Raw genomic sequence first — 57,671 nt, forward strand, 5'->3', positions numbered from 1 at the left:
AACAAGGTATAGAACAACTAAATAAGCAACTAAAAAACCGATACTATAAAAGAACCCATCAAACCCAGTTAATGCGATCGCTCCGGCTATACCAAGAAAAGACGCAGCAGACATGTAATCTCCCGCAATGGCCAGACCATTTTGCCAACCAGTTAATCCCCCTCCAGCTGTATAAAACTCACTCGCATTTTTCGTTTTCTTCGATGCAAAATAAGTTATGACGAGTGTACCAAGAACGATGATTAAAAATAATGAAAAAGCGGTTATATTCAAAGTTAGCCCCTCCCTTTTTGCATATCTTGTAGAATGTTTTGTGAGATTTTATCAAAGGATTCAGCTTTTTTGCTATAAATCATACATAAAGCCCATGTCATAATAAATTGTGCAAACGCAAATACCCACGCCCACGTAACATCACCAAATGCCGGTGTATTGAGCACCTTTGAATACGATGTTAAAATAGGTAATGCAATAAAAAAGCTTAAAAAGAAAATACTCATCGGAACGATAAACTTCTTTTTCGTATTTAATAGCAATTGAAACTCTTCTGACTGAACAACCTCTGTATAATTCACCTCATTTTGTAACTTACGTGCTGACGTATCATCTCTTTTCATTCCCATTCCCCTCTCTTACTGAAAATACAATTCCCCCTTGCATACCTAAAGGCTAAATTTTATAAATATTCAGAAACTTATTTTCATTTTAGACAATCCATACATTCCTGCAAAGATTTTTCGATAGACATTTTTCGGCAATTTCCCCCAAGTTTTTAATATATTTTTTCAACATAAAATTTTTGCTTTTCAACCCGTACCAATCGAGCTTTTATTCTCGTTAAAACAAAACAAAAAGTAGTGCTTATCGCACCACTTCTGTTTTTTTCTCTTTTTCTAAATTACGTGCTGTTTCGCTTAATTCAACGTCTTTTCCGTCTTTAAGCGTTCCAAATAGGAAATCGAATACTGGATTGGAAACACCAAACCAAAACTTTTCATTTTTATAATGGTGTAATATGTGCTGTTTTTTGAGCCATCGTCCAAACTTAGTGAACGGACGAATCGGCTTATGTGCAATATAATGTTTCCATTCATAAACGAGAAGCATGATAATCATTCCAATTCCGAATGAAAGTGTAATAGTAACACTTTTCGTTATACCATATGCTATAAGTAAATATATAGTAAAGCTAGGTATACTAAACCATACAGGCAAAAACAATAGTTTTAAATCATCTGGATATACATGATGATCATAATGTAATCTTCTTAACATTTTTAATAAAAATACGTTTTTAGGTGGCTTTAAATGGAATAAAAATCGATGTGTCATATATTCGTTAAGCGTATAAAGAGCAATCCCAAATAAACACGCTAACATACCAATCCATGTGAATAATTGCATTTTTAAAATAATGATGAAAATAAATAAAATACTATACATAATAACGATATCATGTTGTAAAAAGAACTCTTTCCCCACCCTCTTCATCTTCCTTCCCCCTTTTCTAAAAAAACAGCCGCAACATATCGTTACGACTATTTCTTTTATTTTTTATTCTTATTCTATTCACTTTACAAATTTGCCTGCTGCTCTATTGTCGAGAAAAAATTGTTCGATCCAAATATATTTTGTTTTGGAATAATATGTTCCACCGCAAACACTGTTACTTCTCCTCTTTGTACCTCTCCAATAATGAGCCCAAATATTTCATGATTCAGCGCAAACGTTGGTTGCTTTGTTTGTAGTAATCTTGCTGCATTATGAAATACCGCTTCATATAGTGGATTCCTATCAGTAATTTCTTTTCGGATTTTTGGTGCCAACGTAATAATAATTTCTTTTCCGTCAATAGTGGTTCGATACATAAAAATCTCCCCTTCAATCTTATGTGAACAACTGTAAAGCTTTGTATGCAAAATGGATAGAATATCCTACTAAAATAATCCCTGCTCCGGCTGTTATATAGCCAAGTGCTTTTGGCTTTAATAAAGTTCTGCCAAAATGGACAGAAAAAGCAATATTTAAATTCCATAAAATAATGCCAACGATAATACACAGACTGTACAAAAAGGCTTCTTGTTTCGTTACCTTCGTAAGCAATGAGCTAAGTGTACTTCCGTATATACCAAACCAAAAAACAAGATTTAATGGATTGGATATCGCAATTAAAAAACCTGCCATAAACGATTGTTTAAGACCACCTACCTCTTCCTTTTTATATTCCATATTCGAGTGGGAAATTCCTTGTTTTACACTTTGAAATCCTAAATAAAATAATAAGAAAAAACCTGTGCAATACATAAAAGCTTGTACATATGTATACATAAACACAGAAGATAAACCGAAGTAGATGAGAAGCATAAACAAAATATCTGCAGTCATTCCACCAATTCCAACAACCCACGCATGCCAAAAACCTCGTTCAATTCCTCGTTTTAACATTTCAATATTAATCGGACCTACTGGTGCAGCTAATGAAATACCTAATACAATTTGTTGTATAATCGCTCCAAACATCGCTCTATCCTTTCTACTTCCTTTACTATTAAGTAATGATGTAATAATTAAAAATAGACTAGCTTTCATCAAAATATTTACTACTAAAATACCCTTTTTTATCCAAAATATGCAAAAGAGCCATCTAGATGATGGCTCTTACTTTTCTAACTTATGAAGAAAAGGACATTTTCCTTTTATCGGCTCTACATCGTCTCCTATGAAGTATTGTTTCCATTCACGATGATCTGGATCACCATAATGACTAATGTTAGGATGTTTCGGAAGCTGATCCCACTTTTCAACTCGATCTCGGACCGTTTGTCTTGAATATGCTCCTTTAGGACGATCCCCTTCTAATCCATCAAAGATGGTGCGTGGTTGAAACCCAATAACGAGAGAACTTCCTAAATGCCTAGTTTTTCGTTGTTTATAAGCTGGCGCATTTCCAAATGCGAATATTGGTTCACCACCAAATGAAAATTCCCATAAGTAATGGTCTGGGTCTTCAGGAATTTGCTTCGGCCATGTTTGGTCATCTTTTTCATGTAAATATTGTAGTACTTTCCAAAAGTAATCACGATAATATTCCAGTGATTGCTCTTCACATTCCGGTTCCACAAAAAGAAAGAATCCTCTTCTTACAATTGGGCGCTCTTTCATTAACTCTAAAAAAGATAACATTGTATGTGGCAAATGACTCCAATCATTATGAGAGAGAAATGAATAACGAAGTTCATTCTTTTTCAAAGCTGTTAAGCCGAAATAACACGGGAAAGTTGGTTCTAGCACAACACTCGAAAAATTTTGAAATTCTTTTGTAACCCAATTTGGTATGTCAGTTCTCGTTCTCATTCCTTCATTATCTAATAAATAAGACTCATTCATTCTTTCTTTCACCTCATTATGTATAGCATTCAATTAAGAATATTACATACTCGGCCTGTCCTATACCAATTTAAAAATTCGGCTGGAAAATTATTTAAAAATAAAAAAAATAAAACCGCTTACTTGACTAATTTCTACCAATTCGTGTATATTTAAATTAATCATTTAGCAGAATATTCAAGATTATAGCATTTTTAGTTTATATTATCTTTCAAATGAATTTCACTAAATGAAAAAAGCAAATGTTTTTAGGAGGAATTGTAACATGCAAGGAAAAGTAAAATGGTTTAACAACGAAAAAGGTTTTGGATTTATCGAAATGGAAGGCGCTGACGATGTATTCGTACATTTCTCTGCTATTCAAGGTGACGGCTATAAAGCTTTAGAAGAAGGTCAAGAAGTATCTTTCGATATTACTGAAGGAAACCGCGGACCTCAAGCTGCTAACGTAGTAAAACTTTAATCCAACATATAATAGGAGGTTACCTTACTTGGTAACCTCCTTTGTTATTCCTTTGTATATTTCCGTTTTACAGAGCAAAAACTATGTGAAATGCGCAATATACAAAGGAGGAAGTAATAATGGGATCAGAAGTAAATGATTTTGAAGAAGTGAAATTCCGTGTAGAAACAGCACAAAAAATGGTAGGGTCAGCGACAATTTCAATGGATCCAGATACATTAGAGCATGCGACTACTGCCGTAGAAGCCGCTCGCTCTCAGCTTGAAATTATGAAATCTGTTGCGACAGATTTAGATGAGCCATTTTTAATGAATGAGGAAAAGAAATTAAGTAAATGCGAGCATCAACTAAACGAAGCAAGACACTAAAAAACATCCAGAGAATTTTCTCTGGATGTTTTTTTCATGACAACTGTTCTCCATACTTTTTCAATGTTTCTCCAACTGTACATTGCCTAATACAAAAAGAATGAGCATAATATTTACTATTTGTCTTTCGATTATGTTCTCGTAAAAAACACCCTTCACAATATGTTTCTAATAAGTCATTTACCTCTGTAATGAGTTGCTTTTTATCCACCGTTGCACCTCTCTATTCGGTTATTTCTTTATGACTATCAATGACTTTTCCTTCTAATGCTTGCGTTGCTAATTGATGTGCTTCTTTATTTTGTTTTCTAGATATCGGCTCACATACAAGTTTTAATTTCATTTGCTTCGCTTTTTGTTCAATTTGGTCTAAATAATGATTTAAATGTTCATCATAACAAGGCCATTCCCCGGCCAATTGCTGCAGTACAACTTGAGAATCACCGCGAAGTGTAACTGCTTCATACTTAATCCCTAATTCCTCGAGTATATTCATGCCGTATAATAATGATGCATATTCTGCTTCATTATTATCATATATACCTTCAATATATGCATTACGGCGAATTCGGTATTTTGTATTTCCCTTTTTATAGTATACACATATACCTACTCCAGCTTCTTTCGTCTGTACATCATAACCACCATCAAAATAAACGAGTATTTCTTGAGGCTCTTCTTCTATTTGTTTACTCAGCTTTTTCATTTCCTTTAATGACCATTCTGCATCCATTTCATCATAAAATGATAGTTCTTTCACTCTTCCTGTTTTCTCGAAATCCTCTGCAAATTGCAATACATCTTCTATGTTCATATAACCTGTCGTTAATTCCGTCTGCAAACCGCGCTTCGTTTTATACAACCAATGGATTTTATATTTCATACTAGATTCCCCTTATATAAGACTTCTTATATGTAGCCAGCTAATGAAAGCCTCACTTTATTTTATTATATTGTATCAAGAGTCACAGTATTATATTCAATTTGACTCCATACAAAAAGAGCTATCCCTATAGGAATAGCTCTTTTATCTATTACATAAATCTTTCAAATTGTACTCGTTTATTAATCCAGTACATTACAGGCATACCAATCGCCATTACAACGAATTCACCCGCTGCACATGTTAACCAAGTCCACATAAATGGTAGATCAAATGCAAGATGAAGTTCAATTGCAATCATAAACATTGTAATTGTAAAAATAACTGTATTAAAAACCATACGAGCCCAAACACCTTTAATAAATCGCATAGAAATAATCGTCGCAACTAATGCAAGAATAGATTGCCCTACTCCAAATACTAAATCGTAAGCGATCATAGGTGAGAAAAAGAGATTCGTTAAAAATACACCTAATACAATTCCGTAAATTGCTTTCTTATTAAATACAACGAGATGATTAAACATCTCTGAAATACGAAACTGTACACTCGTAAAGCCAAATGGCTGAATAAGCATAGAAACAGCAATATATAATGCCGCTAAAATACCATTACCGACTAAAGTTCTAATATTCATGACAAAATCTCCTTAGTTTTTTTACGTGGGATGGTTTCGAACCACGTTATTCGTTTTTTAAGCAACAAGATTATATTTTACGCGGTAGCCCCCCTTTCGTCAATAGATTCCTATCATGAACTACCTTTTTTCTTTTAGACAACGTATAATGAAATATATGAAAGATTTAGGAGGTTTTACTTCATGACTGCAACAATTCAAAATGAAAAAGTGATCGTTTCCATTTCTGACAAAGGTGCAGAATTACAAAGCGTTCGCTTAAAAGAAGACAACACTGAATACTTATGGCAAGGCGATTCTACTTATTGGGGGCGCCGCGCACCAATTTTGTTCCCAATTGTCGGCCGATTAGTAAATGATACATACTACGTAGATGGTAAACCTTATTCTTTAACACAACACGGCTTTGCTCGTGATCTTACATTCTCTGTAAAAGAACAAAGTGAAACGAAAATCACTTATATTGTAACTAGTAATGAAGAAACATTAAAAAAATACCCATACGAATTTGAGTTACTTGTTTCTTATGAGCTAGACGGACAAATCGTTCATGTAACATATGAAGTGAATAACCCTACTTCAAAAGAGATGTTCTTCTCAATCGGGGCGCATCCTGGATTCAACTTCCCGTTATTAGAGGGTGAATCATTTACAGATTACCATTTATCATTTAATGGTTCTGAACGCTTAGAAACAAGTGTATTAGAAGGACCTTACCTTTCTAGTAAAAAGCAATTAATCGCTGAAAATACGAATGAATTGCCACTTACATACGATTTATTCAAAAATGATGCACTTATTTTTGAAAATATGAATACGGATGAAATCTCTATTCGTTCTCATAAACATAATAAATTTGTAAAGGTAGAATTTGATGGGTTCCCATTTGTCGGCGTATGGACACCAGGTGAGAACGCACCTTTCTTATGTATTGAACCTTGGTACGGAATTGCTGATGAAGTAAATCCAGCAAAAGATTTCAAGGAAAAAAAAGGAATTCAATCTTTACAAGCGAATGAAACATTTACATGTCGTTATAGTATTACAATCGGCTAAGTACCCTATCCCCTACTTCAAAGAAATATATAAGTAGGGGATCATCTTATCATTTGGAGGTTTCTCATTTTGATTGAAGTATATATTGATGGTGCATCAAAAGGAAATCCTGGTCCTTCTGGTGCAGGCGTATTTATTAAAGGGGTGCAACCAGCTGTACAATTATCATTGCCCCTTGGGACAATGTCCAATCATGAAGCAGAATACCACGCTTTACTTGCGGCATTAAAATATTGCACGGAGCATAATTATAACATTGTCTCTTTTCGTACAGATTCGCAACTTGTCGAGCGAGCTGTTGAAAAAGAATACGCAAAAAATAAAATGTTTGCACCACTATTAGAGGAAGCACTGCAGTACATAAAAAGTTTTGATCTCTTTTTTATTAAGTGGATTCCAAGTAGTCAAAATAAAGTCGCTGATGAATTAGCTAGAAAAGCTATCTTACAAAATTAACGGGGGTATGAGTGTGAAAAAAGATTGGATTGCTCCTCTTGCTTTATTATTTGTCTCTTTTATTTGGGGAGCTACATTTGTCGTCGTTCAAAATGCTATGTCTTTCGTTGGTCCATTTACTTTTAATGGTATTCGCTTTTTATTCGCTGGAATTATTTTATTATTCGTTCAAATGATTTTCTCAAAAAAAACTTCAAAACAAGATATAAAACAGAGTAGTCTCGCTGGATTAATCGTTGGATTCTTTTTATGCGTTGGCTATGTATTACAAACATTCGGCTTACTTTATACAACTTCTTCAAAAGCTGGTTTCTTAACGGGGCTTAGTATCGTTATGGTACCAATTTTGTCTTTTATCTTTTTAAAGCAAAAAGCTACCATTTTTATCGTAATTGGCATTGCTGTAGCAACAGCGGGTCTATACTTATTAACAGCTGGTGATTCTTTTCAATTAAATATTGGAGATATACTCGTTCTCGGTTGTGCAGTTGCTTTCGCTGCTCATATTCTTGTTAACGGCTTCTTCTCTAAGAAAATATCACCTTTATTGTTAAGCACGTCGCAAGTATTAGCTGTCGGGATGTTTTCTTCTATTTGTGCCTTTTTGTTTGAAGATTGGGAAAAATTATTTTCAGTATCACTATGGACAAATTCTTCCTTTTTATTTGCTCTATTTCTAACTTCCCTATTCGCGACATCCATTGCTTTTTTCATTCAAACATCCGCACAAAAACATACGTCTCCAACGAGAGTAGCAATTATTTTCGCAATGGAACCCGTTTTTGCTGCCTTAACAGGCGTTCTCGTTGCAAACGAACAACTTTCTGTTTCTGCTATTATCGGATGCCTATGTATTTTCCTAGGCATGGTTTTTGTTGAATTACCTTCCAAAACCAAAAAAGAAGCGCAGGCTGCGTGAAGTTACGCTTGTAACTTCCGCATAAAAGCCTTAGCGCTTTTTTTATCTGTAATATCTTCTTCTTTCAATCGTTCTAATAACGCAACAAAATAACTCCCATCGAACTGTAATTGATGTTTAATTGTCGCTTCTATTGCCGCGTTCACAATTCCATCAGATGCACCAGTATATCCTTGTCCGAACATGATAAACCCTTGTGCTTCCTCTGATAATTTAAATCCTTTCGTATGTAAGAATGAAAGATAATCCTCTACTGTTTGCATGTTATTCCCACCTACTCAAAAATTCTCCATCTCCTATCATACATGTTTTTACACGCTAAGAGAATGAAATTTATTTGACAACTTTGTAAATCTATCGTCTACTTCGCTTGCAATGAAGGATTTCCTATCAATATAGCGGAATATGTACAGTGGAACTTATTTCATATTAAAGGGGAGACACGATGAAACAGGCACTATTAATTATCGATGCGCAGCAAGAATTAATGGATGGAAATGAACAAGAAAATGAAGTGTTTCGTAAAATCGAATTATTATCTACACTAAATACAGCCGTACAGAAAGCAATAGATTCAAATGCCCTTATTGTTTTCATAAGGGATATCGATGTTGCTTCTGGCAGCGGAGAAGGATTTGAAGTACATAATCAAATTAAAGTACCTAAGTCTGCAATCCTTATTAATAAAGCAGCAACAAACGCATTCTATGGCACCTCTTTACTCGAACTTTTAAAAGAAGAAAAAATTAGCCATATCGTTATCGGTGGATGTAAAACAGAACATTGTATCGATACCGCTGTTAGAACGGCGACTGTACAAGGATTTGACGTTACATTAATTAAAAACGGTCATTCCACAACTGATTCTAACGTATTATCTGCAGAGCAAATCATTGGTCATCATAATAAAACTCTACATGGTCATTATAATGTTGATCATTTTTCAGTTGTTAGAGATGTCGAGGAAGACCTTTTTCAACCTATTCATGATCAATACCGTGATTAATAAAAAGAATCCTTCATTCAGAAGGATTCTTTTTCATCCAAAAATTTGTGCTGCAATGCTATACAGTTCATTACTCCTTTTTAATAATTTATCGCTATTTTTCATCATAATTGGTGGTGTATTCACCTTTTGAAAACCAGTAATCTCTAATTCTTTCACAAAATCTTTCTTTCCTTCTGGTACATCCATTCTTAATTTACCATGATGCCCTCTTGCTAAATAATGTACAATCCTCATTGCCATCGCATCATCTCTTGCAACGACTGGTCCTATTATTTTATTTTCTGGTGTTTGTATACTTAAACCATAACCTAATACATTTTGTTCCTTGTCCTTTACAACGATGCACTGTTCACTTTGCATCATTCTTTTCGTTAAAAACTCTTCTCTATTTGTTCCAAACGCACACTCATCCAATTTTATTATTTCTTCTAAATCACACTCTTCATAATTCATCATATAATCTTCATTTCCTACACAATAATCATTCACATTGTACGAGTTACATATGTATTTAGAAACATAGCTTACTACTCTAAATCCTAATTTTTCATATAGAGGCTTTCCCTCATCCGTAGCAATAAGCATAATGGGAGTTTGAACCGATACGCTCTTAATACATGAATTCGTTATCGCCTTTCCAATCCCTCTCCCCTTATAATCTGGATGTACAATGACCATTCCGATAGACGCTAATTTCTCCCCATATAATATTATTGCCGCGCTAGCAATTAGGCTCTCCCTCTCATTCCACGCACCATATACGATACCTGAATCAAAAATAGTCTCAATTTCTTCTCTGTTATAATCCCACCCAATATAAGAAGATAATGCTACAATATCGCCTATTTGTTCTTCCTTAAGACGTTCCACCCTAATTTCCAATTCAAGCATATTCCATCCCCTTATCTAGACATTTAAATCATTATTACCAAATCAACTTGTACATGTTTCCTTTTATTTGTCACACACATATCCTATTTTGACCAAGACTATATTGTAAATGAGGTGACAACATGCCCATTACGAATCGATTTTCTACCACCACTAACGGCGCACTCGCTATTACAGGAAATACTTTAGGCTTAAGTAAAATTAGTAATCTAAACCGTGCTGGTACAATCGGGGCAATTGGTGCATTCGCAACTACGAATACTGCTTTACAAGTAACTACTTTTCCTGCGGGTACAACATTAAACTATACACAAAATAGTTCTACCGCTATTTTAAATATCCCTGCTGGTAGTACTATTCTTTATGCAGAACTTGTTTGGGGTGGAAACTACTTATCTCGTGATCAAAATATTACGAGTGTATTAGGAAACCCTGTTTCTTTTACAACACCTGTGTCAACATACTCAATTACCCCTTCAACCGTTACAGCTTCTAATCAAACATTCGTTTCTGGATCGGTCACATTTGGGTTCTATACACGTTCTGCAGATGTAACATCCCTCGTTCAGACTGGGGGTCCTGGCTCTTATACAACCGGATCTGTCCCTGGACTTGTTGATCCTTTAGATGCTTCTAACGGAGCTATCAATTCTTCTGGATGGACGCTCATTGTCGCTTATCAAAACGGTTCCTTACCCGCAAGAAACTTAACCGTTTATGTAGCAGGTAATCGCGTTTCCGCCGATACCGGTAGTGCAGATGTATCTGTCTCAGGATTTTTAACACCTTCAGGAGGACCTGTAAGCGGGAGATTATTTTTAAGTTCTACCGAAGGAGATGCTGATTTAACCGGTGATCAAGCTTTATTTGGACCCAATTTCAGTTCATTAAATGCATTATCTGGACCAAATAATGCTATAAATAATTTCTTTGGTTCTCAAATTAATAATGCTGCCGGAAATTTAGATACAACGGGGACATTCGGAACACGAAATCAAAGCGCTTCTACAAGTACAAATATCTCCGCAGGCCGGCAAGGTTGGGACATTACTTCTATTGATATTTCTCCTTATTTAACAAACTCTCAAGTCTCCGCCGCAATCCGTTTAACAACTAACGGAGATGCATATATGTTAAATACAGTCGGCTTACAAATCAACATAAATTCACCTAATATACAAGCAACGAAAAGCGTGAATAAAAGTGTTGCTGCAATTGGAGATATTCTCACTTATACCGTTACTATCCCTAACACCGGGCTTCTTCCTGCCAATAATGCTATTTTTATAGATAGTCTCCCTAACGGTACTTCTTTTATACCTGGCACTGTAACAGTAGATAACGTACCACAGACAAATGCAAATCCTGCTGCTGGTATATCTCTTGGAACAATTAATAACAATGCTTCTCGTACAGTAACTTTCCAAGCGACTGTCGTCTCTCTTCCAAACCCAAATCCGATTTCTAACACTGCTAATATTACATTTCAATATACACCAATTGCTGGAGGAACAACCTTTAATGGTCTTGCAACAAGCAACTCTGCTGGAACACAAATTAACCTCGCCGATATTAATGGAACAAAATCAGTTAACAAAATCTTTACTGACATTGGTGAAACATTAACTTACAGTATTTCCTTAGCTAATATAGGAAATATCGCTGCAACGAACGTTATATATACGGATCCGATTCCTAGCGGGACTACTTTCATTCCAGGGAGTGTAACTGTTAACGGGGTTACTCAAGCAGGAGCAAACCCTGCTAATGGTGTATCCATTGGAACTATTGCTGCTAATTCTACGACTACTGTTTCATTTCAAGTACTCGTTCCTTCTATTCCCCAAACAAATCCAATATTAAATAGTGGTACAACAACATATCAATACATTCCTGTGCCAAATCAACCGGCAGTAAGCGGGACTGATACAACTAATACCGTATCCACTCAAGTGAATAATGCTACTGTCACCATGACGAAAGCAGTAGATAAAAATTTTGCAGATATTGGTGATACACTAACGTACACCGTTTCCTTTACAGGTACAGGTAATACGAATGCGAACAACGTTATTTTTACAGATATCATTCCTACTGGAACAACTTTTGTTCTCAACAGTTTAACGATAGATGGTACGACACAAGTGGGCGCAAATCCCGCTAACGGTGTAAACATTGGATCGATTCCAACTGGCACAACTAAAAATGTTTCATTTCAAGTAGTAGTAAACACAATACCCGCTTCAAATACCGTATCTAATGGTTCAAGTGCTTCTTATCAGTACACTGTCAATCCAAGTCAATCACCCATTATAAAAAACATTTCTTCTAATCTCGTTTCCACTCAAATTAACAATGCCAATGTAACATTAACAAAATCAACAAATAAACAATTTGCTACAATTGGCGAAACAATCAGTTATACAATTCTTATTACAAACAGTGGAAATACAGCTGCAACTAACGTACAACTAACAGATCCACTTCCAAATGGAACGATATTGACGGCTGGTACTGTAACACTAAACGGAGTTTTGCAAAATGTAGATTCTCTAATTGCTTTACCTATCGGTACAATTCCTGGCGGAGCTACTGTTACCCTTTCTTTCCAGGTAACAGTCATCAATATTACCGCCCAAAACCCTATCATTAATAATGCTTTCGCCTCTTATCTATATACTGTAAATCCAAGTCTGCCACCCACTTCAAAAACTGCAAATTCTAATGCTGTTACATCCGCAATTAGACTAGCAAACCTTCAAGCTATTAAATCTGTAGATAAAACATTTGCGGAAGTTGGAGATATATTAACTTACACTTTTTCTCTTACAAACAATGGAAATGTTACAGCGAACAACGTATTACTATCCGACACAATTGCGAACGGTACTACCTTTGTACCGAACAGTGTTATAGTTAACGGTATCACTCAGCCGGGAGCAACACCAGCTAGCATCAGCATTGGTAGCATCAATGCTACTACTACAATTACAGCTTCATTCCAAGTAGTAATAACTAGCATTCCAAACCCAAATCCCATTTCAAATAGCGCTTCCATTTCCTATAACTTTATCGTTGATCCAAACGCTTCACCTGTAAGTAAGAACACTACTTCAACTACTACATTTACTCAAGTAAACGATGCAAATGTCATTTCAACCAAAACAGTGGATCGAGCGTTCGCTACTGTAGGGGATATATTAACTTATACCGTTGTTTTGACGAATGCAGGAAGCGTTTCTGCTGATAGTCCTACTTTCGTAGATACGAATCCAGACGGTACTACCTTTATCCAAAACACTTTCCTTATTAATGGTGTACTCCAAAATAACGCCGATCCAAATGTCGGTGTTCCGTTACCTTCCATTCCTGCTAACGGCTCACTTACCGTCTCTTATCAAGTAACTGTCACTTCTTTACCAACACAAAACCCAACAATAAATTCATCTAGTACACAATATAGCTTTATTCTAAATCCAGGCGATCCACCAACTATAGAAACATCTTTAAGTAATACTGTCAGTACACAAATCAACTTAGCAAATGTAGTTATTGTCAAACAGGTAGATTTAACTATTGCAGATGTTGGGCAACCGATCACATATACTATTGCCCTAGCTAACCCTGGGAATACTCCAGCAAATAATGTAATCGTTACAGATATTCTACCTCCTGGTACGACTCTCGTACCAAATAGTATTTTTATAGGTGGTACTTTACAGCTAGGTACGGATCCAAGTGTTGGTCTTCAAGTTGGTACGATTCCAGCAGGTGGTATTACAACAATTGTCTTCCAAATTAGTGCAAATAGTTTACCTTTACCAAATCCAGTTCAAAACAGCGCTGCACTTCAATATAGCTTTATCGCCGATCCAAATTTACCTGCTGTTGTGAGAAACGCTACTAGTAATATAGTATCGACACAAATTAATACTGCTAATATTGTTGCAACGAAGCTAACAAGCACAAACTTCGCTGATGTTGGTGATGTCATTACGTATACAACTATTTTAACGAATAACGGGAATATCGCTGCTTCTAATGTAACGTTTACAGATATCATTCCAGCGGGTACCATCTTCATTCCTAATACTGTAACGATTAACGGTGTCCCTATAGCAAATGCAAATCCTGCTAACAGCATTTTTATCGGTACGATAGGAGCAAATTCATCACGTACTGTTGCATTCCAAATTTCTGTACCAAGTATCCCTACTTTAAATCCGATTACGAATCAATCGGGCACAACATTCCAATACACGTACGATCCATCCAAACCTGCTGTAATGCAGATGGTTGCTTCTAACACTATACAGACAACTATTAATAACGCTACGATTGCTGCTACAAAATCTGCGGATAAACAGTTTGCTAATGTAAATGACATTATTACGTACACAACTACTTTAACGAATAGCGGGAACACACTTGCATCAAATGTAAAATTTACAGATGTAATTCCAAATGGGACGTCTTTTATTCCTAATAGTGTTACAGTAAACGGGAATACACTCCCTAATGTAAATCCAGCAAATGGCATAGCAATTGATCCAATAAACCCCAATACAAATACGACCATCTCGTTCCAAGTACAAGTAAATTCTATCCCGAATCCAAATCCTATCCCGAACCAAAGCAATACAACGTACCAGTATGTCGTAAATCCTAACTTACCTCCAGCATCCGCCAATACGTTAAGTAACGTAATAACAACTCAAATTAATAATGCTACTATTGTCGCTACTAAGTCTGTGAATACACCGACAGCTGCAATTGGTGATATCGTGACCTATACGATTGTAGTAACAAATACAGGTAATATCCCTGCTAGTGCAACTGTTTTAACGGATGGGCTTGGCGCAGGAGCTTCATTTATCCAAAACTCCGTAACGATCAATAATGTTCCACAACCAGGATTAGATCCATCACTTGGTGTTCACTTAGCAGATATTTCGCCAGGAGATACTGTATTCATTACTTTTCAAGCACAAATTTTAGCGATACCACCTAGTGGCACATTAACAAATAATGCTCTTGTAAATTATGAATATACCGTGAACCCAAACCAATCACCTGCTGTTAGTAGTACAATTACGAATACGACGGTTACTCCAATTATTGATGCTACTCTTTCTATAAATAAAACTGTCAATTCAACATTCGCTACTATTGGAGATACACTTACTTTCACTTCTACCATTACTAATTCCGGTAATACTACCGCAAACAATGTTATTTTTACAGATGTAATTCCAAATGGTACAACGTTTATTCCAAATAGTTTTACGGTAAATGGAACAACTATTCCTAATGCAAATCCACAAAATGGTATCAATATTGGTAACTTGAATTCAAATGCATCCGTTACACTTAGTTTTCAAGTAAACATTACAACTATCCCTAATCCTAATCCAATTCCTAACAAATCATCGCTTCAATATAGCTTTATTGTTGATATAAATGAACCGCCTGTTTCACGAACAGTTAAATCCAATAAAACTTTTACACAAGTAAATACTGCCTCCGTTATCGCAACAAAAACTGCAAGCAGTGCGTTTGCTGCTGTTGGAGACACAATTACGTATACAACTACTCTCACTAATGGCGGAAATACTCCCGCAAACACACCTGTTTTTACCGATATATTACCACCTGAACTTTCATTCGTTCCTGATAGCGTACAAATTAATACCATCCCACAACTTGGATTTAGACCAGATAGCGGGATTTCTTTAGACTCAATTCCAGTTGGAGGAACAACAACCATTAGTTTTCAAGCAATCGTTGGCTCAATACCAGCTACAAATCCAACTTTAAATCAATCTAGCACAACATATTCTATCATTGTGGATCCTACCCAGCCGCCAGTGACAGAAACAGCTACAAGTAATCCAACTTTAGTGCAAATTAACGAAGCAACTATTCAAGCAACCAAAAGTGTGGATCGTCTATTTTCTGATATCGCACCTGGAAATTCATTTTTAACGTATACAGTTTTATTAGATAATATAGGAAACTCAACTGCTACTAATATCATTTTTACAGATTCGATTCCAAATAATACAGTATTTATAGAAGATAGCGTTCGAGTAGGTGGGGTTTTATTACCTGGGATAAATCCAGCAAACGGGATACCAATTGGGGATATTATTGCAGGAGATTTTATAAACGTCACCTTCCGCGTGCAAGTAGTTAGTATTCCAAATCCAATTTTCACAATTGGACCAGGCGGACCCAACTCACCGGTTGTAAACGACGCTTCTATTAATTATCAATTTATGACAGGGCCTAATTTACCACTTGTTTCACGAAGCACGACATCTAATCCTGTTTCGACACAAATAAATTCTGGGGAAATTGCACTCGTTAAATCTGTAGATAAAACTTTTGCAACGATTGGCGATACCATTTCTTATACAATTACATTAAGTAACCCTGGAAATGTCACTTCACAAAATATCATTTTCACGGATATTTTGCCTGATGGAACGACATTTATATCTGGCACTCTTGTAAATGATTCTGGTGCGCAGCAAATCGGAAATCCTGCGAACGGAATACAAATTGGAAATATAAACCCAAGCGGAATGGCCGTTATTACTATTAACGTACTTGTCCTAAACATTCCAAGTATAAATCCAATCTCTAATTCTAGTTCTGTACAATTTCAGCATATTGTTGATCCAAGTCAACCGGTTATCACTCAAACCGCTTCATCTAATACCGTTACTACGACAATAAATAGTGCAATATTAGCTACCACAAAAAGTGCTGATAAATCCATTATTTCTGTCGGAGATACAGTTACGTATACAACTACTATTACGAATACCGGTAATACACCAGCAACGAATATTACTTTCACAAGCGCTATTCCAGCTAACACTACATTTATACCAAATTCGGTCACAATCAATAGCATACAGCAACCTGGTGCACAGCCAGCACTTGGAGTAACTATACCAAATATCGCGCCTGGCGCAACAGTAACTGTTACTTTCCAAGTAACTGTTCTTTCTGTACCCCCTTCAAATTCGATTATGGGTAATGACACAATTTTATACTCTTATACTGTTGATCCAAACGGAACTCCTGTTACAACTTCTACTTCAACGAATATCGTTACAAATCCGGTACTAGATGCTATGATAGCGATGATAAAATCGGTCGATCAAACACTTGTAACACTAGGTGATACGATTACCTATACGACAATTTTAACGAATACTGGTAATACAAATGCAACGAATATTACTTTCACTGATCTTATACCAAATGGTACAACGTTTATTACTGATAGCGTTACAATAAATGGCATCACACAAATTGGATTGAATCCTAATACCGGCATAACGATTGGATCAATTGCTGCTAACAGCTCGATATCTATAGTATTTCAAGTGACCGCTACTTCTACCCCTGTTCAAAATCCTATTGCCAATTCCGCTACTGCTTCTTACACATTTATCGCTGATCCAAATGCACCAATTGTTTCAAGAAATGTTACTTCAAATACAACGTTTACTACAATTAATACAGCTACTATTCTTTCATCTAAACAAGTTGATAAATCATTTAGCCACATCGGAGACACACTCACTTATACTGTTACTTTAACAAACAACGGAAATTCATCCGCACAAAATGTTATATTCACAGATACTGTGCCGAGCGGTACTACATTTATTGCAAACACATTTTCCATTAATGGAATTCCTCAAAGTGGTGCGAATCCAACAAACGGTGTAGATATTGGGCCTATAACAGCTGGGGCTATAGTAAATGTTTCCTTCCAAGTAAACGTGACCTCATTACCAACCGAAAACCCAATTGTAAATTTCTCATCGACATCGTATCAATTAGTCTCACCGCCTGATGCAGAAACTTCAATTAGCAATCCCGTTTCAACGCAAATTAAAGAAGCCATATTATCAATGACGAAGAATGAAAGTGCATCCTTTTCAGATATCGGGCAAACTGCTTTTTACACTATTTCTATTTCCAATGTAGGAAATACGGATGCAGCTAATATAGTATTCACAGATGTATTACCAAGCGGACTCACATTTGTTCCTAACACATTAACTGTCGATGGCGTTTTACAACCTAATGCGAATCCAAATACAGGTGTATTACTTGCAACACTTCCACCAAATGAAATATACAGTATCGTCTTTCAAGTTACGGTTAACAGCATTCCATCTATTAATCCAACACCGAATACAGCATCAACGACATATGAGTTTATTGTTGATCCTGTTAATCCTTCAGTATCGAGTTCAGCTACTTCCAACACTACGCTTCTTCAAATAAACAACGCAAATATTATAAGTACAAAAACAGCAGATCTTACTTTTGCGGATGTTGGTAATACAATAACATTTACGCTTAACCTCCCTAATACCGGGAATGTGGCTGCAACTGATGTTACCGTTATCGATATACTTGATAGCAATTTAACATTTGTTCCAAACAGTTTCACAGTTAATGGGCAAACCATTCCAAACGCTGATTTATCTACTGGTGTAAATATAGGTTCCATTAATGGTGGTAATACGGCAATCGTCACATTCCAAGCAACTGTTACTACACTTCCAACACTGAATCCAATATCTAATTCTACTTTAACCGCATATCATTACGTCGTTGATCCTAGCCAGCCACCTATTACAACTTCCAATCAATCTAATACAACGACCACACAAATTAATAGTGCTATCCTTACTGCACAAAAAAATTCAAATGTATCAACGGTAGATATCGGGCAGGATATCGTCTACACCGTTACAATTACAAATAGCGGAAATGTTAGTGCAACGAATGTTATTTTTACCGACCTTATTCCAGACGGAACTTCCTTTGAACCGAATAGTTTTACACTTAACGGAATTAGCATCCCAAATGCAAATATAATTACAGGTGTTCCAATTGGTGATATCGCGCCAAACCAATCTGTCATCGTAGCATTTCATATTAATGCCAATGAAATTCCACCTATAAATCCAATTTCCAACCAAGCTAGCGTTAGCTTCCAACATATCGTTAATCCAGCAAATCCTCCAGTTTCAAAAAATATTACTTCTAACAACGTCACAACAAAAATTGAAAGTGCTATTTTAAACACGATTAAAATCGGAGATAAAGCTTTTGCAACGATCGGTGATACAATTACGTATACAACTACGATTACGAACACAGGAAATATTCCAGCTAACAATGTTGTTTTCTCAGACCCTTTACCGACATGGACACAATTTGTTGCAGGATCAGTTGTTGTTGATGGCACTCCATTATCATCCGCTTCTATTATTGACGGTGTTGGTATAAATACAATCAATCCAAATCAAACTGTAACAATCATATTCCAAGTTCAAATTGTAAGCAATCCAACAACATTCACTCCTGAACTCCAAAACTTAGGATTTGTTAACTTCCAATATAACGTAGGCAATGCATTACAAGCTCAGCCTGGCAATGTGGAAACGAACGTCTTCGTTACTTCTATTAATTCAGCAATACTTTCAGCTGTAAAAACTGCTAATACAGCTTTTGCAAATATCGGTGACACGATCACTTATACCGTTTCAATTCAAAATAGTGGAAATACAAACGCTACGAATTTAAATTTCTCAGACCTCATTCCAGTAGGAACGACCTTTGTTGAAAATAGTTTTACTGTAAATGGAAGTACCATTCCAGGTGCAAATCCAAATAACGGAGTTAATATCGGAACCGTTAACGCGGGTAATTCCTTAACTGTTACTTTCCAAGTCATAGTTACATCTACTCCACCTTCGAACCCAATTACAAACGTTGCATCTATTCAATACGCATTTATTGTTGATCCGACTGCTCCTCCTGTTACAGGCACAATAAATTCTAATAGCGCTTCAACACAAATTAATAACGCGACTGTTACAACTGTTTTAGAAGCAAATCGAACAATCGTATCTATTGGAGATATAATTAAGTACACTGCAACATTAACAAACACTGGAAACTTCCCAGCAAATTCTGTATTACTCATTAACGGAGTTCCTGAAGGAGCATTATTTGTTCCAAATAGTGTCACGCTTAACGGGATTTCACTTCCAGATGCAAGTCCAACTCTCGGTATTCCAGTTGGTATTATCGCACCAGGTGATTCTGCTACTATTACGTTCCAATTTCTTGCAAGCTCTATTCCACCGCAAGGAGCGATTATAAATCAAGCACTTGCAAGTTACACGTATATTGTCGACCCAAGTCAACCTCCAGTTACAGCAACATCTTCATCTAATACGGTTACTACAGCTGTCGTTGATGCATCGCTATCTGTAATTAAAAACACAGATTCCCTCGTACAGTCTACTAACGGTACAATCACTTACACTGTAGTCGTTCAAAATAACGGAAATACTACTGCAAATACAGTTACTTTAACAGACTTGGTCCCAGAAGGAACTGCATTTATTCCGAATAGCGTGAATATTAATGACGTTTCAGCTCCAGGTGCCGATCCAAACATAGGGATCTCATTAAACTCCATTACACCTTCAGAAATCGTCACCGTCACATTCCAAGTTATCGTTCAATCCATTCCAAGCGTGAATCCAATTTCTAATATAGCCCGTATTGACTATACTTTTATCGCCGATCCAAACGCTCCTATCATCTCTCGAACAATTACGTCTAATCCAGCTTTCACACAAATTTCGGATGCAAATATCCTTTCTTTAAAAGCAGTCAATGCACAACAAGCAACAACAGGTGATATTTTGACCTATACGATAACGCTTGAAAATACCGGAAATATTCCAGCTACTAATCTCATATTTTCAGATACTATTCCAGAAGGGACTACATTCGTTGAAAATAGTTTTACGCTTAACGGAGCAACTATACCTGGTGCAAATCCAAATGTAGGTGTTACTTTGCCTAACCTAGTAGCAAACGCTACTCACCTTATTTCGTTCCAAATTCTTATTAACGACCCATTCTTGCAACAATCGATTACAAATCAATCCAATACAACATATACAATCCAACCAGATCCAGGACAACCGCCTATTACTGAAACATCTACAAGTAATATTGTCATTACAAATTTCGTGCAAGCACAATTGACAATTACAAAAACGTCCAATCCAATAACTGTAGATATCGGCGGAACTATACTTTATATTTCTGAAGTGAAAAATACTGGAAATGTTGATGCAATAAATATTATTTTCACAGATTCTATTCCACCTGGCACTACATTCGTTCCCGATAGTGTCACAATTAACGGTGTCCTACAGCCAGGTGTAAATCCTGAAAACGGAATACCGATTGGAACAATTCCAGCAAACAGTTCCAAAACGATACTATTTCAAGTGCAAACAAATACCCCACCTACTGAAACCGAAATTATAAATCAATCTTCAGCAACTTACCAATATGTAAGTATCCCTACAGCTCCACCAGTGAATCGCTCTGCAAATTCTAATATCGTTACAACATCACTTCAAAATGCAAATATTATTTCTGTTAAAAGCGCGAATGTAACTTTCGTATCAATCGGGCAAATTATTACCTACACAAATACACTACAAAATATAGGAACCGTTACAGCTAACAATACGGTGTTCATTGATAACATTCCAGAAGGTACTATATTCATTGAAGATAGCTTATCAATCAATAATGTGATGCAGCCTGGTGCGAACCCTGAAAATGGAGTAACTCTCGGCACGATACAACCAAATGAAACAGTCACTATTTCATTCCAAGTACAACTTACAAGTATACCAGAGGGCAACACAGTCATTAACATTTCAGACACTTCGTACGAATACCAAATTGACCCTAGTTCCCCTATCATTCAGCGTAGATCGTTATCAAATGCAGTAAATACTGACGTGCGGACGGCGAATGTTAGTGCAATTAAATCCGCTAACAGATCTGTTACACGTATCGGCCAAATTATCACATATACAGTCGCCGTTACAAACGCTGGTACAATACCTATTACAAATACTCTCCTAATTGACGCAATTGCTGCTGGTACAACATTCGTTCCAAATAGCATCCTTGTAGATGGCGTACCAAGACCTAATGAAAATCCAGTTACCGGTATCAATCTTGGTATTATCCTTCCAAATAATACGATTATTGTTACGTTCCAAGTAAATGTAGTCTCTATACCTTCACAAAATAATATTAATAATATCGCTGTCATTCACTATGAATATAAACCGGAACAAAGCGCACCACCAATTTCAGAAACGACCTCTTCCAATACTACAAATATACAATTTATTGATGTTATTCTTATCGCTACAAAATCCGCTAATAAAGTATTAGCTAATATTGGTGAAACCATTGCATATACAGTATTCATTCAAAATAATGGATCCACTACAACTAACTCCATCTTTTTTACAGATACTATAGAAGATGGAACAGTATTTATTCCAGGAAGTGTAACAGTTAACAACACTGTACTTCCTGCAGCAGATCCGAATATCGGCTTTTCCATTCCTAATATTACGCCAGGTCAAGCGACTACAATAACGTTCCAAGTTTCCGTTACGAATTTACCTGCTGTAAATCCAACACCTAATACGACAAACATCGTCTACGACTTTATTTTCAATCCTGATTTTGCACCAATTCAAAAATCTACTACTTCCAATACTACTTTCGTTCAAATTAATGATGCTGATATCGTTTCACTGAAAACTGTTGATTTGACTTCTGTAACGATTGGTAACATTTTAACTTATACAACAACTTTAACGAATATAGGAAATACGGATGCTACTGCTGTTGTATTTACAGACAATATACCTGATGGAACAATCTTTATAGAAGGTAGCGTTTTAGTAAATAACATTCCTCAACTTAACGCCAATCCAAGTGCTGGTATACTTGTAGGAACGATTGCTCCTAACGTTTCTATCCCAGTCACCTTTTCTGTTACCATCGTAGCTCTTCCAGCTAGCGGTCGTATTCAAAATCAATCGACTTCTCGTTATACAATTAATGGTGAGGAACAAATATCGACTAGTAATATTACCTTCACTGAAGTTATTTCTGCTACTGTAATTGCAACAAAAACAACACCTATCCAATATGCTGACCTACAAACTATTATCCCTTATACAATTTCAATCATAAATAATGGAAATATACAAGTGGAAAATATTATTGTTACAGATATCATCCCAGCAAATACGAGCTTTATAGAGAATAGTGTTATTGTGAATGGAAACGCTCGTCCAAATGACAATCCACTTAGCGGGATACAACTTGATAACATTCCGCCTAATACGACAGCAACTATTCTATTCCAAGTACGGGTTACTTCGATTCCGCAAACAAATCCAATCTCTAACACGAGTACAATTGAATACCAATACACGGTACCAAACCAGCCACCTATTACAGAAACTATTATTTCATCAGCTGCCGTAACAACAATTAATCATGCGAATTTGAATAGTAATAAAGCAGTTGACCGTGCATTTGCAACAGTCGGTGACACGTTAACGTATACGATTACACTCAATCAAACTGGTAATATTGCAGCAAATGATGTAGTCATTCAAGATATTATTCCTCAAGGTACTACATTTGTTGAAAATAGCGTCATTGTAAACGGAGAAACTCTTCCGGGAGTGAATCCAGTAAGTGGCATACCAATTGGCACTATAATAGTAGGTGGAAATGCTATCACTTCCTTCCAAGTAACTGTAACTTCTATTCCAACACCAAATGAACTCAACAATGAAGCAATTACTACTTTTAACTATATAGTCAACCCAAATAACTTACCTGTTACAAATACGACTACAACAAATACCGTCACAACAACTGTCCAAAATGATAATGTCGTTGCCATAAAGTCTGTTAATGCTACGAATGCATTACCTAGTCAAACTTTAACGTATACAATTACGATTACGAATAGCGGTAATGTAACGATTGAAAATCTTCTTGTCATAGACACCGTACCAGTAGATACAACCTTCGTGACGGGTAGCGTTACGATTAACGGAATCAATCAACCTAATGCAAACCCTGAAAATGGTATTACATTAGGAAACCTTGATCCTAATGCATCTGCTATCATTACTTTCCAAGTAACAATATCTTCTTCAACTCTTCAATCTGCAATCAATAACGATGCTTCTGTTTCCTATACTGTTACCATTGATCCGAATGAACCGCCTATTACAATTACAAAGCAAACAAATACCGTTACAACAACAGTAGTTGATCCGATGGTTCGCATTGAAAAGACAGCTGATAAATCTATCGTAACAACAGGAGAGACGATAACTTTCACATTAGAAGTAATAAATCATTCACCAATTCCTACAATCAGTACTTCTGTCCTAGATATCATTCCATCTGGTACAACATTTATTGAAAACAGCGTAACAATTAACGGTACTCCGGTTCCAAATGTTCGTCCAGACACTGGTATGAATATCGGCGCCTTACCTGCAGATGGAGTAGCAACAATAACATTTCAAGTTCTCGTCACTTCTATCCCTTCAAACAGTACCATTATCAATTCCGCAACAGTTACGGCCGCATTCCAATTGACACCACAGGACCCAATTATTACTTTTATTGTTAATTCAAATACCGTTCGTATACCTGTTCAATTTATAACTGCAACAGTAGTAAAAAACGCTTCCGTCAGCTCCGCTTATTTAAACCAATATTTTGATTATACGGTGCGTATTACAAATACTTCTGATATTTCACTTTCAAATGTTTCATTACAAGATACCATCCCACCAGGTTTACAATTTATGAACGGCACTGTCTTTATTAACGGCGAACGCTCTCCACTAGCGAATCCGAATATCGGTTTCCTAGTCGCTACTCATTTGGAACCAAACGAAACAATTATCGTGTTATTCACAGTACAAGTGATACGTCCACCTGTTAATAATGAATTCAAAAACACGGCGAATATTTCGTTACAACTTCAGGTCTCACCTACCGATCCACCAATTACAGTAACCGTTACAAGCAACGAAAACATTGTCGCCTTTATTTCAGAAAATCCAGATGAAACACTTCCAAATTTAAATTGCTTCTTTGACGGTGAACATTTTATACACGTTACTCCTCGAAATATACGAAATTACTTTTGGGCTTGGATTTGGTGGAAGTAATAAAAAAGAAAAAGCTTGTAGTTTGGATACTATCCAAACTACAAGCTTTTTTCATAAGCAAAATTATCAATTGCTAGCAGCACTATATGCTACATGTCGTTTCTCAATTCTCTCTTCAATTTCTTTCATATTTTCTTTATTATTTAATAGTGATTGTTTATTTTCAATTAATAATTGTTTAAAAGATTTTCTCACTTTTTTTCTCATTTTCATTGTCCTCCTTGGGGGATGGTTTATATAAAAGATAAGGAATTATCTGTGTGCCCTTATAATAATTGATTGTTGTGAATTCTATTTGAACTTCATATGAAAATTCCGTTTATTTTCTGACAACTTTGTGAACATGAAAAAATGTGATCATCCTAAAACTATTTTGGAATTGCTTCATTTCATTATAAAAGTTGCTATTGTCATCAACTTCTACCAATATATTTTGTCAAAACATTTATATATTTAAAATTGAGTTCGATATAATTTTATTTACTACGATCCTATTCGTAAAAACAAAAAGAGGGATGTTGTATAAGTCAAAGTTTGACTTATACAACATCCCTCTTTCAAAACTATTTACAGCATATTTATTAATATTTCAGGTCTTCCCCAATTCATTTCTTCACAAACGAATCTAAGTTTTTCTTCATCCATTGTGTGTAATCCTTCTTCTAATGAACAAGAAATAGGAACTTCACAATGAATTTGTGCCAATTGTAATGAAATATTTAAGTTCTCTAGATCACTTTCAATCTTTGTACGCTGCGCTTTCGTTAATGATGCTACATTTTCTAGTACAGTTGCTACTGTTCCGTGCTCTTGAATCAATTTATACGCTGTTTTTTCCCCGATACCTTTTACACCTGGGTAATTATCGCTCGTATCTCCCATGAATGCTTTCGCATGCACGATTTGCCAAGGCTCCACACCTTTTTCTTCCATGATTTTCTCTGGTGTGTAGTATTCGTAATTTCCAATTCCTTTGCGCAAGAGCATTACTGTAACGTTCTTATCAACAAGCTGAAGTAAATCCGTATCACCCGTTAAAATATACACTTCCGCTTCATTACAGTATTGTTTTGCAAGCGTGCCGATACAATCATCCGCTTCATACCCTTTCATACCAATAACTGGAATAGACAATTTCGCAGTCATTTCTTGAACTAAATCAAATTGCGGAATTAATTCTTCAGGCGGCGCTGCACGATTCGCTTTATAATTTGAGAACGATTCTGTTCTAAATGTCGTACTTCCCATATCCCAGCATGTTACGATGTGTGTTGGTTCAATTGCTTGCATAGCTGTTAATAAATGTTTCATATAACCATGAATCCCGTTTGTAGGGGTACCATCTTGTCGTTTCATAAATTGTCCGTAGACACTTGTTGCGTAAAAAGCACGAAATAATAGTGCCATACCATCAACTAATAATACTTTTTTCATAATTCCTCTCCTACTACAAAAAATAATAACCCCACGTCATCACGTAAGGTTATATAAATAGATTACCATTCTACGTTTTTTCAACTTTGTCTATTATACATTGTTTTTGTATATTTAGCATCATTTACACATTAAGACATTCTACTACAACAAGTATGAAGAATTCCTGAATACGTATTTTTCCCAGTCGAAACAACTACAGCCTTTGCATTTCCACCAACAATATACGTCCCTTTGAAACATACGTTTTCAAGTTCAAGTGGATTATAGTCTTTCATTCGTTTTAAAGGAATAAATCGTTTGCGCTCAAGATGATAGCAACTTTCAAATTTCTCAATACTTGTATCTTTTCCTGTTAGCACAGATTCATTTACTAATAAATCATTCGCGTAAATGATACGTACATCTGCTGGTACTATATCACCTTCTGAAAGAAAAATCATATCACCAGGAACAAGCTCTTGTACTGGCAAATTCATCATTTTTAATTCACCGTTTACCCCTATTACACTAGAACATTCTACTCGAGACACAGTAATTTTCTCACATTGTGATCCATCACGCACATGTTGTTTTGAAAAACCTGGAATCATTCCGCTTAGCTTCATCATCAATTCCGCAATACGCGCTCTTTTTGAAGTTAATTCATTTCGGCCGTATACTTGAATACGTTTTTGTGCCTCTTTCATAGATAATCCGTCTCTTGTTGTTTTAAAATACGCAAATACAGATTTTACATCTCTCGTTGCGATTTCAATTAATAAATCTTTATTTTTCTGAAGCATTGTTTGTTCTTTCATTGATTTTTTACTTAATTTATATGACGTGTTACCCACAGTTTTGTTTGCATATAACATATTATCGTCTCCTCCTGTACAACATAGGAAGAAACGCTTTGCTTCTCAAATTATCCACTTTATCGTAACAGTGTCTAGCGCTTAAACATGCATATAAACGCTACATTATGATAAATATAGAGGGAGGAACAAGTCGTTTCCTGCCTACATCATATATTTTTGAATTGAAGTATATGGGTAACGGAACCGAGTCAGAATTTGACATGCTCCTCACCTCCTCGTTTAATTTTATAGTTTATACTATGAAATTACTCATAGCTTGGTAACAAAAAGACCTTTACTCCGAAAAGAGTAAAGGCCATTACATACACAAATAAACGATTCCTAATACAATTAGAAATCTACGGACCTCTCCCTCGCCGAGTTTTAGCACTGTATAGCATAGGTACATTACCAGCTACGTTAAGAAAAACCTTAATTCGATCATTCCTGTTGACCCATTGGCGTCTCTCGACATTTTTGGGCAGTAGCATTTCTCTATACAGGAGCCTCACCTAACAGAGACTTATATTTTATTACATAGAAAATGTTACTCTTATTTAAAATAGATGTCAACAGTAGCCTACAATTTTTTCGAAAGGTATGGCAAACTAACATCTATAAAAATAAAAAACTTTACGTTTGAACGTAAAGTTTTTAATAAGTTATACAACCAGCAATTACAATCCCAATGGAAAGCGATAAAAACATAAGAAAAAGACCGACTGCTTGATTATCTTCTTCGAGACTTTTGTTTATATTAAAGCGCGGTGTAAGCCACTCAGCTAAATAAAAGACGATAATTTGAGCCAAAATCCCAACTGCTCCCCACGAAACCATATCAAGAAGTGAAATAGAATTAGCTGCTGTCGAATATAAAACAATAGCTAGCCCAAGTAATCGTCCTCCAAGTACATAGCTTACCGCCCTATTTCCTTGGGCCATTAACTTAAATTCTTTTACTTTCGTTGTCACTGCCATTAGGAAAAGACCAATGCATAAAAGTCCCAATGTTACTGCTAAATATAATAAAAAATTAATCATGTACTTTCCTCCTTTTTATACCTACCGGTAAATAGTACGATTCATTCCCCGTAATTTTTTCCCCAGCGCGAATACCGATACTACTCGCTTTTCCAGCAATTAAAAACGAACCAAACACATACGACATTGTCTCCATCCCTTTTTCTGTTTCCAAGGATACAACTGGAAGTTCTATATATTTTTGAAATATCGGCAGTGACGCTTTATACGTCTGATATGCATTTTGCATCATAATATTTTCGTCCTTATCGCGAACGGTAATTGTGTCCCCTTCTCTACCAAATGAAGGTTTTTGAACGAAAGAACCTTTTCCTAAAAATAAATCTGGCTCTAAATATGTAGGTAACATATATTCTTTAATCCACTGTTGTTCCTCATTTGTATAAAAGGCCTCTTCTTCTGCTAACCCCCAAATTAGACACTGAATGGATTTGGGCTGAAGTAAAAATGCTGACAAAGGATTTATTATAAAAAGCTTTCCGGCTTTTACAAGCTGCAACAGTTCCACACCTACCAAGTCTCCTGTTTCAGGATCTTGATCCTCAATTAAATCTTCTATCGGATATGTTTGGCGATATAAAACATCAATCTTTACTCCATCACTATCCACTAAAGCATCTTTTGTAATTCTAAGTTTTGACATTGGCACTACTTTATTTTCAACATGGCATAACTGACTCAAATACATAGTCGTATTCCAATCCTCAATATGTTCATGATGTGCTGTAAAAATAACATTTGGGTTATCTATTCCCTTTGTCGCCTCCATAACAGCTTTTGTAACACCAGAAGATAGCAACCGTTCTTGATCCAAGTTTGGATCATCGTAGCCTAGTTTTCCGCAAACTTTTCCATTCATTTGAAAGCATTCCATAATAAAAGTTGGCGTATCACTATTAAACTCAAGCATTTTAATTTGGTTATCATCAGTTACAACGAAATCAAATCGTGAAATAACAGATTCAGGATACAATCCTTTCATTCTAATGAACGTTAAGCTCGCAGGAGGAAAACCAAGTTCAAGAAGCTGTTCTTCACTTAAATTACGCAAAAGTCTAGCAGTCTTAAAAAATATTTTCCCCATCCGTTCAGTCGCTACTTGTAATTGTTTCATAGTCTCATTTGTTATAGAGAAAACATGAAACAAACTATACTCACATTCATATAAATCCGACCAGAAATTCGGATATTTCGAATAAAACTCTTTTCGTTCTCTTATGTATTGCGACATATGTTAGCCCCCAAATCCACCCTTTGAACCACTTCCAATTCCACCTTTAAATTCCGCAGACGATTGATACGACTTAAACGCCGATGAATTTTTAAAAGCGGATTTATTTTGATAGTATCGCCCACCATAGAAATAATGCCCACGGTAACCTGAACTACTATCATCACACTGCCATACCCCAAGTTCATCATCCCAATCCCAATCTGAACAACTAGTATCATTCGGTTTTGAGGGAAGATCTTGTGCGCAGCCAAATAAGGTGCCAGTCATTAAAGACGTTACGACACCACCTACTAGCCATTTCGTTTTTGTCACCTTCGCACTCCCCTTTTTAAATTCTATTTCTATTATATAGGATGGCATGATAAAGTAGAAGAAAAAGGAAGAAGAGGGATAAAATGCACTTAGAATATCGACTTAATGATGAAACGAAAGGGTATCCAGCTTTATGGAACTACGCAAATATTTCTAATTCTGAAATCATCGCACGCATGACTTGTGAATATTTTATAAAAGATAAAAATACATATGTTGTTACTGCAACTTCAGTAGATCCAGACGGAACAGCAGTTATATATATTCAACAAGAAACCTTTTCTAACGATCCTTCAGATCCTACTTACTTCCACATCGGTTTTGAAATTAGAGAGCTAAAGGATACGAGTTCAAACTTGATTGAAAGTAAAGATGTATGGAACTATGAAGAAATTTTACCATCACTTCATTCAGATATTATATATATTAAGCGCGACGGCACGCATATGGAGTTCACTTTAGATTCAAGAGAGATTGATGAAGACAGAAAGTGCTATATTTATTATGGAAATTTCACAGGTGAATCGAGATAACATGAATATATATATGCAACAAAAAAACCTTACGTATAAAACGTAAGGTTTTTATTTAGCCCCACATATGCCGTTCTCTCTAGATGTCCATAAACCTGCTCTCACAGGTGGATGCTCTCACAAATGTTTGTAACTTCCTTCTTAAAAAGATGGCATGTTAGCTACATTTAAATATTGAACTTCCATATTAAACTTATTGGTTTAAGACATACATAAGCTACGTACACCGTAGGAATTTTATATAATGTTAGTTGAAATAAGACCCCCGCACGTGCCGCTCCTCGTAAATGTCCAAAAACCCGCTACTCGCAGGTGGATGCCCTCACAGTTACCGTACATCTTCCTCCACAAGGAAGGCTTGATGATGGTCGCTAAATATTGAGCTTCCGTATAACTAACATCGGTTTTAGACATAAATAAGTTACGTACACCGCAGGATGTATTATTTACTTGTCGTTATATTATCACATTGTTTCCAATGTGTAAAATACAAAGTTTTTCGAGCAATTTCTTGCTTGTGACCTTATTTTAATACAAATTATTTTTGCATGCAAGTGATTAATCTTCTTCTTTTGCAATTTGATTTTCTGGGTAAGAAATCCAATCACTCCAGCTACCTGCATACAATTTAACATTTTGGAATCCAGCTAATTTCAATGCAAGAATATTTGGACAGGCTGTAACGCCTGAACCACAATATACAATTGTTTCCTTATCTTTCGAAAGATTTTGGAATCGTTCTTGTTGCCCACCTTCATTCTTAAATTGTCCTGATTGGACAATTCCATCCTTCCAAAAATAGTTTACTGCTGTCGGAATATGCCCTGCTTTTGGATCAACTAGTTCCTCTACACCAGCATAACGTTTTGGTTCTCTAGAATCAATTAACGTAACATTTGCACCTGCATGAATATTCTCTCTCACTGTTTCCATCGTTACAAGCATATAATCTTGTACATTTACTTTGAATGCTTTTCGTTTAGCAACAGGAATTTCCGTTGTTGTCGGTAGTCCATTCTCTTTCCAAGCTGGAAATCCGCCATCTAATATATATACTTTCTCATGCCCTACATAGTTTAATAACCACCAGAGACGAGAAGCATTTGCACCCGCTTGACTGTCATATGCAATTACTGTCGTATGTTCATCAATACCAGCTTGTGAAAGCTTGTCTGCAAACTCCTCAATATTCGGCAATGGATGACGACCACCATGTTCTGCTACTGGACTTGATAAATCTAAATTTAAATCAAAATATAACGCATGGAGAATATGTTCTTCCTCATACTTTTCTCTACCCCAATTAGGGTTCGCTAAATCAAAACGACAATCGATTATACGGACATTCTCATCTTCTATATGCTCACGTAACCATTCGACTGTAACTATCATCTTTAACGACCTTCTTTCCCTTGCAAACGACTTACATACTCCATAACCATTTCTTCTGTAACATATTTACGCTGCAAGGTAACACCATTTTTTGCAAGAGCATTAATTTGCTTTGTTACAACATTAATGACATCAACCGAAAATTCTTTCCCATTTGACGCAAGAGATACGGCTGCTTCAATCGCTGCTTCACGCTGCGCATCTAATTGTAAACATGCTTTTACACTTTCATTTTGTTTACGAGAATGTGCTGTAATTGCTTTATGTACTTCCATCTTCTCTTCCCCCTAAATAAGTTATATGTTCTGATTCAATTCCATTGCAAGCCGAATCATATCACGGCATACAATCCCATTTTCAATAATCTCTTCTTCATAATGCTTCGAAAAGTAATCAAAATCAATAGAAAAAATACGAAATCCACATTTTTGATATAAAGCAAGTTGTGAAACACTAGAATTGCCTGTACCAACTTCAAGTTTTGACATACCATATCCTTTAGCAGTTTCTATGGCATGACTTATTAGCTTCTTCCCAATCCCTTTTCCTTGCAAATGCTCTACAACCGCAATATTCATAATTTCCATCGTCTTCGGCCTTGTTTCCAAAAGAACATATACACCGATAACATGCTCCTCTTGCTTAGCTACATATGTTAAGCCTCTTTGTACATATGCATCAATTTGCCCCTCACTTGGATCAGCAAGCAATAATAAAGGTTTCGGTATAGCTTCTTTCGAAATATACTCTATTACTACATTCATAAAAAATTCCCCTTTCTCTATTGTTCTAATCCCTCCTTGTCTACCATAAGTAATAGAAAGGAGGGATTCACCATGGACAACAATGAGAAAAAATGCAACGTCATCTCTATTGATGGAAAGAAAAAGAAAAGCGACACGTATTCCTATCCAAAATTAGTAGTAGAAAACAAAACATATGAATTTTCTTCATTCGTCTTATGCGGTGAAACACCAGACGGCAGACGACTCGTTCTTACTCATATGATTTCTACCGATGAATTTGCTGGGTTTGTCAAATCTTTAGATACAGTACTGCAAAAGAAAATTGAACGAATCTTTTTCTCATAACGATTAGATCACATAAATTTCTTTTTCAATCTCCACTAACTGCTTTTGCAATTGTTCTTTGCTTTGTTCATATAGTGATACATCAATCGTTTCAGCCAATGCAAATAATATACTTTCATAGTAGTTCATCACATCTTGCTGCATCACTTTTTGGAATAAGTTCCATTTCATATCCCATTCTTGCTTATAATGATGAACAAATAAATCTTTTTCATCAGCTACATAGTTTGATACGAAAGGCTCTAATACAACTTTAGCCTCTTCTTGCATGAAAGCTTTATCATTTTTTTCAAAAAAGCTTTTTTCATTTTTAAAATGTGCCAATGCTTTTTTGAAATCTTTTATTTCAACTGAAGGGAACGGTTCTTTATGTGTAATATCTTTATATTCATAATCCACTGTTCCACTCATAGAAATTGATTCGTTTTCTACTTTACAGTTCACCACAATCTCATTCTTTGCACGTTTCATCGCTTCATCTATCCATTTTTCAAGGCGTAATGATGTCGCACGCATTTCTTGTAATAAGTCATGCTGAATAAATGCTACTAATTCCATAACGCACTGTTGCAACTGCACTTTCACATTTCCATCCGTTCGAAGCGATGCTGGATTAATAAATTCAGTAAACACATCGTTATAGCGGAGGAATAGACGCTGTTGCACGTAGTAAAGCAATTCTTTCACTTCATTTTGCATCGCCTGCTCTTCAGCAAGCACACTATATGATGAAATAATATGAAGTAGTTGATCACGCTCTGCTTCATATTTTTTCGTTTGCTCCTCTTTCTCTTCATTCCCCTGTTTTGCACCATTTATCATATTTACTAAAAGCTGATCTGCTCCTTGCAATGCACCATATAAAGCATGAACAGATACGAGCATTAAATCTCTCATCATAAAGGATGTAAATGATTCCTCGAACTTCGCAATCCCCGAGTTTTTTAATATACCGTACTTCTCTTTTTCAATATTCTTTCCTTGTTTCTCTTCAAGCGCACATAAACTTGAAATTGCAAATAAACGCGGATTTCTAATGCCGTATTGCAGTAGCTGGTCTGCGATATACCCTTTTACCATTTCAAGTTCTTCTTCAGACTCTGCTAAATCGGCCGCATTAATTAAGAAGAACATTTTATCAAGAGCAAACGTATCCTTTACACGACCAAGTTGGATTAAGAATTCACGGTCAGCACGAGAGAACACATGATTATAATATGTTACAAATAAAATAGCATCCGCGTTTTTAATATACTGGAACGCAACGTCCGTATGACGGGCGTTAATAGAATCCGCTCCAGGTGTGTCTACAAGCGCTACTCCTTGCCTTGTTAAAGCACAATCATAATACAGCTCCATGTACTCAACAAAACATGATTTTTCTTCATTCGCTACATAATCAGAAAACTCTTCTAATGTAACTTGTACTTGCTCCCCTAAATGAACAGAAACCGTATCATACCCTTTTTGTACCGCTCGTAAAAAGCTAAATGTTGTTTTTTGCTTCCCAGTTGGTGAAGGATATTTCATAACTTTATCAATTTGTGCTAACGCTTCATCTAACGTAGTAATCTCATAATGAAACAGCTTATAAACAGCTTTCATATCTTCTAATAGAGCTTGCTTTGATTTAAATTGAACGATTACTGTTCCATGTGGTTTTTCCTCTGTAACTGGCAAAATTTGATTAATCGTTGCCGTCGTCGGATTTGGTGACACAGGAAGCACCTTCTCACCAAGCAATGCATTAGCAAATGATGACTTCCCAGCACTAAAAGCCCCGAATAACGCTACTGTAAATTGTTTCGTTTCCACACGACGCCTTTTTTCTATTACCTCTTGCTGTACGTGTTTCAGCGCTGGCAATGGCTCTAATATCGTTTCAGCTTTCTTCACTTTCTCTAATATACGCTGAATATTTAAAGCTGCCGTTCCTTTTATCTCTTCCTCACGAGCCATTACGTTACTGTTTACGCTTTCCTGCTCTTGTAGTGTGAATTTCTCACTAACAATTTGTGTTTTACTTTGCAATATCTCCTCTATTTGCAATCCTTCTGGCGTAGCAATACGCTCGTGCCAAACATTTTGCAAATAACTTTCATATGTCTCCAAATTGTTACTGTATTGCAATTTCGTTTCCTTTGCCGTTTGCAATATCGTATATTTTTCTATCTCTTCTTCAATACGAGTAACTTCTTCCTTCACTTTTTGCTTTAAAACAACTGCACTTTTATCAAAAATTTGCTGTGCTTTTGTAAAATAACGTTTCTTCAGTTCATTCGCTACATCCGCTGTATAAAGAAGTAAGTAATCACCTGTGAAACCTGCTCCTTGTTTAATGACTTCAGCCAACATTTCTGGTCCGAAAGCTATTTCTAAAGCATATATGTCTTTCCCAATTTCCTCTGTAAACAATCCTTCTTCTTTTAAGAAGGTAACAATAAATTCTTTCACATGGAAATCAAGTTGCGTTTCAACAATCTTTTGTAAGGCAGAATAAAAAGCATCTAAACGTCTCTGTTTTTCTTGCTCCGTCTTTCCTTTCGCAAATAGCAAACCGACCTTAAACTTAGTTAATTTCGTTTCTAAATACGCATTTGCCAATTCTCTCATTTCAAATGGCATTAAATACGCGTTATCTAATATAGCTTGTAAGCCTTTTATAAATTCGTTTCTCACATGAGATTCTTTACTAGCCTCGCGTTGTTTAGTTTCCGTTAGCGCTTCTTTCTTTTCCACTATCTCTGAAACGGAAAGCGGTGATGCTAACTCTTCCTCATATTTCAAAAGAGCTTTTTCATTTTCAGAAAGAATAAACGAGAAATGTTCTCCCATTAAATATTCTGTTTCTCGCTCCATTCCATCTCTTACATACTGCTCTTTTTCTTTCATAATGGAAGTAATTAATGTTTCTAAGCTCCCAATTTCATTATGTGTATGGTTCATCATTCGTAATGAAGTATAATACACTCCATCTACTTCAATATCCCAGTTAGAGAACGATTGTTTCACACTATCTTTATAATCCTCAAACGATAATTCATTTTCTTTATGTTTATCTATTTGATTTACAACGAGATAAACCGTTTTATTACGTTGTTTCAATTCTTTAACAAATTGTAAATTCACTTCCGATTGGACGTGATTATAATCCATCATATAAAAAATTACGTCTGCTAGATGCAGCGTTGATTCTGTCGCTAGTTGGTGGGCATCATCTGTTGAATCAATCCCTGGTGTATCAACTAACATAACACCTTCAGGAATTGGCGCATCATTCCGATAAATGTGAACACCAATTACCTCATCACCGTCTTTACAAATTTGTTTTAATTCTTCAGCTGAATATGCACCGTCATACTCGTACTGTTCTCCAGATTTAACCGTTACAACAACACGATCCATCCCTTTTTCAATTTTGACAACGTTAGCGCTTGTCGGAATAGGACTTGTCGGTAACAACTGCGCTTTATATAGATGATTCATCATCGTTGATTTCCCTGCAGAGAAGTGACCGCAGAACGCAATCATAAGCTGCTCTTGCTTAAATTTTTGAATCACCTCAAACAACTTTACACTATTCTCTGCATCGCCGTGTTTTTGCCACTCTTCATAAAAACAAACAAGTTTTTTCATACCGTTTGTCTGTACTATGTTTGTCATCCCCTTGTTCCCCTTTATCCAAGATGTATATACTTTTCCTCGCTATTTGCGAGCTCATAATCAACGGGACATACATCCTCTCATTGATTACAGTTTTACTTTACTATCATACTAAATTTTCAGCATATTCTCATTAAAAATAAAAAATCCCTTTCATTCTTTTTACAAATGAAAGGGATTTTATGTCATATCACTCATTTTGCTGTTCCTACTCCATTTAAAACATACTTTGCAATAACTGCATATACAGCGACTGTACCTGCTACTAATGCATATACCATACTCATGCACCAACCTTTTTTGATAATGATTATCACTTTTAAATACATTTTATCATTAAAGAGAATCATTATCAACACTTTTCATAAAGAAAGCCCCTTATAAGAAGGAGCTTCACTGCCTGTTTTGAAGAAGGTTAAAACTTGTTGTGCACTCTTATTATATCTCATCTTACATAACTTAATAGTTAAAAAAAATGGAAATCTCCCCTATACCCTCCATCTTACATTTTGTATAATAAAAGGTAATTAATTAACAAGGAGGAAAATAATGACACAAAATATTTCACAAGGCGAGAGGATACACTCCATCGATATTATTAGAGGAACAGCTGTACTAGGTATTTTTCTTGTTAACTGGCCTGTTATCGCTGGGATTGACTCACGTGATCTTTCAGGAATTTATGAGGGGCTAGATAGCTATATCCGTCTATTCTACGATATGTTTATTCAAACAAAGTTTTATACTATCTTTTCGTTTTTATTCGGCCTAGGCTTTTACATTTTTATGACTCGTGCTGAAGCGAAAACAGATCGTCCAAAAACTTTATTTGTTCGTCGCTTACTTATTTTATTATTATTCGGTTTCTTACATTACGTTCTTTTATGGGACGGAGACATTTTACATACTTATGCAATCGCTGGATTCTTCTTATTTTTATTTTATAAGAGAGAACCTCGTACCATTTTAATATGGGCAATCGTTTTATTAAGTATTTTTCAGTTTATTATGCTAATTGCTAGTATTGGTATTGCCTTCATGCCAAAGGAGGAACTCGGGTTATCCTTACCAATCATGCCACTTGAAGACTGGGTGTCACAAATACAAAATCGTTTCCATGCATTTTATGCTGATGGAATTGGACTAAACGCATTCATGCTCCCAGAAACAGTTGGGCTATTTTTACTTGGTTTATATGCCGGTAAAAAGGATATTTTCCGCCGTACGAAAGAGTTAGATCCAAAGCTTAAAAAATGGCAAATTATTATGTTCATTTTAACATTGCCAATGTGGTTCTTCATGGTCCGTTATTTCTTATCAAAACCATCTTATGAACCAATTTATATGCAGGCCTTTACAATGTTTAGCGGAAAGACATTATTCATATTCTACATTTTCACGCTCATGCGTTTATTACAAAAAGAAAGATGGCAAAAGATATTACGCCCGTTCCAATACGTTGGCCGAATGGCGTTAACAAATTACATCTCGCATACAATTGTTACGTTACTTGTATTCGGACTATTGTTCAAAAATGATTACCTTGCTCCATTATGGGTAGGACCACTATTCTGCATCGGTTTCTACACGTTGCAAATCTTTATTAGCCGCTGGTGGCTGTCACGTTATCAATATGGGCCACTTGAGTACATTTGGCGTCTTGGTACGTACGGGAAAATGATGCCACTTAAAAAGAAAAGCAAGGTCTCATAACGAGACCTTGCTTTTTTACGCTTCTCTTACTGCACTTTGCATAGACACTGGCTCTTCTTTTACTTTCACTTTACGCTGCGGCACCATATTAAATACAATATTCAAAAGTACTGCTGACGCACTTCCAAGTACAATTCCGTTATCTGTTAAAATACGAATATTTTCAGGAAGTTGTGAGAATAAAGTAGGAACGACTGTAACTCCAAGTCCGATTCCCACAGAGCACGCCACAATTAATAAGTTTTCTTGTTTACCAAAATCAACGCTACTTAACATTTTAATACCATATGCCATAACCATACCGAACATCGCTAACATCGCACCGCCAAGTACTGATTTCGGGATAATAGTTGTAATAGCTGCTATTTTTGGAATGAAACCAAGAACAATTAACATACCACCACAAGTATAAATAATAACGCGATTTCTTACTCCAGTTAATTGAACAAGTCCTACGTTTTGAGAGTATGTTGTATATGGGAACGCGTTAAAAATACCACCTAATACCATCGCTAATCCTTCTGCGCGATAGCCTTTTGTTAATTCTTTTTCACCAATCTTTTTATTGCAAATATCAGATAATGCAAAGTAAACACCTGTTGCTTCTACAATCCCTACGCAAGCAACTAAGATCATCGTAATAATTGGCGTTAATTCAAATGTTGGTGTACCGAAGTAAAATGGCTGAATACCATGGAACCAATCAGCCTCTCCAACCGCTTGCAAACTTACTTTCCCCATAAATGCTGCAACGATTGTACCAAATAAAAGCCCTAATAAAATAGAGATTGAACGGATAAATCCGTCAAAGAAACGATACATAATGATGATAAATAGTAAAACTCCAAATGCTAACGCTAAATTTTCAAGACTACCGAAATCCTTGCTTCCTACTCCTCCAGCCATATCATTAATTGCTGCTGGAACAAGTGTAACTCCAATTACGGTAACAACAGATCCTGTTACAACTGGTGGAAACAGTTTTACAAGCTTTCCAAATAATTTCGCAAAAATAACAACGAATAACCCAGCAGCAATAATTGCTCCATAAATAGAAGACACGCCGTATTGTTTTCCGATTGCAATCATCGGGCCAACCGCTGTAAATGTACAACCAAGCACAACTGGAAGTCCAATACCGAAAAAGCGATTTGATAGTGCTTGTAAAATTGTTGCTACGCCGCACATTAATAAATCAATTGAGACTAAATATGTTAACTCTTTTTGATTTAAACCAAGTCCACCGCCCACAATAAGCGGAACGATAATTGCACCAGCATACATAGCAAGCATATGCTGCATACCAAGCGATGCGATTTTAAATGGATGTTGCTTCATCGCTTATTTCACCTCCGCAGTTTCATGCTGTACAAATGTAACTGTGCCGTTATCAAGTGATGCAATTTCTGCTAGTGATTCAACACGAACGCCTTGTTCACGAAGCTTCTTTCCTCCATCTTGAAATGCTTTTTCAATAACAATACCAATTCCTGCAATACTTGCTCCTGCTTGCTCTACTAAACTCATTAAACCTAGAGCAGCCTGACCATTTGCTAAAAAGTCATCGATAATTAAAACGCGATCATTTTCATCGATATGATTTCGAGATAATGAAATTTCATTCGTTTCTTGTTTCGTAAATGAATATACGTTTGCAACGTACATATTATCTTGTAACGTTAACGATTTACGTTTTCTTGCAAAGATTACTTTTACACCAAGCTCTAATGCAGCCATAACTGCCGGTGCAATGCCCGAAGATTCAATCGTTACGATTTTTGTAATGTTCTCTTCTTTGAAACGTTTAGCAAATTCTTTTCCGATCTCTTGCATAAGTACTGGGTCAATTTGATGATTTAAAAATGCATCTACCTTTAATACGTCACCAGATAAAACCTTTCCTTCGTTCAAAATCTTTTCTTGTAATACTTTCATGTTTGTTCCCCCTCTTATGCAATAAAAAACTCCAAAAGCCGCCACCACTCGTTACAAGTGAGAGACGCGCTTTTGGAGTTTCGCAAAAAGAATGCTAAACAAGCAAATATATTCGTCCTCACTCATAGTCAAAGTATTTACGGTACTTCGGTAGAAACTTGCAGGCCATATCCCCGCGATTATATGAGTGTAGCTAACTATTTATTTTATAGAAGGATTATAACGCACTTTTTATACTTTGAAAAGCTTTTCTTAATAAAACACGTACAAATTTTATAAAAACATCATTTTCGTTCGAGTTTTGTAAACTCTTACATATCATATTAAAGATTCGTTAAAATGATTGGCCCATCTTTTGTAATCACAATTGTATGCTCATATTGAGCTGATAATTTCCCGTCCATCGTTCTTGCAGTCCATCCATTTAAATCTACTTTCGAATATCGCATACCTACATTTACAATGGGCTCAATTGTAATTACCATTCCTTCTTGTAGCTCAGGTCCTTGTCCTTGTTTCCCAAAATGAAAAATTGCTGGTTCTTCATGAATCTCTTTCCCAATCCCATGTCCCGTAAAATCTCTTGCGACAGAAAAACCTTCTTTTGCTACATAGCTTTCAATTGCATAGCCAATGTCTCCTACATGATTACCGATTATCGCCTGATTAATCCCCTTATATAAAGCACTCTCAGCTACTACTAATAGTTTCTCTGCCTCATTAGAAATAGTTCCTACTATATAAGTCCATGCAGAATCTGAGAGACCACCATTTAAGTTTACTACCATATCAATTGTCACGATATCCCCAGCTTGTAAAGGTACATCACTAGGAAAACCATGACACATTTCGTCATTTACAGATGCACATATCGCATATGGATATCCGTTGTAACCTTTCTGCTCGGACGTTGCACCATGCTTTTCTAAATACGCTTCAACAAACATATTAATTTCTTGTGTTGTTATTCCTGGTTTTATCATTTTCGCAATTTCTCTATGACATGACGCAAGTAACTTCCCAGATTCGTGCATCAAATCTATTTCATTTTTCGTTTTAATTGTACTCATACTGCATCTCCTTACTAGACTTGCTATTTGCTACTAAAGTTCAATCATACACATCCTCTTCCAAAATTTCAAAGCTCCCAATTACAAAAAGTATGATTTATTTTTGCATCAAAAAAACAGAAGGAGATTCATCTGTTTTTCAATCATTTTTACATATATAATTCATTTTCAAAAACTCAAAACAACTACCATTTGTTTTCTGTATAAACGTTCCAACAGCTTCAAATCCCGCTCTTTTATACACTTTAATCGCTCTCTCATTAAATATCGCTACTGATAGTGTTATATAATTGCATCCGTATCTTTCTTTACTAAAAGCTAGTCCAGCGTTTACGAACTGTAAACCAAATCTATGCCCGGTTATATCAGGTCTCATTCCAAGACCTATATCGACCGTTCCAGTATTTATTTTACAAACAGTATAGAAACCAATGAGAGTGCCATTTTCCTTCACAGAAAAAGTATGATTTCCTCTACTCTCCTCATGTAAAAACTCAGCTAAATCTTCTTCATCTGCTTCTATATCGTAAAAGGAATATTCCCCTTCATAATGCCAGTTATATGCAATTTCTTCCGCTTCTTCTTGCGTCATTACTGTATATGTATAAACCATTCTTCTACCCCCTAAAAAAAAGAGCTGCAAGTAAGCAGCTCTTTTTTATAACTCATAAATTTCTTTATACTTCGCTTCTAAATAATCTGCTAAGTAGTTTGCATTTAATCCTTCGCCTGTCACATCTTCTAAAATTTCAAGTGGCTTTTTCGTTTTACCGTATTGGTGAATGTTTTCCGTTAACCATTCACGAATTGGTGTTACATTTCCTTCTTCTAACAATGCATCAAAGTTCGGTATATCTTTTAACATTCTTTCCTTAAATTGCGCTGCATACATATAACCAAGCGCATAAGATGGGAAGTATCCAAATGAACCACCAGCCCAATGAACATCTTGCAATACACCTTGTGCATCGTTTTCTGGACGAATTCCTAAATATGCTTCCATTTTATCATTCCAAGCCGCCGGTAAATCCTTCACTTGTAATGTACCATCAAATAATTCTTTCTCAAGTTCATAACGAACCATGACGTGAAGAGGATATGTAAGCTCATCTGCTTCTATACGAATGTACGATGGCTTCGATTCGTTAATCGCATCATAAAACTCATCTACTGATATATCATTGAATTGACCATCACTATACTCTTTTAATAAATCATAATTTTTCTTCCAGAATGATTTATTACGACCGATAAAGTTCTCAAAGAATAATGATTGTGACTCATGAATACCCATAGATGTCCCACTACATAGCGGTGTACCTTCAAATTTCTCTGCAATATTTTGTTCATATACAGCATGACCACATTCATGTATTGTTCCAAACACAGCCATACGGAAATCTTTTTCGTCATAGCGTGTCGTAATACGAACATCCCCTCTATTTAATGTAATCTCGAATGGATGTACCGTTTCATCAAGACGACCTGCTTCAAAGTCATAATTCAATTGCTTTAATAGCTCTAATGTAAAGTTCTTTTGTTTTTCTTTTGAAAAATGTTCTGATAAAGCACTTGTCTTTAATCTCTTTTGCGACTCCGATATTTCTTTTACGAGCGGAACGATACGTTCACGAAGTTGACCAAATACGTGATCTAACACTTCTACTGTAATACCCGGCTCATACATATCTAATAATGTATTATATTTATATGTTTCGTAACCCCAATATGTAATAAATTTCTTTTTAAATTCAACAATTTTCTCTAAATAAGGACGGAACATTTCGAAATCAGATTTTTCGCGAGCTTCTTCCCACACACTTTCCGCTTTCGCTTCTAATTTCACATACGCTTCATATTCCGCTTGTGGAATTTTTTTATTTCTATCATATTCTTTACGACACTCTTCAACCATTTTCTTCGTCGTTTCAGAAAGTTTGTCTTCACGTATTAAATTTTCAAGCTCTGTTAAATAATTTCCCATCTCATCTGAAGTCGACATGGCAAACACTTCTGATGAAAGCATACCAATTACTTCTGAACGTTGGTCTACACCTTTTTTAGGCGCACCTGTTCTCAAGTCCCAAAACATTAAGCTTAATGCTTCTCCGTAATTCTGTATCTTCTTCACATATGTTAAAAATTGTTTTTCTACTTCATATGTAGCTACTGTCATCGTATAAAAACCTCCTTTTTCTACCTCAAACTTAATTCGACATAGAAATCTAAATTCCTTTTATAATAAAAAAAAGCTTGGCAAGCGCCAAGCTTTTTCCTTACAATTCTTTACCTTCTACTGGTAGTACGTTTTTCACCGCTTCTATCACTTTCTCATCTTCTGTATCAGATAAGAAGATTGATATAGCACCTTTATCGTCGCTCGTACGAATTAAACGGCCAATCCCTTGACGAAGACGTAAAATCATATATGGTACATCTACATCCCAGAATGGATCATTTACATGTTTACGCTTCGCTTCAAACACAGGATCGTTTGGAGGGAATGGTAATGACCAAATAATAACATGTGATAATGATGAACCTGGAATATCTAAACCTTCCCATAAATGAACGGCACAAAGCACAGTCTCTTCTTCATTTTGGAAACGAGAAACTAACTGACTAATTTCTTGATCCCCTTCATATAAGAACGGAACTGACATTTGTTCTTTACTTACATATTCTTTAAACGCTGCAAGCTCTTGTGTTGTACGGAATAATACAAGTGTACGTCCATTTGTCTTTTGTATATTTTCAAGTGTATATTGACACTTTCTTTCCCATTCATTTTCTTTCGTATGCGATAGTAAGTTTACTGCCATTTGCTCCTCATAATCAAACGGTGAGGCAACTGAGAATGATAAGTAATCTTTTACCCCTAGACTATTTGCCGTAAATGCGAATGAATCGTTGTTAGATAATGTAGCAGAAGAGAAAATATATGGAATCTTCTTCGAGAATACTTTCTCTTGTAATACTTCTTCAACAGCACGTGGCATAATCACTAACGTGAAGGCTCCATCACCTTCTTCACCCCATGTAATTACATTTTTCTCGTGCATGAACAGACGAAGTGAATGTTCTAATACATCTAAATGTTCATCAACAATATTTAAATCATACGTGTTTACTGTATGCATTTCACTTTCAAACACTAATGCATCACCGACTTCACCAATTTTCGCATAAAGTCGCTTCGCTTCAGCAGTTACTTTTTCTGTCACAGTAATTCCTAAACGATCAGAACCGGCGATTTCCTTTTTATTCTCTTGTAACACATCAAAGAATCGCTCTGTTTGCCAAATTGTTTCTTCTACTAAATGTGCAAACTCCTCGCGAATATCATTTTGTAACAATCTCGTTAAAAGTTGCTCCATCATCGTTTGCTTTAAACGGTATGTTAAAGCTTTTTGAGCTGCATATTCTACAAGATGTCCTTCATCGAATACAACGCAGCTACTTTCTGGTAATAACGGAATTTGCCCTTCACGCTTACGAGCATCGTACGTCCAAATATGATCCATGTAGAAATCTTGAGAACAAATAATTAAATCTGCTGCTTTACGATAATGCTCACGAGAAAGAGTTTGACCACAACGATGACGCGAATCACAAGTAAAGCAATCTTGGAAGTAATCCCAGTTTACTTTTGACCATTCCTCATCATTTAAAAGCGGAAATTCTTTTCGGTCACCATAGTGAGTAAAGTTTTGCATCGTACCGTGATCGAATACAAACTGTGGTAATTCGTAGTATACGTCTTCAATTACTTCTGGAGCTCGTCCACTCATAACATCTTCAAGTTTACGTAAACATAAATAATTATCCATTGATTTCGCAAGTCTTACATCAACAGATAGTCCTAGCGCTTCAGATAATTTAGCAATGTCCCCTTCTTCTTTCACAAGCTGCTCAATTAGCGTTTCATCTGCACAAGCGATAATAGCTGGCTTTCCAGTATAACGTGCATAGCAAATTGCATATAGAAGATATACAATTGTTTTCCCAGTTCCTACACCAGCTTCTGCGAACATAACTTTCTTTTCTTGGAAAGCACGCTCTAATTGAAACGCCATAAAAATTTGTTCATCACGCTCTTCAAAGCCTTTTTCCGGAAGGATGTCGTAAAACACATCTCCAATCCACTCATTCAACTTATCATAAAAATTATCTTGTTTTCCTACTTCAAATGGTAATCTCTTCTCAGTAAACATCCTTAGCCTCCAACCAAAAAGTTTTTCTATAAAAGATATAGCAACTGCTACTCATATGTGTGCAGCCACTTTCCCCTGTTGCCATACATAGAAATACACGAAAAAAAATTTCCCTTTCGAAAAAGGAAAATTTTCTTCTATATTAATGACTTTAAATATCGTTTATCAATCGCTGTTTCATGTGAAAGAGCTGACAAATATTCTTCTTGTGCTTTTTGTATTTCATCTACAATCGCACCTTGACTATCCATTTCTTTTCCGAGCTCATCATACGTACGGTGAATAGCTTTTTGAATCATTGATAATTGGAAACCATCCATATCAGTTCCTCCTTTACGCATTACATAATAGCCAGTATATGCGCGCTGGAGGAGTTTTATACTATGAATTACGCGGTGGACGTTTTCCGAAGTATTGGTAGTAATCTGTACGGATAAATCCGTTAAACAGTTTACGTTTTTTCGATGCATCTTTTCCGTAACACTTCTCAAATGCTTCGTAACTTGTTAATACATACGCCGACCATGTATCTAACGGGCGGAATACTTGTCCCATTTCTTTATATAGTTGTTCAACAAGTGCTTTTTCACTTAAACGTTCTCCGTATGGAGGATTCGTTACAACATAGCCATAATCCTCTTTTGTCGTGAAATCTTTTACTTGCATTTGTTTAAATGTAATTAAATCACCTAAACCTACTTCTTCTGCGTTATCTTGAGCAACTCGGATCATACGATGATCGATATCCGATCCAATGATTTGCAGTGGTTGATTATAGTTCGCTAAATCTTCAGCTTCTTGACGAGCTTCACGCCAGTTTTGTTTACCAACCCAGCCCCATTCATCCGATGCAAAGCCTCGGTTAAATCCTGGTGCGATATTTTGTCCAATTAATGCTGCTTCAATCGGAATCGTACCTGATCCACAGAAAGGATCCACGAAAGGACGATCTGGCTTCCAGTTTGTTAATTTGATTAAAGACGCAGCTAATGTTTCTTTTAAAGGAGCTTCCCCTTGATCCATACGGTATCCACGTTTATGAAGTCCAACACCGCTCGCATCAATTGTTAATGTTGCAATATCCTTTAACATTGCGATCTCAATACGAAATAACGGACCATCTTCTTCAAACCAAGTTGTACGTTTATATGTTGTTTTTAATTTTTCAACGACAGCCTTTTTAACGATACGTTGACAATCCGAAACACTGAATAACTCAGATTTTAAAGATTTACCGATAACAGGGAACTCACCGTTCTCCGGAATATAATCTCCCCAGTTTAACGCTTTTGTTTTCTCAAACAGCTCATCAAATGTTGTTGCTTTAAATTCGCCAACTTTAATTTTCACACGGTCCGCAGTACGTAACCATAAATTCGTGCGACAAATCGCCTTTTCATCTGCTTCAAATGTTACTTTGCTGTTTTCTACTTGACATTCATAACCAAGATCGCGAACTTCTCGGGCAACTAACGCTTCAATACCCATTGCCGCTGTTGCAATTAAAGTAACTTTTCCCATTTGCATTCACCTCTTATGTATATTCAAACAATAATTAATAGCTATTAATTATTACATTTTACGAAAAATTTTCTCATTAACCATTTTAACTCATAATTTATAACTTCATACAAATAAAAAGCCCTCCTCTAACAAAGGAGAGCTGAGTTATTTCATAGTTGGTTCATAACGTTCTGTAAGCCATGTTCTGTTCCTTTGTACTACAAACGGCCCACGCCTCGTACTCCGGTGGCAATCATCTATCTACAGGTTATACAACCTGTCCTTTCCCGTCGTTCATTTCCTTGGAAAAGATTCCCCTACCATTATTTGGGTTTCTCGCTCGTGGGGTTTACCTCGTTCCACTCCTATCATTTCTTCAAGGACTTCGTCACTGTGGCACTTTAAAGGTAGTCAAACCATATCCGAAAGGACTTAGGTTTTTTCCCTGCCGTTAAACCAGCCTTACAGCCAGAATACCCTAGCTTATGAATTGGCTAGGCACGAACACTACAGCCATCTCAGGCCGTGCGAGCATGGACTTTCCTCTACAACGTTGGCGTTGCAGCGATTACCCAAACGTTATGACATCCATTAGTATAGTGGAAACAAAAAGATTTTGCAATGTTTTTTTCTATGTAAAATGCTTTAACCTTTTTACCACTAGAAATTATTCGTATAACTTACTTCCAAATACAGCTTTTTCTAAATTAGATAGACGTTTTAAAATGTCCGTATTCGTGTTGTTATATACAGGTTGTGCAACTGGTGTTTGTACAACTGGTTGTTGTGGCACTTGCGTTGCTACTAATTTTTGTTCCTCTAATTCACGCTTTAAACGAGCATTTTGTTGCTTTAATTGGTCAAACTCCTTGTGGAAAGCTTCATAGTCTTTAATGATCATATCAAGAAACTTGTCTACTTCTTCTTGTTGATAGCCTCTCATGCCTGTTTTAAATTCTTTTTCTAAAATATCTTTCGCCGTTAATTTAATTTTATCCGAAATCATTTTCTTCACCTCAAATTTTTGCCAAAACTTTCATTACCTAAATTTTTTCAGAAACAATGCCTTTTGTCAATCATATATACGAGTACTATATTACATATTACTCAGCATTATTCCACTGTTCCTCTTCTATTATATCTTGTAAATCGGAAAAAAGAATAAAATAACTGTGATAATTTTCTATTTCTCCTTTTTTCTTTGCTGCTTCTACAATATATTTAGGACTCCCTGGTTTTTCTTCATCATATACAGCTAAAAGTGCATCACTTTTTTCAATAAAAAATTGATTTTTTAATTTAAATTGCTCTGGGCTTTCGTACTTCCGTTTCGTAATACTATCAATATGGTCTGCTTGAGAAAGAATATATTCGTAATATTCACGGTTATCTTCCTTCCAGCTTTCTTCTTGTTCTAAAAACGGAGTAAATACCGCTAATTTTAAATCTGGATATTCTACTTGAATTTCAAAAACAACTTCAGCAGCCCATAATTCGACCCCTAACTGCCCACTTATTATCACCCATTCCAAACCTTCTTCTACAAAAGTAGTTAATTTTCGGTGCAATGCTTTTTTTATACATTCCACCCCTGGATGATCATTTTTAAATATACCAAGTTCAAATGGCTTATATCCCGTTACAGCAATAACTTTCATATCAACACTCCAATTACAAAAAAAGAACTAGCATTTTGCTAGTTCTAACATATCATTTACTTTTTAAACATTCCACCAACGTTTGGTCCAATATTCGGACCTACTGGTGATACATTGTTTGGTAAAAATGGCGATACATTTGGTCCGAATGGTGATACGTTTGGTCCAAACGGGGATACATTTGGCCCTGGACCAAATGGAGATACGTGATGTCCGTGATGTCCATGATGTCCATGACCACATGGTCCACATCCACCGCCGAATCCTGGATCGATTGGGTCTACAACATTTACATTCGAATTTGTTTGTGGGAAGAAGTTTTGGTTTTTAATTTGTTGATGGTGTACATGTGTTGTATGCGTTGGGAAAATGTGTGGCACCACCGTTGTTGAAAAAGAATGTGTTACACACTGTTTCGTCGGATGAATGACAGGAGCAGTTGTACAAATAGGTCCTACAGGCTTATGCCCTCCAAAACAAGGATGACAATGATGCATAGTTTTTTCTCTCCTCTCTCGTTAAAGAAAATCTGATTACACTTTACAGTATGAGAAAAGAGGGAAAGCCGTTTGTTATATATACCCATTTATTCCAAGGAAATTTGTCTAGTCCCCACTTCCTATACAATACTCTTTGTAGACAATCCTCCAAAATTACTTACCAAAAAAACCTCCAACTTGCTTTACAATACCTGTCACTTGATTCATCGCATTCATCATTTGTCCAGCTGTATTCATCATTTTATTTACATCATAGTTACCATCTGACGTTTTAAATTGAGAAACAAAACTAGAAAATTGGCTTGGTTGCTGTTGTTGCTTTTGTTTACTCTGCGTCGGGTACGGTTGTTTTGGTGGATAAAACATCGCTTGTTGATTTCCATAGGGAGATGATGGTGGCATATAGTATTGTGAATTCATATAAGGTTGCTGTTGTTGATCCATATAAGGCTGCTGTTGTTGATTCATATATGGTTGCTGTTGTTGATCCATATAGGGCTGCTGTTGTTGATTCATATATGGTTGCTGCTGTTGTTGCTGTTGATTCATAAACGACACTTCAAATGGCTGGTAATAATTTTGATTTCCATAATGAGGCTCGAAAGGATACATATTATATCGTAAATATGTATCTGTATTATATTGGTACATATTTTGCTGTGCATATGGATTAGATTGCTGATATACGTTAGATTGTTGAAACATGCATTCTCTCCTCCTTCACATAAGTTTCTACATATATAATATGTACTTGTAAAATAATTTGTGTGACGGAGTATCTGTCTATTTTTGTCGGAAGTTTAAATTTTTAAAAAATTAAAAAAGAAAACCCTTCCATGCTATGATAATGAAGAAGAAGATTCTCATGGGGGAGGAATCAACATGGTATTAGGGGATTTAAAACAAGCGTTTTCACAAAAAAAGGGGTATTACACAGAGAATGTAAATGAATTGTTAGACTTTGCGAGACATTGGTATCTCGAAGGAAAAATATGCATTTCAGATTATCGAACATTAATAAAAGAATTGGAAATAAACGGGGCAACAAAACCTACAACAATGACAGAAGCATAAAAAAACAAGAGGGTTCCCCCTCTTGTTACTTACATTGCTCAATTATATTTTGCAAAGTATACGAAATGGCTTGATGTGTTTCAAAGAATCGCTTACCTTTACCTTTATTTACAAAACATTGCAATACATTTGTCTGTAAATTATCGTACACTTGATCAATTTGCTGTACATGTATATACTTCGGTTTTTCTTCCTTAATCCATTTATAAGCTAATTCTTTCCACACTTTTAATTCCTCATCTACCATATCTACAAATGGTTTCATATCCTTATAAAAATCGTACTCAATCATTTCTCTTTTTTTCACATTCGCTTCATTATTATACTGCATGAGTTTTTCTGAAGATTGTATTAATGGTTCATACTTCATTTTATTCCCACCTTATTATGCACTCACTACGACGTTTTGAAATGCCTTCACCCAATTCCCTTTTTCTTCGTGATGCACTAATTTATTTTCCATATGCTCAATATGCATTTCTGTTATTTCTATCTTATTGCATATTTTTTCACTCTTATCCTTCAATGCATGATTCATTCTAATCCCTATATTCATTTCCAGCAAATCGAGAGAACTTAACATTTGATCCATTGTTTTCATTACATCTTCCTTCTGAACCATCGCCATATACAAAACGCCCCCTTCTTTGCTTTTCCTTTGTCATGTAATTTCGCCGAATGACTCCTCACTCCTGCTCACATGACAAAACTAGTTGTTATTCGTCAAAGAAATCATTTTGTATGCCATTTATAGAAATGGTAACAATACAAAAAGGAGGTGTATGAAAATGGCAAAGATCAAAAACGAAAAAAAGAAAAAACAAAACAAACAAAATAAACCCGAGACTGGCAATCCAAAGTTAGATGGTCCAAACTTCCCTGCTACATAAAGTATAACTTTAGCACTTTTATAAAAAGCTAATTTCTGAAGCATCCTTAATCTCTTATGTTCATTAAGTTTTGAGATTAAATTTTCCGCATACTTGGCAGGACTACTTCACATTAAGAAGTCCCGTCTTCATAAATGAAGACGGGACTTCTTTTTTATTATATCACGAACTCATCCATCCTTTTAACAAAACGATTTATGATAGAAGCAACATAGATTTGTGCCCTCTTTCTTTTATACCATTCTGTTATATCAACCTCACCCTTATACTCTTCCAGTAAAAACAGCTTATTTATTTCCGTATCTCTACAAAACCAATCTCTCATACTTATTTCCTTATGTGCAACGACAGGATAAACCTCTCTAAGGGCTGGCGTACAGGATTCCCTAGCTCCTCTTACATAATATTCATAATCTGCTCTCGATCCTGTGTGTATAGTTTGCAATGCAAACCTATGGAATAAACTTTTATAATTCGGATGAAACAGTAAATCTGCTAATTTCTTCCCTAGTTCTATACGCTTTTGTAACGTTTCGAATTGATAAACTGAAAAACCATACATCCCCCCTTCAACGGTTGGAAAAATAACAGCACTAATATGAAGCATTTCTTGCAATTTAAAAAGTGCTGTATGGAATACATATTTTTTAAAATATGTATTCTCAATAACTGGTTTTTGAATTTTATTTTGTTCATTTATAATAAGCGCTATCATAAGCCTATTTATATCTTTTTTCTCCCAAAAATATATCCATTCTTTTTCCATGAAAATTGATACGTTGAAATATTGTAACAAATAGAATAGTGGTACCTGTCTCCTCTTACTTTCTTCATATAACAGCAACTGAGGAAATGCATCTAAAAAAATAATCCAATTCGCTTTTTCATACGTTAGAAACAAATGTTGTTTTACTGATTGAGGTAAAACAGTAGCATAATCTCTCCCTTTTAAATCAGTCATATTCCATCCCGCATTTCTCGAAACCATGCTCGCTAAAAAGGCCCACCTGATTTCACTGTTTCTTACATAATATTCTTGATAAGACTGTGTACGAGAAATGTTATCCATATTAGCTATTTCTATTTCCTTCTTAATGTTGTAAACGATTGTTTTTTCCTCTTCTGTGCAAACCATATTTTTACGATATTGTTTAATTTCTCTATAATCATTCCATGTAAACATGAACAAGTCATCATACCTTTCTTCAAAAAGGTCACATCTTTTTTCATTTTTTTGTTATAATCACCTTTGTAAGTAATTCTTAGCAAGTTGGGAGTGGACACACTATGACCATTCGTTACCCAAATGGAAAACGGTACAATCAAGCTTCACAACCTCATAAAACACCAATTAAAAAACATACTTATAGTAATAGAGGTATGTCCCTTGAAGAGGAATTGAATGAAACAAATGAATATTACCTAACCCATAATATTGCATGTGTACATAAAAAACCGACACCTCTTCAAATTGTAAAAGTAGATTACCCCGCTCGAAGTGCTGCAGTGGTAAAAGAAGCGTATTTTAAACAACCTTCTACAACAGATTACAACGGTGTATATAAAGGGAAATACATCGATTTTGAAGCGAAAGAGACAAAAAATAAAACCAGCTTTCCACTTCAAAACTTCCACCTTCATCAAATTGAACATATGAAGCAAGTAATCGCTCATAATGGAATTGCATTTGTTATTATTAAATTTACACTTTTTGATGAACTTTATTTATTAGATGCAAAACATATTATTGCATTTTGGAATCGTCAAAATACTGGTGGACGGAAATCGATTACGAAAGAAGAAATAGAAGAGCATGGATCCTTATTATCATGCGGTTATCACCCTCGGATTGATTATATCCGTGTACTAGACACGGTTTATTTTTCGTGATAGAGTCATCACTAAGGCTCTTTTTTCGACTTTTGGGGGAGAGAATGAAAGGTAGGAGAAAGTATAATGTCAGATAATTATCGTTCTCGTACAGAACGAAATCATGTGAAAAATCAACAGCAAGAAACAAATAAAGAAAAAAAACCAAAGAAAAAAGGCTCCTTTTTTAAAAAATTCCTTATAGGTTGTCTACTTCTTGGTATCGTTGGTCTTGTAGCTGGCGTTTCCGCTTTCTTTGTTATGGTGAAGGACGCTCCAAAATTAGACAAATCAAAACTTGTCAATCCTTTATCAACAAAGTTTCTTGATAAGAATGGGAACTTTTTCTATGAGTACGGTGCTGAAAAACGAACCCACGTTACGTATGATCAAATTCCAAAAGTAGTTGAAAATGCATTCCTTGCAACTGAGGATTCACGTTTCTATGATCATAATGGAATTGATTTTAAACGAACTACAAAAGCAGTTATGGAAAATGTCACTGGAGGATTCGGATCTCAAGGTGGTAGTACGATTACACAACAAGTAGTCAAAAACTATTTTCTAACGATGGACAAAACTGCAAAGAGAAAAGTACAAGAATGGTACCTATCTTACAAATTAGAGCAACAATACTCTAAACATGAGATTTTAGAAATGTACTTAAATAAGATTAACTTAGGTAACCGTTCGTACGGTATTGCGACAGCAGCCAAAAAATATTATGACAAAGATTTAAAAGACTTACAGTTACATGAAGCTGCAATGCTCGCTGGTTTACCCCAAGGTCCTAATATTTATGATCCAACAAAAAAAGACAACGTTGAACGAGCTACACAACGTCGTAACGTCGTATTATCCTTAATGAATCGACATGGTTATATAACAAAAGATGAAATGAATAACGCGATGAAAATCCCTGTAACTGAAGGTCTTCAAGCGTCTTCAGAAATCACTGAGATGAAGTATCAAGCATTTTTAGATGCTGTTGTATCAGAAGTTGAAAAAGAATATCCCGATGTAAATATCGGTTCAGATGGTTTAACGATTCATACAACACTTGATCAAGATGCTCAAGATTACGCTGAAAAAATTATGGATGGCAACCTTATTAAGTATCCGAACGATCAATTCCAAGGATCATTCGTATTTATGGATACACAATCTGGAGAAGTTCGAGCAATTGGAGCTGGGCGTAAAGAAAGTAGATCTACTTTCAAAGGTCATAATATGGCAACTGATTTAAAACGCCAAGTCGGTTCAACAATGAAACCAATTTTCGACTACGGTCCAGCAATTGAGAATTTACAATGGTCTACATACCATCAATTAAATGACTCAGAGTATACGTATTCCAATGGTAAAAAAATACGAAATGCAACAAATAGTTACAAAGGTGACGTTTCACTACGTGAAGCTTTGAAAAAATCATTAAACATCCCGGCTTTAAAGACAGCTCAAGCGGTTGGGCTTCCTAAATCACAAGCGTTTGCTGAAGGCTTGGGTATGACATTCAAAGACGGCAAAACATATGAATCAACAGCAATTGGTAGTAACGATAGTTCTCCATTACAATTAGCAGGTGCATATGCAGCCTTTGGTAATAATGGTAACTATAATAAACCGCACTTCGTAAAAGAAGTCATCTTCCCCGACGGGAAAAAGAAAAGTTTTAAACCGAAAGAACAACGTGTGATGCAAGACTACACAGCTTACATGGTTACTGACGTTCTTCGTGACGTAGTAAAACCTGGTTCTGGTGGTACAGGTCCAACAGCATACGTTTCTGGTGTTGACGTAGCCGGTAAAACAGGAACACAAAACTTTGATGAAGACGTTATTAAAAAATATGGTATTCCAGCTGATGCAAACAGAGATAGTTGGTTCGCTGGATATACACCACAATATACAATGGCTGTTTGGACTGGTTACGAAAAAGATAGTCCAGAAAATTACATTGGTGATCGCTCTACTAGAATTGCACAACAAATGTTCCAAGTAATGATGAGCAAATTCGCTACAGATAAATCTCGTTTCGAGCGTCCTTCTTCTGTACAAGAAATAAACGGAGAATTATACGTAAAAGGTGCGAAAAAAGATGCAATTAAACAAATTAAAGTAGATGCACCTAGTGGTCTTAATGTTACTTTCGATGGCGCTAGCACAGTTACACTAAACTGGTCTGGACCAGCAGAAGTTGATGCGTATGCAGCAAGCTATAAAGCGACTGACGGTTCAAGTGGTAGCCTATCAATAAGTGGTACGAACGCTACTCTTGGTGGTATTAAACCAGGCGTTACTTACAGCTTCTCTGTAGTAGCGAAAAAAGGCACTGGAACAAGCCCTGCAGTTGGTGCATCCTTCACTGCACCTGGCGGAACTCCAGACCCGAAGAAAGCTGAAGAAGAGGCTAAGAAGAAGGCTGACGAAGAAGCTAAGAAGAAGGCTGACGAAGAAGCTAAGAAAAAAGCTGATGAGGAAGTTCAGAAAAAAGCTAATGAAGATAAGCTAAAACAAGAAGAAGCTCAGAAAAAGGCTGCTGAAGAACAGCGTAAACAACAAGAGCAACAAGAACAACAACGTAAACAACAAGAAGAAGCTCAGAAAAAGGCTGCTGAAGAAGCCGCTAGAAAGAAAGCCGAAGAAGAAGCTGCTAGAAAGAAAGCTGAAGAAGAGGCTGCTAGAAAAAAAGCTGAAGAAGAACAACACAAGCAACAAGAACAACAACAAAATACCGGAGGAGATACACCTCACGCAGACGGAAATGTTGTTACAACAGAGTCTTAATACAAAAAAAGAAGTCCTTTCTCTTAACGAGAAAAGGACTTCTTTTTTGTTATCATTTTCTTTACATATAGCTTTTCTATTTCAATATACAACTGCACTAACTGAATATAGGAATGATAATTATTCGGTTTCTTTATAATGAACGAATAGCGCTCCATAAAATTAACTGGTTGTACTTCCAATTTACTCGTATGAGCTTCCATTTCATTCAAACTATGAACAGGTTGCTCATTTAACCAAAATACAATCGATAACAAATGTGCAGCAAAAAGAATCATTGGACCTTCAGCTTCTTGCTTATTTCTGTTTCGAAATAGTGTAGCAATGTCTTCATGCTTACTTTTCCATACTTTCAACAGTACAGGAATACTATTTTCAATTTCACTCCACGGCTCATCTTGTCTTTCCATATCATATATAAAGTAAGTACGTTGTATTATTTCTTCAAAAGATTGTTCTGTATGATACGCAACCGAATTTATACTTTCTTTAAAAAATGGTAAGCACCGAAACTCTTTCGGTATTTCTATAACTCGCTCCATCCTTTATTTCCCCTTCATTCGCTTCTTTCCTTCACGACATACTTCTAGTAAGCGACACTCTTCACATTGTGGTCGTTGTGCTTTACAGTGATAACGTCCAAAGAAAATCATACGGTGATGTGTAACGCTCCATTCATCCATCGGAATTTTCTTCATTAATGTCTTTTCTACTTCTAACACTGAATCTTTCCATCTACAAATCGCTAACCGTTTACTCACTCTCTCTACATGTGTATCAACAGCAATTGCTGGAATGCCATATGCTACCGAAACAACTACATTTGCTGTTTTTCTCCCTACTCCTGGTAATTTCGTCAGCTCGTCACGATCTTCTGGAACTTTTCCGTTATAATCATCCAGCAACATCTGACACAATTTTTGAATGTTTTTTGCTTTATTTCTATACAATCCAATAGAACGTATGTCTTGTTGTAACTCTTCTAGAGAAACACTTAAATAATCTTCTGGTGTTTTATATTTTTGAAATAAATTTTTCGTCACTTTATTTACAAGTGCATCTGTACATTGTGCAGATAATGCTACCGCGATTACTAGTTCAAACGGATTTTCATGAATTAATTCACAATGTGCTTCTGGATACATATCCGCCATTGTGTCTAAACAATAGCGAATTTGCGTTTTATTTAACATATACTTCCTCCTACATTACTGCTCCAACCAATTATAAAAAGGCACTTTCCCAGTAAATTTCGTCTCTTGTTTTGTCGTTTGCTGCGTTCGTTGTTGATTTTCTCTAAATTTTCGTCCTTGGTTTTGGGCTTGATCTACTGTTTTAATACCATTCTTTTTCCACTCAAATAAAATACGATCAATATATCGGAAATTAAGCTTACCACTCATTACAGCTTCCCTGAGGGCCGCTTGAATTAAATTCGGATGATGTTGATCTTGATCTTCCCACATTCCCAACGTCTCACATTCAAATGGAGAAAGTGGTCTTCCAAATTCTTTTTCAAATACTGTATATAAATTTACTTGCAATTGTTTTACTTCTTTTTGTTCTTCCTCTATTGATTCATTCATTAAGAAATGCAATATTTTTTCCCAAAGCGGTTGTAAAGAATAACTTTCACACATCATCGCTTCTGATTTTTGTCCACCTTCTAATGATAAAAAACCTTTTTGAATCAAT

General features: G+C 35.8%; 53 protein-coding genes, 3 other RNA genes and 3 riboswitches (2 of these 59 cut by a window edge). Of the genes, 14 read left to right on the forward strand and 42 right to left on the reverse strand.

What is annotated here, in order from left to right; translation table 11 throughout:
* The 6 genes from KVT31_RS08190 to KVT31_RS08215 form a co-directional block, all read right to left on the reverse strand.
* Positions 1–273, reverse strand: partial view of a solute symporter family protein gene (locus KVT31_RS08190; protein WP_088095834.1) — the start only. The gene continues 1,278 nt to the left of window position 1, outside the view; the window shows 273 of its 1,551 coding nt (coding positions 1–273); the start codon lies at positions 271–273; its stop codon lies off the left edge, out of view.
* Between the two features lie 2 nt (positions 274–275).
* A complete protein-coding gene (locus tag KVT31_RS08195) occupies positions 276–617 on the reverse strand; it encodes a DUF485 domain-containing protein (RefSeq protein WP_088095833.1) in 342 nt (113 codons plus the stop codon).
* Positions 618–861: 244 nt separating this feature from the next.
* On the reverse strand, positions 862–1,491 hold the full coding sequence (locus KVT31_RS08200) for a sterol desaturase family protein (protein ID WP_088095832.1): 630 nt from the start codon (positions 1,489–1,491) through the stop codon (positions 862–864).
* An 83-nt stretch (positions 1,492–1,574) separates the two neighbouring features.
* A complete protein-coding gene (locus tag KVT31_RS08205) occupies positions 1,575–1,868 on the reverse strand; it encodes a hypothetical protein (protein ID WP_000286360.1) in 294 nt (97 codons plus the stop codon).
* A 19-nt stretch (positions 1,869–1,887) separates the two neighbouring features.
* A complete protein-coding gene (locus KVT31_RS08210; RefSeq protein WP_088096206.1) occupies positions 1,888–2,520 on the reverse strand; it encodes a LysE family transporter in 633 nt (210 codons plus the stop codon).
* 138 nt (positions 2,521–2,658) lie between these two features.
* On the reverse strand, positions 2,659–3,387 hold the full coding sequence (locus KVT31_RS08215; protein ID WP_088095831.1) for a YqcI/YcgG family protein: 729 nt from the start codon (positions 3,385–3,387) through the stop codon (positions 2,659–2,661).
* A gap of 265 nt (positions 3,388–3,652) precedes the next feature.
* Between KVT31_RS08215 and cspB the strand changes: the two genes are divergently transcribed.
* A complete protein-coding gene (cspB, locus tag KVT31_RS08220; protein WP_001161731.1) occupies positions 3,653–3,850 on the forward strand; it encodes a cold shock-like protein CspB in 198 nt (65 codons plus the stop codon).
* Positions 3,851–3,969: 119 nt separating this feature from the next.
* A complete protein-coding gene (locus KVT31_RS08225) occupies positions 3,970–4,218 on the forward strand; it encodes a DUF2564 family protein (RefSeq protein ID WP_000534395.1) in 249 nt (82 codons plus the stop codon).
* A 34-nt stretch (positions 4,219–4,252) separates the two neighbouring features.
* Here KVT31_RS08225 and KVT31_RS08230 read toward each other — a convergent pair whose 3' ends face one another.
* From KVT31_RS08230 to KVT31_RS08240, 3 genes are all read right to left on the reverse strand, one after another.
* Entirely contained in the window at positions 4,253–4,429 is a 177-nt protein-coding gene (locus tag KVT31_RS08230) for a zinc-finger domain-containing protein (protein WP_000358801.1), read from the reverse strand.
* Between the two features lie 12 nt (positions 4,430–4,441).
* Positions 4,442–5,101, reverse strand: a complete 660-nt coding sequence (locus KVT31_RS08235; protein WP_088095830.1) for a ribonuclease H family protein — start codon at positions 5,099–5,101, stop codon at positions 4,442–4,444.
* Between the two features lie 151 nt (positions 5,102–5,252).
* The gene (locus KVT31_RS08240; protein ID WP_088095829.1) at positions 5,253–5,738 is read right to left on the reverse strand and encodes a QueT transporter family protein; all 486 of its coding nucleotides are present in this window, start codon (positions 5,736–5,738) and stop codon (positions 5,253–5,255) included.
* A 6-nt stretch (positions 5,739–5,744) separates the two neighbouring features.
* Positions 5,745–5,789, reverse strand: a riboswitch (PreQ1 riboswitch).
* Between the two features lie 132 nt (positions 5,790–5,921).
* Between KVT31_RS08240 and KVT31_RS08245 the strand changes: the two genes are divergently transcribed.
* From KVT31_RS08245 to KVT31_RS08255, 3 genes are all read left to right on the forward strand, one after another.
* Positions 5,922–6,794, forward strand: coding sequence for an aldose 1-epimerase family protein (locus KVT31_RS08245; RefSeq protein WP_088095828.1), 873 nt, complete (start codon positions 5,922–5,924; stop codon positions 6,792–6,794).
* A gap of 69 nt (positions 6,795–6,863) precedes the next feature.
* The gene (locus KVT31_RS08250) at positions 6,864–7,250 is read left to right on the forward strand and encodes a reverse transcriptase-like protein (protein WP_000573873.1); all 387 of its coding nucleotides are present in this window, start codon (positions 6,864–6,866) and stop codon (positions 7,248–7,250) included.
* Between the two features lie 13 nt (positions 7,251–7,263).
* Positions 7,264–8,169 carry a DMT family transporter gene (locus KVT31_RS08255; RefSeq protein ID WP_140392406.1) on the forward strand — a complete coding sequence of 302 codons (906 nt, stop codon included), beginning with the start codon at positions 7,264–7,266 and terminating at the stop codon, positions 8,167–8,169.
* A 2-nt stretch (positions 8,170–8,171) separates the two neighbouring features.
* On the opposite strand, the gene KVT31_RS08260 is transcribed toward KVT31_RS08255, so the two are convergent.
* A complete protein-coding gene (locus KVT31_RS08260; protein ID WP_088095826.1) occupies positions 8,172–8,432 on the reverse strand; it encodes a DUF6123 family protein in 261 nt (86 codons plus the stop codon).
* Between the two features lie 182 nt (positions 8,433–8,614).
* On the opposite strand from KVT31_RS08260, the gene KVT31_RS08265 reads away from it, so the two are divergent.
* Positions 8,615–9,175, forward strand: coding sequence for a cysteine hydrolase family protein (locus tag KVT31_RS08265; RefSeq protein WP_088095825.1), 561 nt, complete (start codon positions 8,615–8,617; stop codon positions 9,173–9,175).
* A 33-nt stretch (positions 9,176–9,208) separates the two neighbouring features.
* On the opposite strand, the gene KVT31_RS08270 is transcribed toward KVT31_RS08265, so the two are convergent.
* Positions 9,209–10,069 carry a GNAT family N-acetyltransferase gene (locus KVT31_RS08270; protein ID WP_088095824.1) on the reverse strand — a complete coding sequence of 287 codons (861 nt, stop codon included), beginning with the start codon at positions 10,067–10,069 and terminating at the stop codon, positions 9,209–9,211.
* 122 nt (positions 10,070–10,191) lie between these two features.
* Between KVT31_RS08270 and KVT31_RS08275 the strand changes: the two genes are divergently transcribed.
* Positions 10,192–25,224, forward strand: coding sequence for a DUF11 domain-containing protein (locus KVT31_RS08275; protein WP_217613519.1), 15,033 nt, complete (start codon positions 10,192–10,194; stop codon positions 25,222–25,224).
* Positions 25,225–25,290: 66 nt separating this feature from the next.
* On the opposite strand, the gene KVT31_RS08280 is transcribed toward KVT31_RS08275, so the two are convergent.
* The 6 genes from KVT31_RS08280 to KVT31_RS08305 all read right to left on the reverse strand — a co-directional run bounded on the left by KVT31_RS08280 (position 25,291) and on the right by KVT31_RS08305 (position 30,084).
* Positions 25,291–25,431 (reverse strand): FbpB family small basic protein, encoded by a 141-nt coding sequence (locus KVT31_RS08280; protein WP_016088576.1) that lies wholly within the window; start codon positions 25,429–25,431, stop codon positions 25,291–25,293.
* 360 nt (positions 25,432–25,791) lie between these two features.
* Positions 25,792–26,658: a 5'-3' exonuclease gene (locus KVT31_RS08285; protein WP_048527107.1), complete on the reverse strand. Its 867-nt coding sequence runs from the start codon at positions 26,656–26,658 to the stop codon at positions 25,792–25,794.
* Between the two features lie 131 nt (positions 26,659–26,789).
* On the reverse strand, positions 26,790–27,515 hold the full coding sequence (locus tag KVT31_RS08290; protein WP_088095822.1) for a P-type ATPase actuator domain-containing protein: 726 nt from the start codon (positions 27,513–27,515) through the stop codon (positions 26,790–26,792).
* A 343-nt stretch (positions 27,516–27,858) separates the two neighbouring features.
* Positions 27,859–28,024, reverse strand: a riboswitch (M-box (ykoK) riboswitch).
* Positions 28,025–28,151: 127 nt separating this feature from the next.
* Complete coding sequence (locus KVT31_RS08295; protein WP_088095821.1) at positions 28,152–28,538, reverse strand: DUF350 domain-containing protein; 387 nt, start codon at positions 28,536–28,538, stop codon at positions 28,152–28,154.
* Complete coding sequence (locus KVT31_RS08300; RefSeq protein ID WP_088095820.1) at positions 28,531–29,769, reverse strand: glutathionylspermidine synthase family protein; 1,239 nt, start codon at positions 29,767–29,769, stop codon at positions 28,531–28,533. Before KVT31_RS08300 ends, KVT31_RS08295 begins: the two co-directional genes overlap by 8 nt.
* A 3-nt stretch (positions 29,770–29,772) precedes the next feature.
* Positions 29,773–30,084, reverse strand: a complete 312-nt coding sequence (locus tag KVT31_RS08305; RefSeq protein WP_063263216.1) for a hypothetical protein — start codon at positions 30,082–30,084, stop codon at positions 29,773–29,775.
* Between the two features lie 83 nt (positions 30,085–30,167).
* On the opposite strand from KVT31_RS08305, the gene KVT31_RS08310 reads away from it, so the two are divergent.
* On the forward strand, positions 30,168–30,617 hold the full coding sequence (locus tag KVT31_RS08310; RefSeq protein WP_088095819.1) for a hypothetical protein: 450 nt from the start codon (positions 30,168–30,170) through the stop codon (positions 30,615–30,617).
* A gap of 54 nt (positions 30,618–30,671) precedes the next feature.
* Here KVT31_RS08310 and ssrS (KVT31_RS08315) read toward each other — a convergent pair.
* The 5 genes from ssrS (KVT31_RS08315) to KVT31_RS08335 all read right to left on the reverse strand — a co-directional run bounded on the left by ssrS (KVT31_RS08315) (position 30,672) and on the right by KVT31_RS08335 (position 32,773).
* Positions 30,672–30,855, reverse strand: a non-coding RNA gene (ssrS, locus tag KVT31_RS08315) — 6S RNA.
* 21 nt (positions 30,856–30,876) lie between these two features.
* A non-coding RNA gene (gene ssrS, locus KVT31_RS08320) (6S RNA) lies at positions 30,877–31,059 on the reverse strand.
* Positions 31,060–31,175: 116 nt separating this feature from the next.
* Entirely contained in the window at positions 31,176–32,009 is an 834-nt protein-coding gene (locus tag KVT31_RS08325; protein ID WP_088095818.1) for a sulfurtransferase, read from the reverse strand.
* A 2-nt stretch (positions 32,010–32,011) separates the two neighbouring features.
* Positions 32,012–32,284: a YpbS family protein gene (locus KVT31_RS08330; protein WP_088095817.1), complete on the reverse strand. Its 273-nt coding sequence runs from the start codon at positions 32,282–32,284 to the stop codon at positions 32,012–32,014.
* A gap of 21 nt (positions 32,285–32,305) precedes the next feature.
* Positions 32,306–32,773, reverse strand: a complete 468-nt coding sequence (locus KVT31_RS08335; protein ID WP_088095816.1) for a GNAT family N-acetyltransferase — start codon at positions 32,771–32,773, stop codon at positions 32,306–32,308.
* A 72-nt stretch (positions 32,774–32,845) separates the two neighbouring features.
* On the opposite strand from KVT31_RS08335, the gene KVT31_RS08340 reads away from it, so the two are divergent.
* Positions 32,846–33,100, forward strand: a complete 255-nt coding sequence (locus tag KVT31_RS08340) for a DUF3931 domain-containing protein (RefSeq protein ID WP_000369740.1) — start codon at positions 32,846–32,848, stop codon at positions 33,098–33,100.
* 3 nt (positions 33,101–33,103) lie between these two features.
* Here the strand turns inward: KVT31_RS08340 and KVT31_RS08345 are convergent, their stop codons facing one another.
* Positions 33,104–36,763, reverse strand: coding sequence for a dynamin family protein (locus KVT31_RS08345; RefSeq protein WP_088095815.1), 3,660 nt, complete (start codon positions 36,761–36,763; stop codon positions 33,104–33,106).
* Positions 36,764–37,312: 549 nt separating this feature from the next.
* Here KVT31_RS08345 and KVT31_RS08350 point away from each other — a divergent pair.
* Entirely contained in the window at positions 37,313–38,476 is a 1,164-nt protein-coding gene (locus tag KVT31_RS08350) for a DUF418 domain-containing protein (RefSeq protein WP_088095814.1), read from the forward strand.
* 15 nt (positions 38,477–38,491) lie between these two features.
* On the opposite strand, the gene pbuX is transcribed toward KVT31_RS08350, so the two are convergent.
* The 13 genes from pbuX to KVT31_RS08415 all read right to left on the reverse strand — a co-directional run bounded on the left by pbuX (position 38,492) and on the right by KVT31_RS08415 (position 50,061).
* Entirely contained in the window at positions 38,492–39,814 is a 1,323-nt protein-coding gene (pbuX, locus tag KVT31_RS08355) for a xanthine permease PbuX (RefSeq protein ID WP_000809222.1), read from the reverse strand.
* Positions 39,815–39,817: 3 nt separating this feature from the next.
* Positions 39,818–40,411 (reverse strand): xanthine phosphoribosyltransferase, encoded by a 594-nt coding sequence (locus tag KVT31_RS08360; protein ID WP_000866482.1) that lies wholly within the window; start codon positions 40,409–40,411, stop codon positions 39,818–39,820.
* Positions 40,412–40,516: 105 nt separating this feature from the next.
* Positions 40,517–40,618: riboswitch (purine riboswitch) on the reverse strand.
* A gap of 116 nt (positions 40,619–40,734) precedes the next feature.
* The gene (locus tag KVT31_RS08365) at positions 40,735–41,481 is read right to left on the reverse strand and encodes a type I methionyl aminopeptidase (RefSeq protein WP_088095813.1); all 747 of its coding nucleotides are present in this window, start codon (positions 41,479–41,481) and stop codon (positions 40,735–40,737) included.
* A 139-nt stretch (positions 41,482–41,620) separates the two neighbouring features.
* Positions 41,621–42,094, reverse strand: coding sequence for a GNAT family N-acetyltransferase (locus KVT31_RS08370; protein WP_088095812.1), 474 nt, complete (start codon positions 42,092–42,094; stop codon positions 41,621–41,623).
* A gap of 45 nt (positions 42,095–42,139) precedes the next feature.
* Positions 42,140–43,657 (reverse strand): carboxypeptidase, encoded by a 1,518-nt coding sequence (ypwA, locus tag KVT31_RS08375; RefSeq protein WP_088095811.1) that lies wholly within the window; start codon positions 43,655–43,657, stop codon positions 42,140–42,142.
* 100 nt (positions 43,658–43,757) lie between these two features.
* Positions 43,758–45,695 carry an ATP-dependent DNA helicase gene (locus KVT31_RS08380; RefSeq protein ID WP_088095810.1) on the reverse strand — a complete coding sequence of 646 codons (1,938 nt, stop codon included), beginning with the start codon at positions 45,693–45,695 and terminating at the stop codon, positions 43,758–43,760.
* A gap of 137 nt (positions 45,696–45,832) precedes the next feature.
* Positions 45,833–46,015 (reverse strand): DUF3921 domain-containing protein, encoded by a 183-nt coding sequence (locus tag KVT31_RS08385; protein WP_088095809.1) that lies wholly within the window; start codon positions 46,013–46,015, stop codon positions 45,833–45,835.
* A 61-nt stretch (positions 46,016–46,076) separates the two neighbouring features.
* Complete coding sequence (locus KVT31_RS08390; protein ID WP_000521229.1) at positions 46,077–47,216, reverse strand: THUMP domain-containing class I SAM-dependent RNA methyltransferase; 1,140 nt, start codon at positions 47,214–47,216, stop codon at positions 46,077–46,079.
* 171 nt (positions 47,217–47,387) lie between these two features.
* An RNA gene (rnpB, locus tag KVT31_RS08395) (RNase P RNA component class B) lies at positions 47,388–47,778 on the reverse strand.
* An 87-nt stretch (positions 47,779–47,865) separates the two neighbouring features.
* Positions 47,866–48,204 carry a cell division regulator GpsB gene (gene gpsB / locus KVT31_RS08400; protein WP_000622425.1) on the reverse strand — a complete coding sequence of 113 codons (339 nt, stop codon included), beginning with the start codon at positions 48,202–48,204 and terminating at the stop codon, positions 47,866–47,868.
* Between the two features lie 97 nt (positions 48,205–48,301).
* Entirely contained in the window at positions 48,302–48,856 is a 555-nt protein-coding gene (locus KVT31_RS08405; protein ID WP_076536397.1) for an SLOG family protein, read from the reverse strand.
* Between the two features lie 56 nt (positions 48,857–48,912).
* The gene (locus tag KVT31_RS08410) at positions 48,913–49,353 is read right to left on the reverse strand and encodes a CotD family spore coat protein (RefSeq protein WP_088095808.1); all 441 of its coding nucleotides are present in this window, start codon (positions 49,351–49,353) and stop codon (positions 48,913–48,915) included.
* A gap of 156 nt (positions 49,354–49,509) precedes the next feature.
* A complete protein-coding gene (locus tag KVT31_RS08415) occupies positions 49,510–50,061 on the reverse strand; it encodes a YppG family protein (RefSeq protein ID WP_088095807.1) in 552 nt (183 codons plus the stop codon).
* 177 nt (positions 50,062–50,238) lie between these two features.
* Here KVT31_RS08415 and KVT31_RS08420 point away from each other — a divergent pair, with 177 nt between their 5' ends.
* A complete protein-coding gene (locus tag KVT31_RS08420; RefSeq protein ID WP_000242661.1) occupies positions 50,239–50,430 on the forward strand; it encodes a YppF family protein in 192 nt (63 codons plus the stop codon).
* Between the two features lie 25 nt (positions 50,431–50,455).
* Here KVT31_RS08420 and KVT31_RS08425 read toward each other — a convergent pair whose 3' ends face one another.
* Complete coding sequence (locus KVT31_RS08425) at positions 50,456–50,800, reverse strand: YppE family protein (RefSeq protein ID WP_088095806.1); 345 nt, start codon at positions 50,798–50,800, stop codon at positions 50,456–50,458.
* A 15-nt stretch (positions 50,801–50,815) separates the two neighbouring features.
* Positions 50,816–51,058 (reverse strand): hypothetical protein, encoded by a 243-nt coding sequence (locus tag KVT31_RS08430; protein WP_001252039.1) that lies wholly within the window; start codon positions 51,056–51,058, stop codon positions 50,816–50,818.
* Positions 51,059–51,143: 85 nt separating this feature from the next.
* On the opposite strand from KVT31_RS08430, the gene KVT31_RS30200 reads away from it, so the two are divergent.
* Positions 51,144–51,320, forward strand: coding sequence for a phage portal protein (locus KVT31_RS30200; protein ID WP_088095805.1), 177 nt, complete (start codon positions 51,144–51,146; stop codon positions 51,318–51,320).
* A 157-nt stretch (positions 51,321–51,477) separates the two neighbouring features.
* Here the strand turns inward: KVT31_RS30200 and KVT31_RS08435 are convergent, their stop codons facing one another.
* Entirely contained in the window at positions 51,478–52,503 is a 1,026-nt protein-coding gene (locus KVT31_RS08435; protein WP_088095804.1) for a DUF2515 domain-containing protein, read from the reverse strand.
* Between the two features lie 104 nt (positions 52,504–52,607).
* Here KVT31_RS08435 and recU point away from each other — a divergent pair, with 104 nt between their 5' ends.
* Together recU and KVT31_RS08445 are read left to right on the forward strand one after the other, a co-directional pair.
* Entirely contained in the window at positions 52,608–53,210 is a 603-nt protein-coding gene (gene recU / locus KVT31_RS08440; RefSeq protein ID WP_000155592.1) for a Holliday junction resolvase RecU, read from the forward strand.
* A gap of 66 nt (positions 53,211–53,276) precedes the next feature.
* The gene (locus KVT31_RS08445) at positions 53,277–55,976 is read left to right on the forward strand and encodes a PBP1A family penicillin-binding protein (protein ID WP_088095803.1); all 2,700 of its coding nucleotides are present in this window, start codon (positions 53,277–53,279) and stop codon (positions 55,974–55,976) included.
* 23 nt (positions 55,977–55,999) lie between these two features.
* Here the strand turns inward: KVT31_RS08445 and KVT31_RS08450 are convergent, their stop codons facing one another.
* The 3 genes in view from KVT31_RS08450 to dnaD are tightly spaced (at most 15 nt apart) and all read right to left on the reverse strand, a layout consistent with a single transcriptional unit that may run on beyond the window.
* Complete coding sequence (locus KVT31_RS08450) at positions 56,000–56,518, reverse strand: YpoC family protein (protein WP_088095802.1); 519 nt, start codon at positions 56,516–56,518, stop codon at positions 56,000–56,002.
* Positions 56,519–56,521: 3 nt separating this feature from the next.
* Complete coding sequence (gene nth, locus KVT31_RS08455; protein WP_088095801.1) at positions 56,522–57,169, reverse strand: endonuclease III; 648 nt, start codon at positions 57,167–57,169, stop codon at positions 56,522–56,524.
* 15 nt (positions 57,170–57,184) lie between these two features.
* Positions 57,185–57,671, reverse strand: partial view of a DNA replication protein DnaD gene (gene dnaD / locus KVT31_RS08460; RefSeq protein WP_088095800.1) — the 3' portion only. 221 nt of this gene lie beyond the right edge of the window; 487 of the gene's 708 nt are visible here — the last part of the coding sequence; its start codon lies beyond the right edge, outside the window; the stop codon is at positions 57,185–57,187.

This window comes from Bacillus sp. GbtcB14, assembly GCF_019091205.1.
GTDB classification, from domain to species: domain Bacteria; phylum Bacillota; class Bacilli; order Bacillales; family Bacillaceae_G; genus Bacillus_A; species Bacillus_A cereus_AG.

Coding starts and splice junctions, on each gene's coding strand:
- KVT31_RS08195 (WP_088095833.1), bottom strand. CDS start 617: ATGAAAAGAGATGATACGTCAGCACGTAAGTTACAAAATGAGGTGAAT.
- KVT31_RS08200 (WP_088095832.1), bottom strand. CDS start 1,491: ATGAAGAGGGTGGGGAAAGAGTTCTTTTTACAACATGATATCGTTATT.
- KVT31_RS08205 (WP_000286360.1), bottom strand. CDS start 1,868: ATGTATCGAACCACTATTGACGGAAAAGAAATTATTATTACGTTGGCA.
- KVT31_RS08210 (WP_088096206.1), bottom strand. CDS start 2,520: ATGTTTGGAGCGATTATACAACAAATTGTATTAGGTATTTCATTAGCT.
- KVT31_RS08215 (WP_088095831.1), bottom strand. CDS start 3,387: ATGAATGAGTCTTATTTATTAGATAATGAAGGAATGAGAACGAGAACT.
- cspB (WP_001161731.1), top strand. CDS start 3,653: ATGCAAGGAAAAGTAAAATGGTTTAACAACGAAAAAGGTTTTGGATTT.
- KVT31_RS08225 (WP_000534395.1), top strand. CDS start 3,970: ATGGGATCAGAAGTAAATGATTTTGAAGAAGTGAAATTCCGTGTAGAA.
- KVT31_RS08235 (WP_088095830.1), bottom strand. CDS start 5,101: ATGAAATATAAAATCCATTGGTTGTATAAAACGAAGCGCGGTTTGCAG.
- KVT31_RS08240 (WP_088095829.1), bottom strand. CDS start 5,738: ATGAATATTAGAACTTTAGTCGGTAATGGTATTTTAGCGGCATTATAT.
- KVT31_RS08245 (WP_088095828.1), top strand. CDS start 5,922: ATGACTGCAACAATTCAAAATGAAAAAGTGATCGTTTCCATTTCTGAC.
- KVT31_RS08260 (WP_088095826.1), bottom strand. CDS start 8,432: ATGCAAACAGTAGAGGATTATCTTTCATTCTTACATACGAAAGGATTT.
- KVT31_RS08265 (WP_088095825.1), top strand. CDS start 8,615: ATGAAACAGGCACTATTAATTATCGATGCGCAGCAAGAATTAATGGAT.
- KVT31_RS08270 (WP_088095824.1), bottom strand. CDS start 10,069: ATGCTTGAATTGGAAATTAGGGTGGAACGTCTTAAGGAAGAACAAATA.
- KVT31_RS08275 (WP_217613519.1), top strand. CDS start 10,192: ATGCCCATTACGAATCGATTTTCTACCACCACTAACGGCGCACTCGCT.
- KVT31_RS08280 (WP_016088576.1), bottom strand. CDS start 25,431: ATGAGAAAAAAAGTGAGAAAATCTTTTAAACAATTATTAATTGAAAAT.
- KVT31_RS08285 (WP_048527107.1), bottom strand. CDS start 26,658: ATGAAAAAAGTATTATTAGTTGATGGTATGGCACTATTATTTCGTGCT.
- KVT31_RS08290 (WP_088095822.1), bottom strand. CDS start 27,515: ATGTTATATGCAAACAAAACTGTGGGTAACACGTCATATAAATTAAGT.
- KVT31_RS08295 (WP_088095821.1), bottom strand. CDS start 28,538: ATGATTAATTTTTTATTATATTTAGCAGTAACATTGGGACTTTTATGC.
- KVT31_RS08300 (WP_088095820.1), bottom strand. CDS start 29,769: ATGTCGCAATACATAAGAGAACGAAAAGAGTTTTATTCGAAATATCCG.
- KVT31_RS08310 (WP_088095819.1), top strand. CDS start 30,168: ATGCACTTAGAATATCGACTTAATGATGAAACGAAAGGGTATCCAGCT.
- KVT31_RS08325 (WP_088095818.1), bottom strand. CDS start 32,009: ATGATAGTTACAGTCGAATGGTTACGTGAGCATATAGAAGATGAGAAT.
- KVT31_RS08330 (WP_088095817.1), bottom strand. CDS start 32,284: ATGGAAGTACATAAAGCAATTACAGCACATTCTCGTAAACAAAATGAA.
- KVT31_RS08335 (WP_088095816.1), bottom strand. CDS start 32,773: ATGAATGTAGTAATAGAGTATATTTCGAAAGAAGCTATACCGAAACCT.
- KVT31_RS08340 (WP_000369740.1), top strand. CDS start 32,846: ATGGACAACAATGAGAAAAAATGCAACGTCATCTCTATTGATGGAAAG.
- KVT31_RS08345 (WP_088095815.1), bottom strand. CDS start 36,763: ATGACAAACATAGTACAGACAAACGGTATGAAAAAACTTGTTTGTTTT.
- KVT31_RS08350 (WP_088095814.1), top strand. CDS start 37,313: ATGACACAAAATATTTCACAAGGCGAGAGGATACACTCCATCGATATT.
- pbuX (WP_000809222.1), bottom strand. CDS start 39,814: ATGAAGCAACATCCATTTAAAATCGCATCGCTTGGTATGCAGCATATG.
- KVT31_RS08360 (WP_000866482.1), bottom strand. CDS start 40,411: ATGAAAGTATTACAAGAAAAGATTTTGAACGAAGGAAAGGTTTTATCT.
- KVT31_RS08365 (WP_088095813.1), bottom strand. CDS start 41,481: ATGAGTACAATTAAAACGAAAAATGAAATAGATTTGATGCACGAATCT.
- KVT31_RS08370 (WP_088095812.1), bottom strand. CDS start 42,094: ATGGTTTATACATATACAGTAATGACGCAAGAAGAAGCGGAAGAAATT.
- ypwA (WP_088095811.1), bottom strand. CDS start 43,657: ATGACAGTAGCTACATATGAAGTAGAAAAACAATTTTTAACATATGTG.
- KVT31_RS08380 (WP_088095810.1), bottom strand. CDS start 45,695: ATGTTTACTGAGAAGAGATTACCATTTGAAGTAGGAAAACAAGATAAT.
- KVT31_RS08385 (WP_088095809.1), bottom strand. CDS start 46,015: ATGGATGGTTTCCAATTATCAATGATTCAAAAAGCTATTCACCGTACG.
- KVT31_RS08390 (WP_000521229.1), bottom strand. CDS start 47,216: ATGGGAAAAGTTACTTTAATTGCAACAGCGGCAATGGGTATTGAAGCG.
- gpsB (WP_000622425.1), bottom strand. CDS start 48,204: ATGATTTCGGATAAAATTAAATTAACGGCGAAAGATATTTTAGAAAAA.
- KVT31_RS08405 (WP_076536397.1), bottom strand. CDS start 48,856: ATGAAAGTTATTGCTGTAACGGGATATAAGCCATTTGAACTTGGTATA.
- KVT31_RS08410 (WP_088095808.1), bottom strand. CDS start 49,353: ATGCATCATTGTCATCCTTGTTTTGGAGGGCATAAGCCTGTAGGACCT.
- KVT31_RS08415 (WP_088095807.1), bottom strand. CDS start 50,061: ATGTTTCAACAATCTAACGTATATCAGCAATCTAATCCATATGCACAG.
- KVT31_RS08420 (WP_000242661.1), top strand. CDS start 50,239: ATGGTATTAGGGGATTTAAAACAAGCGTTTTCACAAAAAAAGGGGTAT.
- KVT31_RS08425 (WP_088095806.1), bottom strand. CDS start 50,800: ATGAAGTATGAACCATTAATACAATCTTCAGAAAAACTCATGCAGTAT.
- KVT31_RS08430 (WP_001252039.1), bottom strand. CDS start 51,058: ATGGCGATGGTTCAGAAGGAAGATGTAATGAAAACAATGGATCAAATG.
- KVT31_RS08435 (WP_088095804.1), bottom strand. CDS start 52,503: ATGTTTACATGGAATGATTATAGAGAAATTAAACAATATCGTAAAAAT.
- recU (WP_000155592.1), top strand. CDS start 52,608: ATGACCATTCGTTACCCAAATGGAAAACGGTACAATCAAGCTTCACAA.
- KVT31_RS08445 (WP_088095803.1), top strand. CDS start 53,277: ATGTCAGATAATTATCGTTCTCGTACAGAACGAAATCATGTGAAAAAT.
- KVT31_RS08450 (WP_088095802.1), bottom strand. CDS start 56,518: ATGGAGCGAGTTATAGAAATACCGAAAGAGTTTCGGTGCTTACCATTT.
- nth (WP_088095801.1), bottom strand. CDS start 57,169: ATGTTAAATAAAACGCAAATTCGCTATTGTTTAGACACAATGGCGGAT.